Raw genomic sequence first — 57671 nt, forward strand, 5'->3', positions numbered from 1 at the left:
GACCCGAAGACCTCGAACACGTCGCCCAGGAACTCAACGCCCGCCCCCGCAAAACACTGGGCTGGAATACCCCAGCCGAACAACTACGTGATCTACTAAGAGCCAGCTAAACCCGGGTGTTGCAACAACCCCTAGAATTCAAGCAGATACCGGTTCTGCCCACCGGGCGGGGTGACTCAGTGAGCGGGACGGGTCAGCGAAACGGAGACCTGCCCGCCACTGACCTCCCACCGTGCGTCCAGCCGCACGTTTTCCAGCATCCGCCGGTCATGGGACACCAACAGGAGCGCACCGGCATAGCTGTCCAGTGCTTCCTCCAGCTGTTCAATGGCGGGCAGATCCAGGTGGTTCGTTGGCTCGTCCAGCACCAGCAGGTTCACCCCGCGTGCCTGCAGCAGGGCCAGCGCCGCCCGTGTGCGTTCCCCGGGCGACAAACTCCCGACCAGGCCGGCGGCCTGCACCGCCTTGAGCCCGAATTTCGCAAGCAGGGTCCGTGCCTCGGCGCCCGGCATCTCGGGAACGAGCGATTCGAAGGCGTTCGCCAGTTTTTCCGATTCGGCCAGCTGCCCGCGGACCTGGTCAATTTCGCCGATGGCCACGCTGGCACCCAAACTCGCGCTGCCGGCATCGGGCGCCAGATGGCCCAACAGCAACCGCAGCAGCGTGGATTTTCCTGCACCGTTGGGGCCGGTGATGCCAATCCGCTCCCCCGCGTTCAGCTGCAGGGACACCGGTCCCAAGGTGAAACTGCCGCGCCGGGCAACGGCATTGTTCAGCGTCGCGACCACCGAACTGGAGCGGCCCGCGGCACCGATGGTGAACTGCAGCTGCCATTCCTTGCGCGGTTCCTCCACCTCGTCCAGGCGGGCAATCCGGGACTCCATCTGGCGGACCTTCTGTCCCTGCTTTTCGGAGGACTCCATGCTTGCACGGCGGCGGATCTTGTCGTTGTCCGGCGACTTCCGCATCGCATTGCGGACCCCTTGGGAACTCCATTCGCGCTGGGTCCGGGCCCGGGACACGAGGTCCGCCTTCTTGTCCGCGAATTCTTCATAGGCCTCCTTGGCGTGCACCCGGGCCACCGCGCGTTCGGCAAGATAGGCGTCGTAGCCGCCGTCGTAAACGGCCACCTTGTCCTGGGCCAGGTCCAGTTCCACCACCCGCGTGACACACCGGGCCAGGAATTCGCGCAGTCGTGTGAAACCAGAATGGCGCCGCCGCGCAGACCCTGGACGAATGATTCCAACCGGGCCAAGCCGGCCAGATCCAGATCGTTGGTCGGCTCATCCAGCAGGACGATGTCGAAGCGGCTCAGCAGCAGGGCTGCCAAGGCCACCCGCGCGGCCTGGCCGCCCGAGAGGCCGGTCATTTCGTCTTCGGGATTGATGGACAAGCCCAGTTCGGCCAGCACCGCGGGAATGCGGTCCTGGAGATCGGCGGCGCCGCTGGCCAGCCAGCGGTCCAGAGCGACGGCGTAATCCTCCTGCGCACGCTTACTTTCGGAACCCAGGGCGACGGCGGCCGCCTCCATCGTGTGCGTCGCTTCGGTGGCGCCGGTGCGGCGGCCAAGATAAGCGGCTACGGATTCCCCCGGCAAGCGTTCGTGCTCCTGCGGGAGCCACCCGATGAAGGCATCCGCCGGGGCCAGAGTCACCGTTCCGGCCAGCGGCTCAGCGATCCGTGCGAGGATACGCAGCAACGTCGATTTGCCGGCTCCGTTCGCTCCAACGACGCCAAGCACGTCTCCCGGTGCCACCGTCAGATTCAGGCCTGTGAACAGGGTGCGGTGGCCGTGCCCGCCGGAGAGGTCCTTGGCCACCAGTGTTGCAGTCATTACTCCATCCTATTTCGCCTGCGGGGTCCAGATTCGCCCATGGCAAGCCAGCCGCTGCGGCATGCTTGATCAGCGCGCGAAGATGCTCCAGCCCGCGTGGTGCCTCGCCCCGGGCGCCAGCAGGACCAGGTCGGTACCGCTGTTGAAGGCATCCGGCGGGCAGGTCATTGGTTCCACCGCCAGGCCCAAGCGGCTCCGCTGCGGCGCCGGTTTGTCCGCGGTGTGCACCTGCAGCCACGGGCAGGAGGTATCCCAGCTCATGCCAACGCCTGTGCCCACCGGATCGTGCAGCAGCAGCTCGGCCCGGCCGGTGGGGGCGAAACGCAGGTCGGTGAAGGCGTGGTCGATTTCCACCGCTCCCAGCGCCCGTGGGGTGCGGAAGTCGAAGGGGTGCCCCTGCACCGGCACCCGAGCGACGGGCAGCAACCGATCGGGGGTCACTGCCAAAAAAGTTTCCGCCGCCAACTCCAGCACCCACTCATCCAGCGGCGAACTGCCGGCCACCAGGTACGGATGAGGGCAGACGCCGTAGGGCGCAGTCCGGCCGCCCGTATTGCCGGCCGTCACCTCGGTGTGCAGCCCGCCGTCGTCGAGCGAGTAGCGGACCTGCAGAGCAAGCGAGAAGGGATATCCGTGCGTTGGTTCCAGCTCGCAGCCCAAGGTGACCGCCGCGCCGTCGAACTCCTGAAACGTCCAGGTCCGGTCGAAGACCAGACCATGCAGCGCAGTATTGCGGGCGATTTCGTTGATGGGAAGGTGCAGCACTGTGCCGTCGGAACGATAGGACCCGTCGGCGATCCGGTTAGGCCAGGGCGCGGCGATGATTCCCCGGTAATCCGGGATGGGTCCGCCCGCCGCAAAGGGCACCACCAGGTCCCGGCCGCAGTGCTGCAGCCGCCGCAGAGCCGCTCCCTGCGCCGTGATGACTGCGGTGTAATTCCCGGCGGCCAGCGTGTGTTCGGCGACGGCTACAGCCCTCCGGCCAACTTGTAATACGCCTGGTTCCAGCGGATTTCCTTGCGGAACTGGCCCAGCGTGGTGTATTCGTCAATGAGCAGCAGCTCAGTCTGCGCCATTTCGGCAAAGTCTTCAAAAGCCTCCACGCCGCCGGCGGTGCTCAACACGGTGTGGTGCGCGGCGCCGGCGGTAAGCCAGGCCGCCGCGGAGGTGGCAAGATCCGGCTTGGGCTGCCACAATGCCCGGGCCACCGGAAGGTTGGGAAGCGGCTCATCCAGCGGCACCACCTGCACCGCGTTCGCGACCAGCCGGAACCTGTCCCGCATGTCCGAAAGTGCGACGACGACGCCGGCACCTGGATCGGTGTCAAAGACCAGCCGCACCGGATCTTCCCGGCCGCCGATGCCCAGCGGATGGATCTCGAGGGTCGGTTTTGACGTGGTCAGTGACGGGCAGACCTCCAGCATGTGCGCGCCCAGGATCTTCTCTTCGCCGGGCACCAGATGGTAAGTGTAGTCCTCCATCAGGGAGGCCCCGCCGGGAAGGCCGGATCCCATCACCTTCGCCGCGCGGACCAGGATCGACGTTTTCCAGTCGCCCTCGGCGCCGAAGCCGTAGCCATCGGCCATCAGCCGCTGCACGGCGAGACCGGGAAGTTGCCGCAGCGCGCCCAGGTCCTCAAAGGACGTAGTGAAGGCCGCGGAGCCGTTGGTCTCCAAAAAGGACCGCAGGCCAAGCTCAATCCGCGCCCCGTAGCGCAGGGATCCGTGCCGGTCAGCGCCCCGGCGCAGCTCGGGAGCCACGTCGTAGAGCTCCTCGTAGTCGGCCACCAGCGCATCCACATCGGTGTCCGCCGCCGCGTCCACCGCTTCCGCCAGTTCGTTCACCGACCAGGTGTTCACCGAAACACCCAGGCGCAGCTCGGCCTCGGTCTTATCCCCCTCGGTGACCGCAACGTTGCGCATGTTGTCCCCGAAGCGGGTCAGTTTCAGGCTCCGGACCGCCGCCCAGCCGGCGGCAGCCCGCTGCCAGATTCCCACCTTTCGTGCCACCTCCGGGTTGGAGACGTGGCCCACCACGGTCTTGCGCGGCACGCCAAGACGGGTCTGTATGTAGCCGAACTCGCGGTCACCGTGGGCGGCCTGGTTCAGGTTCATGAAATTAAAGTCGATCTCCTTCCACGGCAGCTCCACATTGGCCTGCGTGTGCAGGTGCAGCAGCGGCTTGCGGAGCGCATCGAGTCCCTGGATCCACATCTTGGCCGGCGAAAAAGTGTGCATCCAGGCTGTGACACCGATGACGTGATCCGCGGCGTTCACCTCCACTGCCAGCCTCCGGATGGCATCCGCGTCCGTCAGGACCGGCTTCCACACCAGCCGCACCGGCACGTCCCCTGAACCGCTCAGCGTCCGGACGATCTGCTGGGACTGCTCCGCCACCTGGTTCAGCACCTCCTCGCCGTAAAGGTGCTGGCTGCCGGTGAGGAACCACACCTCATACCCGTCCAGGGACGTTGAGGCTGCGTTGGCGGGCTGAAATCCGGTCATGATTCTCCTGGATTGCTGGGGCTGTGGAACGCTCTGGAGGGGCCGGGTGGCAGGTACCCCGGGTCTGCTATTGGCCGTACACGTTTTGGTAGCGGGCGAAGAGCGCGGCAGTTACCTCCGCGTCCAGGGGCAGCGGTTCCCCGAGCTGGCGCGAAATGTGCACCGTTCGGGCCACCTCTTCACACATCACCGCGGCCTTTACCGCTGCCCGGGCATCGCTGCCGATGGTAAATGGGCCGTGATTGCGCATGAGCACGGCCGGCGAGTTCGAATCCCGCAGCGTGGCGACGATGCCCTGGCCAATCGAGTCGTCGCCGATCAGGGCCAGCGGACCAACCGGGATGGGTCCGCCGAATTCGTCCGCCATCATGGTCAGTACGCACGGAATGGGCCCCCCCCGTGCGGCCCAGGCGGTGGCGTAGGTGGAGTGCGTATGCACCACGCCGCCCACATCGTCCATGCTGCGGTAGACGTAGCCGGCGGCGGCGGCGTCCGACGACGGCGACAGTCCGGGATTGCCCCAGTCTCCATCCGCGGGGGTACCGAAAAGGTCCGTCACCACCATCGACTCCGGGGTAAGCCGGTCATAGGCGACACCGGAGGGTTTAATCACCATCAGGTCAGCGCCCGGCACGCGTGCGGAGACGTTCCCCGCGGTCCAGACCACCAGCGAGCAGCGGGTCAGTTCGCCGTGCAGCGCACAAACCTCCGCGCGGGTTGCCGCAATGGCATCAAGCAGCGCGCTCATCGAGCGTCCCCGCTGACCGACAGGAAGGAGTCCGGCAGGGCAGAAGCCTCCGCGTCAGAACCTGCTGCCGTCCCTGCCGCGTCCCCCGCCACCTGGCTCTGCAGCGCCGCGCGCTGAATGGCCTTGAGCCGGTGCATCACATCGTTGCCGCCGCGGCCGAAATAATCGTGCAAAGCCGTATATTCGGCAAACAGCGCATCGTAGGCTTGCACGTTCTCCTGCACCGGCAGGTAGACATCGGCCGGTGCACTGCCCATCGCCTCCGACGCGGCCAGCACATCCGGATAAGCACCGGCGGCGACGGCCGCGTGGATGGCAGCACCGAGCGCAGGGCCCTGACTGGAGCCGAGCGTGCGAAGCGGCAAATTGATGACGTCGGCGTAAATCTGCATCAGCAGCCGGTTCCGTGGCAAGCCGCCGGCCACCACGAATTCGGTAACCGGAACACCCGAGGAGTTGAAGGCCTCGATGATGGTGCGGGTGCCGAAGGCGGTGGCCTCCAGCAAAGCTCGGTAGCTGTCCTCCGGCCTGGTCGCCAGCGTCTGGCCGAGGATAAGTCCGGAAAGCTCATGGTCGACCAGGACCGACCGGTTTCCGCTTTGCCAGTCCAGTGCCAGCAGGCCATGCTGACCGATCCGCTGACCGGCCGCCAGTTCGGTCAGATGCTCATGGATGCCCAAGCCGCGTTCCGCGGCGTCGTCGTAATAGCGCGCTGGAACGCCGGTCTTCACGAACCAACCGAAAATGTCCCCCACACCGCTTTGGCCCGCTTCATAACCCCACAGTCCGTCGAGGATGCCGCCGTCGACCACCCCGCACATCCCGGGAACCTCGCGGAGCTGGTTCCCATTCATGATATGGCAGGTCGAGGTGCCCATGATGGCCACCATCTGGCCTGGCGCCACGGCCTTCGCCGCCGGAGCGCTCACGTGCGCATCGACATTGCCCACCGCCACGGCGATGCCGGCCGGCAGCCCCGTCCAGGCCGCCGCCTCAGCACTCAGTGTGCCCGCTGCCTCACCCAGCCGCCCGATCCGGTGCTGCACCTTGGCGCTGACAAAATTACCGAACTCCGGGTTCAAAGCCGCCAGGAAATCCGCCGACGGGTAGCTGCCATCCTGGTAGATGCCCTTATAGCCGGCGGTGCAGGCATTGCGGACATAGACACCGGTCAACTGCCAGACAATCCAATCCGCCGCCTCCACCCAATGGTCCATCGCCTTGTAGACTTCCGGATCCTCTTCCAGCAGCTCCAGCCCCTTGGCGAACTCCCATTCGGAGGAGATCAGGCCGCCGTAGCGGGGCAGCCAGGACTCGCCGCGCTTGGCGGCGAGGGCATTAATCCGGTCGGCCTGGGGCTGGGCGGCATGATGACGCCACAGTTTGACGTAGGCATGCGGGCGGTCCTCGAATTGTTCCAGCTCATTAAGCGGGGTGCCGTTCGCACGCACGGGAACCATGGTGCAGGCCGTGAAATCGGTCCCGATTCCGATCACCTCGGCGGCGCTGACACCGGCTGCCCGGATCGCCTCCGGCACCGCCTGGCGCAGCACGTCCCGATAATCGTTGGGAACCTGAAGCGCCCAATCCGAGGGCAGTCGGCGTGCACTATCGGGAAGCGACTCGCTCAGTACGCCATGCGGATAATCAAATACCCCGCTGCCCAACTCGGCCCCATCGGATACCCGAACCACCACCGCCCGGCCGGACAACGTGCCGTAATCGACGCCGATGACATAGCGCTGCGGCCGAGCGCCTGGCTCATGCGGCGTGCCGGAACCTTGCGGTGAGCCCGAAGATGCGGCGGAATCTGGAGTGTTCATACGGTCCTCCTCCGGCACGCGGAGGCCGCACTGCCGGACACAATGAGTCGTGGAACTTCCCGCCGGTCCATTCAAGGGTGGGAAGCTGACTCAATTGTGAGCGCTAACATCTACCCTGCCAAGGACGATTCGGCGCGGCCGTCGTCGAACGAACCACTAAGCGCGGCCTGACCAGCGGATCCGACTCTGCGGACGTTTCCCGCAGGGCCCGGAGCAGAACGCGCATGCAGCTGCGGCCCAGCTCCTCGAAATCCTGGCTGACCGTAGTCAACGGTGGAAGGAAGTACGCGGCCTCGGGCTGATCGTCATAGCCCACGATGCTGATGTCCTCGGGCACGCGGACACCGGTTTCGGAGAACGCCCGCAGCATGCCCAAGGCCATCTGGTCATTCGCCACGAAAACCGCCGTCACGTCGCGGTTGGCGGCAATCCGCAGGCCGGCTCGGTAGCCGCAGCCGGCGCTCCAATCCCCTTCCAGCAGCACCGCTGCCTCCAGCCCGGCCGCCGCCAACGCTCCCCGCCAGCCAGCCACCCGGCCGGCCGCATCAATCCAGCCACTGGGCCCGGACAAGTGGGCGATCTGCCGGTGACCCAGGTCAATCAGGTGGTTTACCGCAAGTTCAGCGCCCAGCCGCTGATCCACACCAGCCCCGCTGATGCCCTCTCCCCCGCCGGAGCCGACCGCCACCAGGGGCACGTCCGGGCCGAGGCGATGCAGTACCTCGAACGTTCCCGGATGCGGCACGATAACGATGACGCCGTCCACCGCCTGGTCCAGGAAATATCCAACCGCATCCGTTATCGACTCGGCGCTGACATCACGCAGGCCCGCGATACTGACGAAATAGCCCTCGTCCCGGGCCGCCTGCTGCACTCCGAGCAAAGTGTTGGACGGCCCGTACTGGGACATCTCGCTGCCCAGCACCCCGATGGTCCGCGAACGGCGCGTCACCAGATTCCGCGCCGCAGTATTGCGGCGATACCCCAATTCGGCGATCGCGTGCTCCACCAGCTCACGCGCCTTGGAACTGACGTTGGGTTGGGCGTTGAGGACGCGCGAGACGGTCTGATGCGAGACGCCGGCGAGTCGAGCCACGTCCTTCATCACCGGCGGCCGATCCGGAGCCGATCGGTATCCCACCGTCCCCAATTCCCCGTCGGCCACCCCTGGCTCTCTACCGGCCATCCCAACTCCTTGCTTGCTGGCGCCAGATCGGTGCCGGTCATCCTCAGCCCCGCGGCTCTTAGCGCTCATCAGCTTAGGCCGTCCACCCCGAAGCCCGAAACCCCACCGAGGCCGCGAACCCCAGCAAGGTCACTGCGGCTTCGCGGGAGTGCTGGGGTTTCGGCAGCAGCCGGCGTAGGCTCGGTCCCGTGAAGCCCGGGAGCCGAATCAGACGGATTGTCCGGATCGCCGTGGACCGTGCGGGAGCTCGACGGGTCGGGGCCGGCTCAGTCGGGGGCCGGACTGGCTCGGTCGGGGTCCGAACCGGCTCGGTCCGGTTCCGGACTGGCTCGGTGCTGACCCGGACTGGCGCCGGGAGCGCCAGGACGATCCCGGCCTGGCTCGGATCACGCCGCACGGCACTCGTGTTTGTAGTCGGTTTGGCCCTGCTGCTGACCGGCTGTACGTCCCCACCGGCTCCCGCTGTGCCGGCGTCCGCCGGCCGACCGGCCTCGTTACCGGTCGGGACGCTCGTGCCGGACGGCGAGCCGACGGATGTGGCAACGAACCTGGCCGCTCCGTGGTCCATGGCCTTCCTGCCTGATGGGTCATTCCTGGTGAGCGAACGCGGTTCGGCGCTGATCAAGGAAATCACTGCGGGTGGCGCAACGCGCATCGTGGGAAAGGTCGATGGCGTCGTTCCCGGCGGCGAGGGTGGGCTGCTGGGTTTGGCTCCTTGGCAGGGTCCATGCGCGGATACTGCAAGCCAGCCACCGTGTCTGTTCCTCTTCGTCTACGTCACAGCGAAGGAGGACAACCGGGTGCTGCGTCTGGCTCTGGACGGCGCTGCGGGCTCCTACACCTTGGGCAGCGGTGTAACTACTGTGCTCACCGGCATCGCCAAGGCCTCCAATCACGACGGCGGCCGGATCGCCGTCGGCCCGGACGGACTGCTCTACATCACCACCGGGGATGCCGGCAACGGCCAGGCGGCCCAGGACCGCAACTCCTTGTCCGGGAAAATCCTCCGGCTCAAACCGGACGGCACGGTCCCGGCGGACAATCCTTTTCCAGGGAACCCCGTCTTTTCGCTCGGCCACCGGAACTCACAGGGGATCGCCTGGGACAGCCGCGGCAGGATGTGGGCGGCCGAATTCGGGCAGAACACCTGGGATGAGCTCAATCTGATCCTGCCCGGACACAATTACGGCTGGCCGATTGTGGAAGGTATCGATGCCCACCCGGACGCCCGCTTTACGAATCCGGTCCTGCAGTGGGCCACGTCGGAGGCCAGCCCGAGTGGAATGGCCATCCGCGGCACCACCATCTACCTGGCGGCGCTGAAAGGTGAACGGCTGTGGGTCATCCAACCGAGCGACGACGCTGCCACCGCCGCAGCCTCGGCGTACCTGAGCGGTCGGTTCGGCCGGCTCCGCGACGTCCGCGCCACGCCCGACGGCGGATTATGGGTCCTGACGAACAACACGGATGGACGTGGGACACCGCGGCCCGGCGATGACCGCATTCTCTCCGTGCACCTTGCTGCCTTGCCCTGAGACAGTTGGCCAGGATCATGCATGCCCCGAAATAGGCCGCGCGGCCGCAGTTGGGGGGGCCTCGCAGGGCTGGGCAGAGCCTGTACGCGGCGCGGTGGGCCCCGATAGCATCGAATTATGGACTTTAGATACTTAGGTAACAGCGGACTCAAAGTTTCGGAAATCACGTACGGCAACTGGCTTACGCATGGCTCGCAGGTGGAAAACGACGTCGCCACGCAATGTGTCCGGGCCGCCCTGGACGCCGGCATCAGTACCTTCGACACGGCGGATGTCTACGCGAACACCGCGGCGGAAACAGTGTTGGGCGAGGCTCTGAAGGGCGAGCGGCGCGAATCCGTCGAAATCTTCACCAAGGTCTTTGGACCCACCGGCCCCAAGGGGCACAACGATGTGGGGCTGTCCCGGAAGCACATTCTCGAATCCATCAACGGTTCCCTCAAACGGCTGCAAACGGACTACGTTGACCTCTACCAAGCGCACCGCTTTGACGTGGAGACACCGTTGGAGGAGACCATGCAGGCATTCGCGGACGTGGTGCGCTCCGGCAAGGCCCTTTACATCGGCGTCAGCGAATGGACTGAGGAACAGATCCGTGCCGGTGCTCAGCTTGCCAAGGAGTTGGGTGTTCAGCTGATCTCCAATCAGCCGCAATATTCCATGCTCTGGCGCGTTATTGAAGAAAAGGTGGTCCCGGTCTCGGAAGAACTGGGACTGTCACAGATCGTCTGGTCCCCGATCGCCCAGGGTGTTCTGAGCGGCAAATACCAGCCGGGTCAGCCTGCTCCTGAGGGCAGCCGCGCCACCGATGAAAAGGGAGGCGCCAACATGATCAAGCGTTGGATGTCCGACGACGTCCTCACCGGCGTGCAGAAGCTCCAGCCGATCGCCGAAGAAGCCGGACTGACGATGGCCCAACTGGCCATCGCCTGGGTGCTGCAGAACAAGAACGTCGCCTCGGCCATCATCGGGGCCTCCCGCCCCGAGCAGGTCCACTCCAATGTCAAGGCCGCCGGCGTCACTCTCGACTCGTCCGTGATGACCAAGATCGACGACGCGATTGGTTCCCTCGCCGAGCGCGATGCCGAAAAGACCAAGGACAGCTCACCCGCCACCCGCGAAGCGTAAGGAAATCACCATGAAGATAGCCCTCACCGGAGGAAGCGGAAAACTCGGCCGCAGCGTCCTCGCCCGGCTGCGCGGCGAAGGCCACGAGGTAATGAATCTGGACCGCACGGGAGCCCGGGAGCCCGGTTTTATCCAGATTGACCTGACCGATTACGGCCAGGTGGTGGACGCCTTCCTCGGGATTGATGACAGGCATACCGGATTCGACGCCGTCGTCCATTTAGGTGCCATTCCGGCACCCGGGATCCTGCCGGACACCGCGACCTTCCACAACAACATGCTCTCCACCTACAACGTCTTTCAGGGCGCCCGCCGGGCTGGTATCAAACGGATCGTCTACGCCTCCAGCGAGACCGTCCTGGGCTTGCCGTTCGACATCGACCCGCCTTACATCCCGGTGGACGAGGAGTACCCGGCCCGGCCGGAGAGCACCTATTCGCTGGTGAAACACCTCGAGGAGCAGATGGCGATCCAGCTCACGCGCTGGGATCCGGAACTGAGCATTAGCGCGTTCCGCTTCTCCAATGTGATGGACCCGGCTGACTACGCCGCCTTTCCAGCCTTCGACGCGGACGCCATGGCACGCAAGTGGAACCTTTGGGGCTACATTGACGGCCGCGACGGCGGTCAGGCGGTGCTGCGGGCACTGGAGAACGCGAAGCCGGGCTTCGAAGCCTTTATTATCGCTGCCGCGGATACCGTAATGAGCCGCTCCAGTGCGGACTTGGCCGCGGAGGTCTTCCCCGGGGTCAAGGTCACCAAGGAGGTGGGCGAGCATGAAACCCTGCTCTCCATCGACAAGGCGCGTCGGCTGCTCGGCTTCGAACCGGAGTACAGCTGGCGCGATTCCACTGGGGCGGGTGCATGAAATACCTGAAGTTGGGCAACACTGGAACCGATGTATCAGCCCTTGCGCTGGGCTGCATGAGCTATGGCGAACCCGGTCGCGGCAATCACGGCTGGACTCTGCCGGAGGAAGAATCGAGGCCATTCCTCCAGCGCGCCATCGAACTGGGTATTAACTTTTTCGACACGGCGAATGTCTACTCGGACGGCTCCAGCGAAGAAATCGTGGGCAGGGCGCTGGCTGAGTTCGGCCGGCGCGAGGAACTGGTCCTTGCCACCAAGGTGCACGGCCGGATGGCTCCTGGTCCCAACGGAGCGGGGTTGTCCCGTAAGCACATTCTGTGGCAGGTGGATGAGAGCCTGCGCCGGCTGGGCACGGACTACATCGATCTGTACCAGATCCACCGCTGGGATCCCCTGACGCCGCTGGAGGAGACACTCGAGGCGCTCGACGACGTCGTGCGGGCCGGCAAGGTGCGCTATCTGGGCGCATCGTCGATGTACGCGTGGCAGTTCGCCAAGACCCTGCACACGCAGCGGGCCAACGGCTGGGCACGATTCGTCACAATGCAGGACCACTACAACCTGATCAACCGCGAAGAGGAGCGGGAGATGTACCCGTTGTGCGCCGATGAGCAGATTGGCGTGCTGCCCTGGAGCCCGCTGGCCCGCGGTAAGCTGACCCGCGACTGGGACACCGAAACCAACCGGGCCGGCCTGGACGAGTTTGGCCAGACGCTGTACGGTCAGGCCGAAGCGGCGGACCGGAAGGTTTCCGAGGCCGTGGCTGCGGTGGCTGCTGGACGTGGTGTGCCGCGGGCGCAGGTGGCCCTGGCCTGGGTTTCCGCCAATCCCGTGGTGACGGCACCGATCGTCGGAGCCACCAAACTCAGCCATTTGGAGGACGCCGTCGCCTCGCTGGAAATCGAACTCAGTGCGGACGAGCTCTCGCAGCTGGATGCCGAGTACATTCCGCACCGGCTTGCAGGTTTTTAGGCTTCCGCATACCGGCACCGGTCCGGTACCGGCCCGGGACGTTACACGTCCAAGAGCCGATCCGTTTCCGGATCCGGGGAGCCGTCGAAATACCGCTCCAGTACGGCGCTGAACACGTCCGAGGGAACCGCGTCGCGATGTGGCGCGGTTCCCTCCACGGCGGCACGTTGGAACAGCGTCATGGATGAGCGCAGTTTCTGCGCATCGATTGAGCCGAAGATCTGCAGCGCCGTTCGTCCCCTGATGCCTGCCACCGTACCGGCGCAGGCCAGCACCCGAGGCCCGAGGACGGGGTGCTGCAGGTAATCCTGTGCCTCCTGCAGGCTGGTAATGGCATATATCCGGGCCGTTGGACTCCGACCAAGACCGGCGATCTGCGGAAAGATAAACCACATCCAATGGCTGGTTTTCTGACCGGCCCGCAGCTCCGCGAGCGCTCGGTCATACGTGCCACCGGCGTCCTGCGCGGCGACGAAACGCTCCAGTCTCTGGCCGTCCGCCATTGCTGTCTCCATCCCCTGTTGGTGCATGCAGCTTTATCAGATCACAGAACCTGGGTTGGAAAAACCATCCGCGGGCAACGTCCAACTCCGTGCGATGGGATCCTGGCCTTGTCAGTTGCGGCGGACCGAGGATAATGAATTCCACGGTTGAAACGAGCTCCCTCCCTGTCTGGCGACAGCGATCGTCGGCCGTTCACCGGTTCAGGCGCTGTTCAGGGAGTCACCATGCGGTGGTGGGCACGAGAAGGACACGGATCGTTGGCCGCGGCGGCCGCCGCGCTCCTTCTGCTCAGCGGGTGTGGCCCCTCGCCGCAGGGAACGCCTGCGCTGCCGTCCGCGTCCGCCCCGTCGACCTCCGCGTCCTCCGCGTCAGGCTCCTCGTCTGTGCCGTCGTCCTCCGCGTCAGGCTCCTCGCCCGTGCCGTCGTCCTCCGCATCCTCCGCGTCAGGCCAGTCGTCCTCCTCCTCCGGCCAGCACACCACTGAACCCACCGCCGGCCCGGCGCCGACGGCAGCAACAGCCAACCCGCCGGGCAACGCCGACGCCGGGCCGGTGGCCTGGGTGCCACCCGGTCCAGTGGACCCGGCCGATCCCCCGCAAAATCAGTGGTATGCGCTGTTCCAACGCATGGATTGTGATGGATTGGCGGCTGCGGTCGATGCCGGCAACGCCACCACTGCCGATGGAATTGTCCTCTGGAGTGCTGCCACCGCAATCTGCCGCGCCGTTTACCAGGGCCAGCCTTCCGGCTGGACTGCAGCCGCGGCTGCCCTGCCGGCCCTGGTCCAGCCGACGCCCGACCGTTGCCTTGACCGCGCGGCATATGACGTTGTTGCGGGACTGGTTGCCCTCCATCTGCAGAACCCCACGGCAACGCCGTCGCCCGTGCCGGGGAACGGGACGGCATGCCCGCTGAGCCTGACCGGGCTGGATGCGCTGGACGGCACGGGACCGACCGTATCGCCATCGAGCGGACTGGCCGGCGGCACATTCCAGCTCGTCGGACGGTTCCTCGACGTCGTCGCGGTGCTGGTGGACGGGCAGCACATTCTGCCCGCGGCGGACCCGAACCTGCCGGGACGCTGGAACGTCGTCCTTCCGCCGGCTCCAACGGCGGGCGCGGTCACGATCATGGTCGAGGGGAGCGGCGGGATGGTCCCGGGCGAGCTTACATTCACCTATGTCGACGACGGCGCGACCGAACCACCGGGCGCCAGCCCCTCCTCTTCCCCCACCGATACCGCCACCGATGCCACGACTGATGCCACGACGACAGGTGGGGGGTGATGGAGGCCCAAGGCAGCGAAGCCGATCCCGGGACTGAAGAAGCCGGACCGCTGGCCGACCACGGCGTTACGGCCAGCGAAGCCGCGGCCCGGAATACCGCCGAGCAGACCCCGTTCGCGAAAGTCCTGGCGGTCGTTTCTTCCATTGGGCCGCCGGTCACCGTGGCCACGGCCCTGTTGGTGTACTTCGGCTGGGCGAGATCTGATGCGCAGTCCAGGGCGATGGGCCTTGATGTCAGCCTGTTCGGCTACTCCGTCCAGGACTATGCGCTGCGCAGCATCAGGTCCTTGTTCTTTCCCTTGGTCTGCATCCTGATCGCGGGACTGTTGTGGCTTGCCGCCGACGACTGGCTGCGCAGTCAGCTCAGGCCGGGACATTGGCGCCTGCTGGTGGTCCGTCTCTCCATCGCCGCGATTATTGGCGGCGCGGTGCTGGCCGCAGGCTGTTGGCTAATCGCACTGGTTAGACCGCAGGGCTCATTCCTGGTGATTCCATTCCTGATGGCGGCCGGCGTCCTGCTGGCCCACTGGGGGCTTCGGCTGCGCCGCCTTGCGCTGAACCGCCCGGCCCGGGCAGTCGGGCGGACTGGGCTGCAGGGCCGGGCGCTGGAGGCGACGTTCGTCTTCACCCTCGTCACCATCCTGCTGTTCTGGGGCGCGTCCGACTTTGCCCAAGTGGTGGGACGCGGCCTGGCCGCGGACATCGAGGCACAGGTGACGTTGCTGCCCCGCGCGGACGTCTACAGCCATTCGGACTTGGCCATCGGGGCAGCGGGAGTGACGCGGACCTCGATGGGCGCGGCGGCCTCCCCCGTCTACAAATACACCGGCCTGCACCTGCTGGTGCTCAGCGGCGGCCGCTTCTTCCTGCTGCCCGAGGGCTGGACACTCGCCCGCGGCACCGTCGTCGTCCTGCCGGACAACGACGCCGTCCGCGTGGAATTCGGCAGACAAGAGACCGACGCCGGGCAGGGAAACCGTGCCGGCGGATTCGCCGCCCGTCCTGCCGGCTCTCCGGCTCAGCCGCGGGGACGCAATCGAACACTGGGCAGGACGGGGGCCGGCAACGGAGCCGGCTGACCGTCCGGATAGGGTCCAAACCGCGGGTAGGCTGCGCCGTCCGGGTACGCATCCCCGGCCGGCGCCGGAGTCGGTTCGACTCCAATTTCGGCTTGCCAAACCGCACGAAAGTCGGCCACTTCCTGATGAGTCCGTCCGACGAAGTTCCACCACATCACGATCTGCTCGCCGAGCGGTTCCCCACCCAGGATGAGCACCCGTGCCGGCGCCGTGCCCGCCTGAAGGACTACCGTTCCCCGACCCAAAGGCAGGTAGTGGAGGTGGTCAACTTTCATCGGGATGCCGTCCATAGCCAGATCGCCGGTGTCGAGCAGGATCCCGTGTTCGAATCCCGGGTCCAGTTCAAGGCGGAGCATGCCGCCGGGCCGCAGGGTGGCTTCGGCTGCGAGAAGCGGTGACGTGTAGGTATTCACGGGTGACGCCGACCCCGCCAGCGAACCGAGGAACACCCGCAGTTCGCTGCCGTCCCCGACCACCGGTTCCGGGGCGAAGTGTTCGAATGTTGGGGCCATGTGCCGGGTGGCCCCCGGCAGGGCGAACCACAACTGCGCTCCGTGCAGCACGGTGGTGTCGGGCGTTGAGAATTCCTGGTGCGAGATCCCCCGCCCGGCAATCATGAGGTTGACCTCTCCCGGGCGCACGATGGCCTCGAAGCCTGCCGAGTCGCGGTGGGCAACTTTGCCGGTGAAGAGCCAGCTCACCGTCGCCAAGCCGGTGTGGGGGTGGCGCGCGACGGTCATACCACCCGATTGGCTCACCGGATCTGGCCCATAGTGATCCAGGAAACACCAGGAGCCGATGAGACTGCGCCTCCTTTGGGGCAGGGTGCGCCGCACAGACATCGCCCGCACGCCGCCCAGCGGTACATCCCGTGGCGCCAGGATTTCGACGCCGGCCCCATTGTCCGTCCCAACGCAAAGGAGTTCGTCGGGCGCCGCCTCCAGGTTGCTCAAAGCGCCCCACCCGGCAGGGGCCACAGGCCGGGATGGCTGCGGACCTCAACCGGTCTGCAGGCATTCACGGCACGCGTGGCTTCGCTGACCATTACCGACTCCTCACTCCCGGGATCGGGAACCTGCCCGGACCCCGGGGTTGACCCCACCACCAGCTTAAAGCAAAAGACCCGAACCGGTGTTTCCACCGGTTCGGGTCTTTCTCATGGTTGCGGGGACAGGATTTGAACCTGTGACCTCTGGGTTATGAGCCCAGCGAGCTACCGAACTGCTCCACCCCGCGTCGCATTACTAACTCTACCTGCGCACCATCCTGACGCCAAATCGGCAGCCTGTGAGCTGCCTCCCACCGTCGGGATTTGATCACTGGACAGCCGGTTCTGGCGGGCCGGGGTGGCAAAACGGCCCGCCAGAACCTTGCCAGCTACTTGCTCGGGCTGGCCGAGGACGTTGCCGGGGGATTGTTGGTGGAAGTCTCGCTGGCACCGGCGGAGGGAACGGCGGACGGTGGAACGCCCGTTTTTGCCTCCGCAGCCATCGCCGCGGCGATTGCTGCGCTGAGCCGCTTCTGCGCCGCCCCGTAAGCGGCGAAGTCGCCCTTGCCAAGGGCGGCCTGTCCGTCCTTGATGGCCTGGTTTGCGTCGGACAGTGCCTTGGACAGCTTGGCCTGCTCCGTCGGGTTCGACGTAGTGCCGCCGGTCCCCGACGAGCCGGGAGACGTCGTCGTCGTACCGGGCTTCTGCGAATCCCCCGCCGTTGCACCGGAATTACCGCCAAAGAGCTGATCCAACGCCTCGTTCAGCGTCGCTGCGTAACCGATCTTGTCCCCGAAGGCCACCAGCACGCGCTGCAGCGTCGGGTAGGACGTCTCGCCATTGGACTTCACGTAGACCGGCTGGACATAGAGCAGTCCGCCGCCCACCGGAAGAGTCAGCAGGTTCCCGTTAATCACCGTGGACTGGCCCAGGCGAAGCACGTTGAGCTGCTGGGAAACGGAGGGATCGGAGGTAAAGGTGTTCTGCACCTGGCCCGGACCCGGGACCTGGGTATCCGCGGGCAACTCCAGCAGCCTGAGCTTGCCGTAGGCGGGGTCCTTGACGCCCTTTTTGTTCCCGGCATCCCCGTCGGCAGCCATGAAGCCGTACAGCACGTTCCGAGACTCGGTCCCCTGCACGGATTGCGGGATGAAGGACGTTGTCAGCGAGAAGGCCGGCTTGGACTGGCCCGGCATCTGTAACGAGAGGTAGTACGGCGGCTGTTTCACCGTCGCACTGACGGTGGGATCGTTCGGGACGCTCCAGGCCTGCGTATTTTTGTAAAATTCCGCCGGGTTGGTCACGTGGTAGCGGTCCAGCAGTTCGCGCTGAACCTTGAAGAGATCTTCCGGATAGCGCACGTGACTCATCAGGTCCCCTGACATTTCACTGTACGGTTTGATGGTGCTCGGGAAGACCTTCTGCCAGGCTTTCAAGATCGGATCCTGGTCATCCCAGGCGTACAGGTTTACTGAACCGTCGTAAGCGTCCACTGTGGCTTTAACCGAGTTGCGGATGTAGTTGATGGAATCGTTCGGCAGCGCCCCCGTCCCGTTTTTCTGGGTCAGCGAATCCGTGGTGGCTGCTTCGACCTGCTGCTGCTGGGAGTACGGGTACGCGGAGCTGGTGGTGTAACCGTCCACGATCCATTTGACCCGGCCATCGACGACGGCGGGATAGGGGTTGCCGTCGATGGTCAGGTAGGGTGCTACTTTCGCCACCCGTTCTTTGGGCGTGCGGTTGTAAAGGATCTGGGACTTGTCATTGACGCCGTTGGTCAGCAAAAGATCCGAGGATTGGAACTTAATCGCATACAGCAGCCGATTGAACCAGTTACCCACGCTCGGGCCCGCGCTGCCGGTGAAGGTGGTCTGCGAGTCGCTGCTGCTGCTGGTGCCTTGCGGGCGGTCCAGTTCCACCGGTGCGGTGCCGGTCGGTGCGCCCACAATGGAATAGTCAGGCGAGGACTGGCCGAAGTAGATCCGCGGCTGATAGCTGGTGTCGGTACCCAACTTGCCGGTGGAGGGCACTCCGGACTGAATGAAGACCGGCTTGCCATCCGCTGTGACTGTATTGCCATAGGCGGCCACCACACCATAACCGTGCGTATAGACCAGGTGCTTGTTGTACCAAGTCTGCTGGTCCGGGTTGATGCCGTCCGGGTTAAGCTCACGGACGGCAATGACCGTGTCCTGGACCTTGCCGTCAATGGTGTAACGGTCCACGTTCAGCGTGGACGGGAACTTGTAGTACGGGCGGTATTGCTGCAGCTGGGCGAAAGTGGAGGACACCAGATTCGGATCCAGCAGCCGGATATTGGCCGTCGTCGCGGCATCCTGACGCAGCGCACCTTGGGTGGCCTTCGTCGTCGCGTCATACGGCGTGACCTCCACCTTGTCCAGTCCGTACGCCCCGCGGGTCATATCGATATTGCGCTGGATGTACGGTGCCTCCAGCGTGGCCTCGGATGGGGTGACCTGGAACTGCTGCACCACCCATGGGTAGATTCCCCCGGCCAGAATCGAAGTAACGATCAGCATCGCGGTGCCGATGATGGCCAGGCGCCACCGACCGACCACAGCTGTAATGATGAACAGCACGGCGACTATCAGGGCCGCCACGGCGAGGATGGACTTCGTGGGAATCACCGCATTGACGTCCGTGTACAGCGCACCCGAGCGAAGACCGCTGTTGTCCTGCAGTGTCGAATACCGGTCCAACCAGGCATTGAGCCCGATCAACAGCAGGAAAACCGCGGCCAGTACGGCCACGTGGATTTGCGCCGCCCGGCTGGTGAACAGACCCCGTTCCTGCAGCCGGATGGCGCCATAGAGGTAGTGGGTCAGCAGACCGGCGATCGCCGCAACGACGACGACGCTGATCAAGAATCCCGAGACGAAGCCAAAGAACGGCAACGTGTTGGTGTAGAAGCTGATGTCCAGCCCAAATTGGGGGTCCTTTTGACCAAACGGGACCTGATAAATGAACAGCAGCACCTTCTGCCACTGACCGGCCACAGCGGTACCGGCAAAGAGCCCGAAGACAACGGGAACACCGATCATAACCAGCCGGCGTACCGGCTCAAGCTGGGCCTGATAGCGATTGAGGCTGTCCTGCAGTTCGCTGTCCGGGGCGTAGACCGGCCGGGCCCGGTAAGCCACCCGGATAGAGGCGTAGACGCCACCGGCCATGACCAGGAAGCCCACAAGGAAGATCACGGCTCTGGACGAATTCTCCCGCCAGAACATTTCCAGGAAGCCCAGCTGGTTGTACCAGAGCACCTCGGTGTAAAGGTTGGCGAACAGGACGAAGCCGATCACCAGCAGGGCCACGACGATGAGCGTGGGCAACAGCGGCCCCCGCCGCCGCCGCGTGCTGGTGGGTCGGGCGTTGGAACTGGGACGGGAAGTCACGCTTACCTCTATTTAACCTTGAAGGTGCAATCTGGTGTTGTCGCGCTGTTAGCGCCGATGCTGCTGGTAATGCTGGTGGTGCTGCTGGTGCTGGTAATGCTGGTGATGCTATTACCGCCTGTACCACCTGCGCTGCGACAGGTGATGCCGGTGATGCGGGACGTTCTGTTATGAGTGCCACGAACGGTGCCGTGGCGAAGTTCCTCTGATGCCATTGTGCCCCGATTCCGCGAAACCCCGGCACTCCCCCCAAAACCCTGCGGCTTTGCGGGGGTTTGGCGCGTTGGCTCGGGTTTCGGCATTGTCAGCCGGCCGTGCAGCTGGGCAGCGCGGAGGTGTCCTTGCCGGACGCAATCTGCCTGACGTCGTCGTAGGCCTGTTGCAGCGTGCTGACCTTGACCACCCGCAGGCCGTCGGGGACGTGGCCCACCACTTCATTGCAGTTCGATGCCGGCGCGAAGAACACTGTGGCGCCGCCGTGCTTGGCGCCGATCATCTTCTGGTCAATACCGCCAATCGGGCCCACATTGCCGCCCGCATCGATGGTCCCGGTGCCGGCGAAATGTTTGCCACCGGTCAAGTTCCCCGGCGTCAGCGTGTCGATGATGCCCAGCGCAAACATCATTCCAGCACTGGGGCCTCCGACGTTGCTCAGCGCAATCGACACGTCAAAGGGGAACGTGAACTTGCTCTGCAGTTGCACGCCCAACAGGAACTTTCCGGCGGCCCCCGGCTGCGGCGTAATGGTTGTCTCGCTCGTGCTCCCGCCGCGCCGAAAGCTGATGGTGACGGGTTTACCGGCGCCGGAGGCCAGCGCATCCTGGATCACTGTGATGTCGGTGATCGGGTGGGAATTGATCGTGAGCAGCACATCATCGGGCTTCAGTTTCCCTTTGGAAGCCGAAGTGTCGGGAAGGGCGAAGACCGCCAGCGAGGTCGTATAGGGGATTTTCAGTTGTGTCAGCGCCGCGGCGGTGGCGTCCTCCTGGGAGGTGCTCATCGCCACGGCATTCTGTGAACTCACCTGCTGCTGGCTGGTGCCCGGCGGGAACAGCAGTTCTTTGGGATAGACGGATTTGCTGCTGTCCAGCCAGGCCCGGTAGGCAGCGACGATGTTCAGGTTGTTTCCTGGGCCACCGTTGAGATAGACCGTCACCAAATCGAGGCTGCCGTCGGCTGGGTAGGTGGGATGCCCGCTGACCTGGATGACAGGCTTGCCGCTGTCCTTGCCCAAGGTATTGAATGTGGGCCCAGGAGACTCGACGACATAGGGCACCGGCAGCGTCAAGGCCAGCACGCAAAGCGCTGCGGCCAGCACTCCGGAGACCACCATGGCGGCGAAGCGTCCGTCGCGCGGGCGCTGCGGAGAGGCAAGCGCGGCTTGGCCGGTCCACGGCGTGGCCCGCTGCCCTGTATTCGGATCGCTCAAAACCTCTACCTCTCGCTGGCAGCTGCTGCCACGGTACCTGATGAGTTCAAATCCCTAGCCTACGTGGTCCGGCCGACGTTTCCCTGAACGCCGGCGGCGCAGCGGGAGTGCGGAGCGCACGGCGGGCAGGGCACAGCGGGAAGGCTTTGCCTTTAGCGAACGTCCCCGCCGTCGGGCAGACAAGCCAGGTGCCCGGCGGTAACGTGAGAAGAGTCAGCACGTCTCCCACAGATCGGCCGAAGATGAGCTCCAACCCAGCCAATAACGACGACGACACCCCCAAGGACCCGCTGTCCGAGATGCTGGCCAATCTGATGGGCGGCAAGGGGATGGAGGGCTTCGATCCGGCGGCTTTGGCCAAGGCGGCGGGCCTGCCGGACGATCCACAGGCACTTTCGCAGATTTTTGCGCAGGTGCAGGCGATGATGGGCCAGAGCGAGGGGCCTGTCAATTGGCAACTGGCGCACGACAATGCCCGGCAGGCCGCCGCCGGAGGTGATCCTTCGGTAACGCCCGCGCAGAGCCGTGAAATCGACGAAGCGCTCCGGCTGGCCGAGCTGTGGCTTGACCCCGTGACCGAACTGCCCAGCACTGGCTTGATAGGTCAGGCCTGGTCCCGGGCCGAATGGGTCGAGGAAACGCTGGGTACGTGGAAACGGCTGACCGAACCAGTGGCCAACAGCATCGCCTTCGCACTCTCGAGCACCCTGGCGGAACAGCTGCCCGAGGAAATGACCTCGATGATGGGCGGCGCCGCGTCCATGCTGCAGAATATGGGCGGGGCCCTCTTCGGCATGCAGCTGGGACAGGCCGTTGGCGCTTTGGCACGCGAGGTCGTCAGCTCCACCGACATCGGGGTGCCGCTGGCGGATCTCCAAATGGCACTGCTGCCGGCCAACGTCGCCGCCTTCGGCGCGGGCTTGGACGTGCCGGAACAGGATGTCCGGCTCTTCCTCGCGGTGCGCGAAGCGGCGCACGCCAGATTGTTCGTGCATGTCCCTTGGCTGCGCGGTCATCTCCTCGGTGCGATTGAGTCCTATGCACGCGGCATCCACATTGACATGTCCCGAATGGAGGAGCTGGCCAGGGACATGGACCCGAGCAATCCCGAGACCATCCAGGCGGCGCTGTCCGAGGGCGTCTTCATGCCGCAGCGGACTGCCGAGCAGGACGCCGCATTGGCAAAGTTGGAAACAGCCCTGGCCCTGGTTGAAGGTTGGGTCGACGAGCTTAGTTTCGAGGCCGCCCGGAATCTGCCCTCGGCCTCCGCACTGCGCGAAACGGTTCGACGGCGCCGCGCCACGGGCGGCCCGGCCGAGCATGCCTTCGGCGCCTTGGTCGGCCTGGAGCTGCGCCCGCGCCGGCTGCGTGAGGCCGCGGCATTATGGGCGGCGCTGAAGGAACAGCGCGGCATCAGCGGCCGGGACGCCATCTGGGAGCACCCGGATCTGCTGCCCACGGCGGAAGATCTGGACGATCCGGCTGGCTTCGGAGCCCGCAGACAACTGCTGGAAGCATCGGGTTCGGAAGTGGATGCGGCGCTGCAGAAACTGCTCGCCGGCGACTATGAGCCGAAGGATACCGGCACTGGCAGCGAGCCCAACGCGGACGGTTCGGACACATCCGGGCCCTCTTCCGGGCCTGCAAAGACCGACGACGGCACGTCCAGGAACGATGACGCTTCCGACGACGGCGGCTCACCGGGAGCTCCGGCCGGCTCATAACCACACCACCGTCGCCACTCCGCCGGAAACCGAGGGACACCTTCCGCAGGTGGAAGCCAGCCTCCGCGTGGTCAGTACCAGGCGCCGGTTAACCCCGGATCAGTCCAATTCCGGTCCGTTCGGGTCCATGCCGATGCGGTCCAGTCCCCTCGAGGTCGCGAAGGCAGCGCCTTCGAGGAAGGCCTTGGCGCGCTCCAGCTGGGGATATCCCTCCAGCAAAGCCCAGAAGGCGGGGCCGTGACCTGCCACAAGCAAATGGGCCAGTTCATGGAGCAGGACATAGTCCACGACCCAGCCCGGCATGCCCTGCAGGTGATGCGAGAGGCGGATGGTTCGCTCGGAGGGGGTCGCCGATCCCCACCTGGAGTTCTGGTTGCTGACCCAGCGGACCGTAACGGGCCTGCTCCGGCCCGCAAAATACTGCAGTGACAACTCCTGCGCCCGCGTCATCAACGCGTCGTCGGACCGACCGCGTCCGGTGGGCGAACCCTTCCCCGACCTGTCGCCCTTGGATTGAAGCCTCAGCAGCATTCTAGCGACCCACTCACGTTCCTGGGCGGCGCTGAAGTGCCCCGGGATCGCCACAACGGCTGTGCCGCCTTCCCAAAATGCCGCTACCGTTTGCCGTCGGCGACTGGAACGGCGCACAACCACCGGCGCATCCCGCTCAAGTTTGGCTGGAACGGAAGATTCCGGGACGGAAGATTCTGGGACGGAAGGCATGGGCGTGCCGGCCGATCGGGGGAAGAACATACCTCGACGTTACAGTTCGGGCCAGACAAATCCGAGCCACCGGTGTGTGGTGTGGATAACCTCCCGGTGCGCTCCCGGCCGTGCCAGTATTTCTGCTAAGCACACCGGCCGGCAACCCACCTTGAGGCGCCGGGGTGATGCGTCAGAAGCATAGCGCGGCAGGAGCGGCCATGATCATCAATCCTGGATTGCGGACGGTATTCCGCAATCCGCAGACCATTCAGATCGGTGTGGGTGGCGGCGGGGTCATCCTGGAGGGGCTTACGGCAGAAGACCGCACCTTCGTGAAGCTCCTGTGCACGGGCACCTCCGGTGCCTCCGTGGCTGCGGCTGCGGCCAACGCCAACGTTCCGCCAGATCGGGTCGAACAGATCCTTCAATCGCTGGCCACGGTGCTGGTGGACGATTCTTTTCCCCTCCGCCCGCCAGGATTCCGCGGCGACAGACTGGCCGGGGAGATCCGGCAACTGTTCGCGGTGTATGGCAGGCAATCCACGGAAATCCTCAGCCGGCGCGGAAGGGCTGCCGTCCGGATCATTGGTCTGGGCCGGACGGGGGCCGCCGTGGCTCAGGCCCTGCTTGGTGGCGGGGTCCGGACATTGCTCCTGCAGGACGAGCGGGCGGTAACGGCCTCGGATGTGGGACCGGGGGCTTTCCGGCTTGCGGATATCGGCATGAACAGAGCCGCGGCGCTGCGTCGTCATCTGCTGTCCGCGGATCCGGGATGCCAAGCGCATGTGATCCATCCGGTCAGCAGCGGCGGTCAGGTCTTTTCGTCCCTCGACCTTGCGGTGTACGTGGGCCAGGATGTGGCGGACCCGAACGTCCTGGCCGAACTGATGGGCCGCGACCAGCCGCATCTGGTGGTCCTGCTCCGCGAACAGGACGGCGCCGTTGGCCCCCTGGTTATTCCAGGACAAACCGCCTGTCAGGGGTGCATCGAGCGGCAACTGGCCGAAGTGGACCCCGACTGGCCACAGATCCGCCGCCAGCTGGAGGACCAGGCAGCGGCCGAAGAGGGTTCGATGGCTCTGGAATTGGCGGGCTCGGCTGCCTACCAGGCGCTGCTGTATCTGGACGGAACCAACCGGCCAGCCAGTTGGTCCGCCGTGCTCACGTTCCGCGGCGCCGACGGCGGATGGCGGCAGCACCGCTACACCCAGCATCCGGATTGCGGCTGCCAGCTGCAGCGCCAAGCCGCAGCTAACCTGCAATTATGGGACGGGTGAGGCCTCAGCTGTCGCTGTCCGGAGCCAGAATTTCAAGAACCGCGGGGCCATACCGTTCCAGCTTGGCCGGACCCACACCTGCCAGCTGGGATAACTCTGCCGGCGACTGGGGACGGGCCTCCGCAATCGCCACGAGCGTCGCGTCCGTGAAGACCACGAAAGCCGGCACATCCGCCTCCTTTGCCTGCCGGAGTCTCCACTGCCGCAGCGCATCAAAGGTGGCTTCCTCGTAGCTCGGGGGACAATTCTGACAGCGGCCCACTTTACGCTCCGCCCCGGAGGACAGCATGCTGCCGCAGACCCGGCAGGCGGCCAATTCCAGAGTCTTTCGCCCACGTTTCCCCCGCGCACTGGTGCCTGTGCCGGAGCCGGACGACCGGCCGGAGTGCTGCTGCGAATCCGGCCGCAGACCATCCAGGAAGCGCGAGGGCTTCCGGTTCGCCCGCCCGCCCGGGGTGCGGGCCGTGGACCAGGAAAGGTTCAGGAATTCCCTGGCCCGGGTTATTCCGACATACAACAGCCGCCGCTCTTCATCGACGGCCTGAGCCGAATCGGCAAAGGAGATCGGCATCAGGCCTTCGCTTAGTCCCACCAAAAAAACGGCGTCCCATTCCAGTCCCTTGGCGGAATGCAGGGATGCCAAGGTCACGCCCTGCACTGTGGGTGCGTGCTGAGCCACCGAACGCTCCTGAAGTTCCGCGACGAAGTCGGCCAGGCTGAAACCTGAGTCTGAGGCTCCGCGGGCGGCAACCAGATCATCGGCGAGGGCAACCAGTGCCGCGAGGGATTCCCAGCGTTCGCGAACCGCTCCGCCGGACTGAGGCGGCTCGGCGGTGTAGCCCAGCGTAGCCAGAATGTCCCGGACCAGTTGGCCCACCGGTTCATCGTCAACCGAACGCGAGGCCGCCCGCAGCTGCAGAATCGCATCCCGCACCTCCTTGCGCGCAAAGAACCGCTCGCCGCCGCGCAATTGGTAGCCGATACCTACCGATGCCAGCGCCTGCTCATACGCGGCAGATTGTCCATTCGTACGGAACAGCACGGCAATTTCGCTGGGCCGCGTGCCGGCTGCCACCAAGGCCTTGATCCGTGCAGCCACGGCCGCGGCCTCCGCCTCATCATCGGAGCATTCAACGAATGCCGGCACCGGACCGCCTGGGCGCTGAGCGATTAGTTCCAGCGGCGACGACCAGCCGGTATCCGCGGCCGGCCCACCGCTGCGCCGCGCTGCCAGCAGGGAATTCGCCAGCTGCACCACCTGCGGGGTGGATCGATAGTCCCGGACCAGCTTAACAACCTGAGCTGTTGGATAACGGCCCGGGAATTCCAGCAGGTGCCGGGAGGTGGCGCCAGTGAAAGAGTAGATCGTCTGGCTCGCATCACCAACAACGCACAACTCTTCCCTGCCCCCGAGCCAGAGGTCAAGCATGCGCTGCTGCAGCGGCGAAACGTCCTGGTATTCGTCCACCACAAAGTGCCTGTACTGCTCCCGCACTGTGGCCGCGACCCGGGGGTCTTCCTGCAGGATTCCAACCGTAATCAGCAGGACGTCTTCGAAATCGATGACATTGCGGTCCGTTTTGACGTCCTCGTACGCTTGGAACAGCCGGCCGATGGCTACCGGCTCCAATCCCCCCGGCTCACCGCGGCCCTGCGCGTGGGTTAGATAAGTCTCGGGCGTCAGCATGGACACCTTGGCCCACTCGATCTCCGCTGCCAGGTCGCGGATGGAGGCGCGATCGGTGCTGATTCGGAGCCGGCGGGCGGCCTCCGCAATCAGCTGGGCCTTGTGATCCAGGACTGCAGGCAGCGCTCCTCCGACGGCCTGCGGCCAGAAAAACTGCAGTTGGCGCAGGGCTGCGGCATGAAAGGTCCGGGCCTGGACCGACCCTGCCCCCAAGTCGCGGAGCCGGGTTCGCATTTCCGCCGCTGCGCGGGCTGTAAAGGTCACGGCCAGCAGCCGCTGAGGATTGTAGACCCCGCTGTGTACGCCGTAGGCAATCCGGTGGGTGATGGCCCGGGTTTTCCCGGTTCCGGCTCCGGCCAGCACGCACAGCGGGCCGGTCAGCGTCGTCGCCACGGTCCGCTGTTCGTCGTCGAGGCCGGCCAGAATACGCTCCTCCAGCGAACTCTCATCCATCGTGCTCATCGGTTCGGAGCTCAATTACGTTCCGCAATCCGGGTCGGGGCCGCGACCGGCTGAACCTGAAGGTCCTCAATCCGGCCCCCATACCAGTGTTCAATTAAGGCGCGCGCGATCGAGGTACGCGTGGAAATAACCACTTCACCACGGCTCACTGCATCCTGGATTTCCGAGCGGCTGAACCATCGCGCCCGGGTAACTTCAACGCCGTCGGGCGTTGCCACAGTGTCCTCCGTCCGGGCGATAAAACCCAGCATCAGCGAGGCGGGGAAAGGCCAGGCCTGCGAGCCAAGATAGCGTGGCGTGTGGACTTCCACGCCCACCTCCTCCGCAATTTCGCGGACCACGGCCTGCTCCAGCGATTCGCCTGGCTCAACGAACCCCGCCAAAGTTGAATACCGGTTCGCGTCCCAGTTGCTTCCGCCGCCCAACAGGATCCGGTCGTCCGGACCGACGACGGCGACGATGATGGCCGGGTCGGTGCGGGGAAAATGCTGCGAGTTATCCGCCGGGCACCGACGAACCCACCCCGCGGTTTCAATCTCGGTTCGGGTGCCGCAGCGCGGGCAATGCGTATGGCTCAGGTGCCAGTTAGCGATCGCGTTCGCTTCAATAAAGATGCCGGAATCCGCGGAATTCAGCTCCAACGCGGCCTCCCGAAACCCGGCCCACTGCGTGCCTGCCGGAGCCAAGGACAGCACGTGCGCCGCAGCCTCGTCGGAGAGCACCAACAGCACCACGTCCGATCCGGGGCGCAGCGTGCCGTCGTCGGTCGAGGTGTCAGCGATACCGGCCTGTGAACCGTCCGCGGGCGTGGAGCCGAGGAATACAGTCAAATTAGCTGCGGGCAAGCGGTCCGGATCCAAATAAACAATCCCGCCCGCGCGGATCAGCGTCCTGCCGCCGGCCAAAACCATGGCCCGCGCGCCGGACCCCGCCAGCAGGTGGTCCAGGAATCCTTCCTCCATCCGCCGTTCCGTGGCCCGGTCCAGAACGGCTTCAGACCACGGCAGCAGTTCTACTTGGCTCATGGTTCTACCGTACTAAGTTGGGCCGACATTTCACATTCCCCGCGCGTTTCCTCCCGACTCGCCGAGGCACTCCCGGCCGTTGGCGGTCGGCGGCCATACTGTAGAAAGGTGAGACGAATGACAGCCATCGAATTGGCGGCCGTGGCCAGCGCGGCCGTGCCCGGCCTAACCCCCACCGCCTGCGCCCCGGAGCCGGATGATGCGGCGGATTTTGATTCGGCCATGCTGCTGGACGCTGACCGCAAACGATGGAGGGTCCGTTCGCCAAAGCATTCCGAGGCCAGCACCCGGCTCGAAACGGAACTGCTGGTGCTGCGCGCATTTTCTCCCGCCATTCGGGCCGAACTGCCGTTCCTGTTGCCCACTGTGGCCGGTACTGTGCGGCAGGGCGACCTCACGACGTTCGTCTACTCGCATCTGGCAGGCCAGCCCGAGTCCGTCGAGGAACTCGCGGCCGGAGGTCAGGTTATGGCGCGCGAAGTGGGTGCCGCGATGGCGGCCATCCACGACCTGCCGCCGGAGCTGGTGAATAACGCGGACCTGCCCAGCTACACGGCCAATGAATTCCGCCAACGCAAACTCAACGAATTGGATCAGGCTGCCACCACGGGAAAGATTCCGGCATCCCTGCTGCGGCGCTGGGAGCACGCACTGGAAGATGTGGCACTGTGGCGTTTCCATCCCTGTGTGGTGCATGGAGACCTGCATGAGGACAATATTCTGGTGCAGGGCGGGCGCGTACTGGCTATTACGGGTTGGACCGACCTGCGGATCGGGGACCCCGCGGACGATTTCGCCTGGCTGGTCGCCGTTCAAAACCACCACTTCGTGGAGGCCGTGCAGGATGCGTACTCCGCCGGCCGGAAGGACTCCCCGGATCGGCATCTGCTGCGGCGCGCGGCCCTGTCCGCCGAATTCGCGCTGGCGCAGTGGCTGGTCAAGGGCGTCGGGTCGAACAATGCGCAGATGATTGCCGAAGCCGAAGACATGCTGCGGACCTTGGAGCGGGACATCCTCGCCTACGGCGGGCAGCCAATCAGCACAGAAACACCAGAAGTAGCACCGAGCGCTCCGACTGTGGCAGCGGCACACCAATCGCCGGCGGCCGGGTCGCCGGCGGCCGGGTTGAATCCTGCGGCGGCCGGACGCGGCGCGACCGCTGCTGTCACCGTCGAAGCGATTGCCGCCGACAAGCCCAGCGATGCACCGGCTCCGGAGGGCGGGACAAACATCGACTCCGAGCCGAAAACCAACGACTCTGCCGATGACGGCGCGACGGAGACGGGCTCGGGCGTTCAGGCTGTTCCGCTGGAGTCCTCCCGACCCGCAGAACCACCATCGGCATAGGCTCTGGCCACCATCCGTTCCAACTCGGCTTCGCCCGCAAGATCGTGCGGTCGGATCAGTTTGTCCTGGCCCACATAATAAAAGGCAGCTCGGACCGACTCGAGCTCAATGTCATGAAGCCGCGACCAGGCGAGCCGGTAAACGGCCAATTGTACGGATCGGATGCCCAGCTTGGCGGCTGTCGGGGCGGCTCCCGTCTTCCAGTCAATCAAGTCCCAGCCGCCGTCGTTGTCCCGAAAAACGGCGTCAATCCGGCCGCGTACGACAATGTCCCGGACCCGGGTCTCGATTGGCACTTCCATGTACGCTGGTGTCCGCTGTGCCCAGCTCGAGGCCTTGAAAACGTCCTGCAGAGAGTCGAGCCCATACGCCTCATCCACATAGCTGTCGGCGCCGGGACCCTCGTCCAGCTCCAATTGCCCGGCTTGGCCAAAGTACTCCTCCACCCACGCGTGGAACGCGGTTCCTTTGCGTGCCGCCATCCCGGGGCGGCGCGGAACCGGCCGGCGCAACTGTCGTGTCACCGCCTGCGGGTCGTCGCCCAGCTCCACCAGCAGGGATGCGGAGATGTGCCCCGGCAGCTCCACCTCGAGCGAATCGGCGGCGAGACGGCGCCGGGCCAGCAGCAGAGCTGCTTCGGTGCCCCACCGGGGATTACGGAGCCGCGGATCCGCACCGCGCAGCGTGGCGTCCGCCTGTAGAGCGGCCCGCTCTTGGAGGACCGCGGCGGCGGAGGCTTCCACGCCGACGCGGCGCCCGGAACCTCTGGGGGTTCCAGGCCGACCCCGGATGACTGGCCCCTCCAGCGGGTCATAAGGCCATGACGCCGTCTCCAGTCCGAGTGTCAACGGATTTTCATCCTGCAAATCCTCGTCCTCAATCCACTGGTCCACGCTCGGGTGGCCCGAGCCCGGTCCGGCCAGCGCCACCAGTTCGGTCAGGAAAAGCGACGGTCCGGCGGGTTTGGCCCGTCCCCGGCTCCACGCCGAGGACGTGCACATCAAATAGCTTTTTGCCCGGGTGAATGCCACATAGGCAAGGCGCCGCTCCTCTTCCTCACCGTGCGCCTTGACCGCCTCCGCATAGTCCTTTTCGCTGTCCAGCCAACCCTTCTGATCGGGCAGAGACAGATCCCACTGGGGCAGGTCGTTGCTGTCGCCGCGCAGTGGCCAGGGCAAGGATGCTGCTCCCTGGGACCAACGATCCGCCTTATCGCTCGGGAAAGCGCCCTCATTCAACCCCGGCACGTAGACCACATCCCATTCGAGGCCCTTCGAGGCATGGATCGTCAGGAGCTGCACGGCCTCCGGATTCACCTCCGGCTGGTCCATTTCCAGGCCTGCTTCCTCTGACTCGGCAGTCTCCAACCAGGACAGGAAGGCGAGCAGATCGACCCGTTCAGCCGCCTGCAGGAAAGAGGCAGCGGCATCGTGAAACGCATCCAGGTTGCCCCGAGCGGTGTGGATGCTGGCTCCTGGCTTCGCGGCAAGTTCAATATCGAGCAGCATGGTCCGCTCCACCTCACCCAGCAGTGTGGACAGATCGTCCCCGACGAAGCCCCGCAGGTAGCGCAGTTCATCGCGCAGGGCGAGAAGCCGGGTGAACGCAGCGGGGGACAGCGTCCGCACCAGCGACGAGGGCCAAAAGTCCGCACTCAGGCGATCGAGAGCCTCCACCAAACTGGAGCTGTCCACCAGATCATTTTCAACATCAGTGGTTGACGAACCGGTTTCAGTGGCCGCCGCGGCAAAATCGCGTCGGCGGGCCAGATAGCGGGACCAGTCGGCAAAGGCCATCAGGTCTGCCGGACCGAGCCGCCAGCGGGCGCCGGCGATCAAGCGCATCAGTGAATCCGAACGTGCCGGATCCGCGAGCACGCGCAAGGTTGCCACCAGATCGACAATTTCCGGTGTCCCAAGCAGGCCGCCCAATCCAACCACCTGGCAGGGAATACCCCGCGCCTCGAACACTTCCTGCAGCGGAGCGAACTGAGCCCGGCGGCGGCACAGGACGGCGACCGTCGTCAGTTCCTTGTCATCGCCCGAGGCTGGTCCCGAGGGGAGCTCGAAGCCCGGTTTTCGTTGCAGGATGCTCGCGGCGATGGCTTCCGCCTCGTCGTTGGCTGTGGCGTATCGGGCCAGCACCACGGTCCCTGCCTCGGCGTCCTGCTTTTGCCGCAGCGCGGACACGCGGATGTCCGTACCAGTGTGCCGTTCTCCCGCTGCGCGGCCCAGCCGGGTCTTGCGCTGCTGGAGGACGTTCAACTCGGCCGACATCGCATTGGCGACCGTGAGAACTCCGACGGAGTTCCGCCACGCCGTCGTAAGTTCCGCCGTCGCCGCGCAGCCACCGTCCGAGGTGCGGAAGATTTCCGGGAATCGGAACAGCTGCCCGGCCGAAGCCCCACGGAAACCGTAGATGGACTGGTGCGGGTCCCCCACCGCGGTTACCGGGTGTCCTGCTCCGTAGAGTTTGGAGAACAGCTGCAGCTGCGCATGTGAAGTGTCCTGAAATTCGTCCAGCAGGACCACTTTGAAGCGCTCCCGCTCCAGTTTGGGCGCCTGTGGAACCTCATCGGCGATTCGTGCAGCCAGCGCCACCAGGTCCCCATAGTCCAGCGCATTGCGGCTGCGTTTAGCCTGGGCATAACGGCTCACCATGGCCGCAACGCTGCCTCGTGTCCGCAACACGTTCACCAGCTTCATTGCGGCATCCGTGGAGGCCCTGGTTTTGCCGTCCAAATACGGCAGCGCGGCGAGTTGCTCCGCATGGTCCTCAACCACCAGACGGACGTACTCCGGGTTCTGCAAATGCTCGGCGCACTCACCCGCCAGCCCGATGACCGCCTTTACCAGGGTTGATTTTGCCGCCGTGAAATGCTCAAAGGTCCCGTCGTACGCTTCGACAACCAAGCTTGCCAGCTGCCACGCTTCGGCAGCGCCAAGTACCACCGCGTCGCGTTCAATGCCCAGCCGGAGTCCATAGTCGGTGACGATGCCGCCGGCGTAGGAATGGTAGGTGGAAACTCTGGGCTCCAGCGCATCCTCGGCCGCCGCAGCCGGTGCCAGTTCCACCTTGCCGCTGCGGGCAAGTACCGCCAGCTTCCTCAGCTGCCGGCGAATCCGTGCGGCCAGTTCACCGGCGGCTTTGCGCGTGAAGGTGACGCCGAGAATCTCTTCCGGAAGTACGTGACCGTTGGCGACCAGCCAGACTACCCGGTCCGCCATTGTTGTGGTTTTTCCCGAGCCTGCGCCGGCAATGACCAGCAGCGGTTCCAAGTCCGAAGCGATTATCGCCGCCTGTTCCTCGGTGGGTGGGGACTGTCCCAGAAGCCGGGCCACCTCGTACGGGGAGATGAGTTGATCGACGCTGCTTTCCGTCCTCATTCGGTCACCTGCTTTCCGGTAGCGCACAGTGGACAGACCTCGGGCACCGGGCAGGAGCCGGTAAAGCTGCCTTTTTTCGGGTCGTGGATAGCCTCAAAGCTGGCTCCTGCCATCAGCCCGGCGGCCTGAAGCACGAGCGGGGTTGCCCAATCATCGGCCGGCTCCAGGGCATCCTGGACCTGCACACTCATCGATTTGTTCTCGTCGCCGAGTTGGGCGAGCAACGCTCCACCCGCGCCTGCGGGGTCGGTGGAGCCGGTGACGCCGGCGAAAGCGCCGTGCAGGACCGCCGCCTGGTAGGCACCTAGTTGGGGCTGGGCCGGAAGCTCCCCGCGGCTTGGCTTATGCCGACCGGTTTTCAGGTCAACAATCACCAGGTTGCCGTCGGAATCGATCTCCAGCCTGTCCACCTGTCCGCGCAGCCTCGCCGTGTGCTGTCCCGAGCCGAAGGAGGCGGGAACATCAACGGTGAAATCCTGCTCCACCGCAAGCAGACTGCGGCCCGATGCCCGCATCTGGAGAACATAAAGCGCAAGTTTTCGCACCATGCGTTCGGCCCTGCCGAACTCCATCCGGCCCTCCCAGTTTTCCTTCATTCCCAAAGCCGGCCAGAGCCGCTGCAGTTCCTGGAGATACTCATGTCCGGGCGCATCGGGCAGGTCCTGGGCGATCGAATGCACAAGTGTCCCCAGACTGCGCGCGAAATCGTTCGCCGCCTCCCCTCCTGCCGCCGTCAGAAACCAGCTCAGCGGCGACTTCAGCACCGCCTCAACGCGGGACGGGGAAACCGTCACCGGCTCGTCGTCGGTGACGATCGCGCCGGTGGAACTGAGTGGCCCCAATCCCCACCACTGCTCCGGCCCTGCTCCCGCGACGCCAGCATCCGCGAGTACGGCCAGCACCCGCGCCGCTTCCGGGTCCGCGGCAGCCTCCGATTGCTGACGTAATTCGGCTACCAGTGAGCGCAGCGTCATGGGCCTTTTCACCGGCTCGACAGGGCGTGACTGCCCGCTGCTCCCGGCTGGTGGCTGCCAAGGGGAGACAAGGTCCAAAAACTGCGATGGCTGGAGGTCCTCCGAGGAGGCAGCCGTGCAGATCACCCGCTCGCTGGCCCGGGAAACCGCAAGTGAGAAGCTGCGCAGTTCGTCATAGCGGATTTCGCGCAACCGGGTGGCCGGTCCCATCTGCTGGGCGGCTGTCCGGCCTCGTTCCAACACGTCGACCAGCAGCGCACTGCCCAACAGCTCCCCCCGCAGCCGCGTGTTCGGCCAGACGCCTTCCTGCAGACCAGCCACAATGACCACCGGCCACTGCCGTCCGGCGGCACTGGCCGGGGTCAATATCTCCACCGCGTCGCTGCGTTGGGCCCGGGCGGCCAGCGTGTCCATCGGCAGTTCCTGGTCCAGCAGGTATTCAAGGAACTGCCGCGGATTTGAACCCGGTAACTGATCCACATAGCGCTCGGCGGTCTGGAACAAGGCCATGATGGCATCGAGATCCCGGTCCGCCCGGATGCCGGCCTGACCGCCAGCCAATGCCTGGGCGGCCCAGTAATCCGAGCAGCCGGACTCACGCCACAGGGCCCACAGGACGGATTCAGCATTTGCGCCTGACTCGCTGGCAGCATCCCGCCCGGCCATCAGCATCCGGGCCATGCGGACAGCGTTTTGTGCTTCCCATCCGAGCGGGAAGAGTTTCTCCGGATCCAGCAGGGCCTCCACAAGCAGAGCATCGCTGGCCCTGCCCCCTCCGTTAGCCAACTCTTCCTTGCGCAGCGCCTGCCGCAGCCGCCGCAGGTTGATGGCACTCCCTCGTCCAATCCGCGAGGTCAGCAGGGAAACCGCCATTTCGGCATCGAGAGCCCGGGGATCCAGCGCCACCTGGAAGGCATCCAGCAACGGCCGGACTGCTGCCTCATCCCGCACCGCATTTTCTGCGACCGGTACCTTGACAGCGATACCTTGGGAGCTGAGATAGTGCTGCAGCGCGGAGAGTTGAGAACCGGTGCGCACTATCACTGCGATGTCGGCCAGGTTCCGGTTTCCGGACAGCTGGAGCTCAAGAATCCGTTCGGTCACCAGACGCAGTTCATGCACCTCGGAGGCTACCAGGTGTACGGTCAGTGCCGGATTCCCGCCCGTCGGGGGATCTGCCAGAACTGGTTCCGACGTCCGGTCCAGCAGGACGTCCGGCAGTGGGTCCGGGACCTCGCCCGGGGCCGGTTCCCACGCCAGTACGCGTGCCTTGTGTCCACCGTGGCTTTGGGAGATCCGTTCCGCCACGGCACCCCAGCTGCGTGCCAGATCCGGAGTCAGCCGGTGCGAAGTGCTGAGCACCTTTTCAATGACCGGTCGGGACCCGGCCAACCGCTGCCGGACACCGCCGGCGAGATCCGGCCTGGCGCCGCGGAATCCTTGGGCCACCGTATCCGGGCAGGCCGTGACCAGCACATCCTTGTCCTGTCCGATCAGCTCCAGCAGCCGATGGACGGCCTGGTTTGCTTCCTGAATGTCGTCAACCAGGACCAGCCCAAGCCGGTTGCGCTCCTGAGCGAGATAATCCGGATCGGATTCAAAAAGTGCGATGACAGCGGTGAGAATCCCGGCAGGATCATAGGATCCTGACTTTCCCCAGTCAACGATGTCGCGGTACTCCGCGTACAGGCCGGATGCGGCGATCCAATCGGGACGCCCGTTCTCCGTCCCGAGCGCCGCCAGTTCCTCCGGTGCCAGCCCATATTCAATGACACGGTCGAAAAGCTGCCGGATTTCCTGCCGGAAACCTCGGGTCGTCAGCGCCTGGTCCAAGTCCTTCGGCCATGCAGGCGCCGTGCCCAGCCCCTGGCGGTGCCCAAGCAGGAGTTCCTTGATAATCAGGTCCTGTTCTGGACCGCTGAGCAGCTTCGGCGCACGTTCCAGGTGCGGAAGCCTGCCTTCGACCTTGGCGCGGCGCAGTACATCGAAAGCATAGGATGCCCAGGTCCGCGCCGGAGAAGTGCCCAGGCTGCGGTTGAGTCTTCCGCTGAACTGGTCTCTGAGCCTGGCCGCGGCCAGCCGAGAAGGTCCCAGCAGCAGCACCGTGGCCGGGTCCAGCCCGGTTCGCTGCACTCTGCCAACTGCAGCCTCTACCAGTACGGTGGATTTACCGGTTCCGGGTGCACCCCAGATCAGCACTGGCCCGCTGCCCGGGTTCAACTCCACAATGACGGCCTGGTCCATGCTCAAAACCGGTGCCTGCAGCGTGGAATTTCGTGGTGGAACCAACCGCAGACTGGGTAATTGCTTCATGAATCCACTTCATCATGGGGCGCTGACATTTCTGGAACCGCTCTTTCCGTGCCGAAGATACCGTGGAGGTCGGGCCTCGCCATACCGAGGATGAGCCGGTCCCGCACAATGTCAAGGACGTCAAGCTCGGACTCCGTAGGCTTCCACCGGGCACTGCTCATGTCCACGCGCCAATTCCGCTCTGCGCCGGTAGTCCGGTGGCCAGCCGAAATTTTCAGGGTCGTACGTTCCTCGCGGTAATGTTCCAGCGCCGTTTCGTCGTGGCATAAGGGTGGACTTCCATTCGCTCTTATCACCCGCCACCACGGCGCACCGTCGCCGTGACTGGAGAGCACGGAACCCACCTGCCGCGGTCCGCCGGTCTCGAGCAACACCGCGATGTCCCCATAGGACAAAACCGTCCCTACGGGAATCAGATTCGCCACTTCCAGTACCGCTTCAACATAGTCCTCCCGCACACTCTTCAGCCTAATGCTCCTCGCCACCACACAGCGGCAGGCCGGATCTGGGTCGACGCCCCACGCCCGGGAACGGCCGGTCCACAATCCTGTCGTACCTGCGACGTAACGTGTCATCATGAGCAGCTGGCACACACTTCCACGGGCAGCATTCGATGTAGAGACCACCGGGCGGGATCCCCGCCTGGCGAGACTGGTGACAGCTTCGGTGGTGGTGGTCGACGGCGATGGCTCGATCGTTGCCGAGCACCAGTGGCTTGCCGATCCGGGCATGGAGATCCCCGCTGACGTCACGCAGATCCACGGGATCAGCACGGCTCAGGCCCGCGAATTTGGCATTCCCGCGGCTCGGGTGACCGCAGAGGTTGCCGAGGTCCTCGGAGCGCTTTTTGCGGGCGGGGTGCCGGTGATCGCGTTCAATGCCTGTTATGACTTCACCGTGCTGGCGCGCGAATCCGTCCGGCACGGCGTGGCCGCGCTGGGCGCCAAACCAGTAATTGACCCCTACATCTGCAATAAGGAGGCCCATAAGTTCCGCCGGGGGCGGCGGACGTTGGGGGCATTGTGTGAGGAATATGGGGTCAGCCTGAAGGACGCCCACACATCGGCGGCGGATGCGGTCGCCACCATCCGCCTCGCGGAAGCACTGGCTATCCGCTTCCCGCAACTGCAAGGGGACTGCCATGGGCTGCATGAACGGCAGATTGGGTGGGCTGCGGCCCAAGCTGCAGACTTTCAAAGTTACCTTCGACGAACCAACCCGGCGGCCAGCGTGGAGGGCACCTGGCCGGTGTTGGGCTAAGCGGGGGACTTTGCTGGACATGCAATGGCGGCGCAGGAGGATCGAAGCGGTATAAGTCGGCTGGTGCAGGTGCGATCAATATCACAACGCCCGCTCGGAGCTGGAAGTCGGATTCTGCCACGTCTAAGATTCCAACAGCTTCGCCGCGACTGTCACGAGTAGTCAACACCCATCCCCATCGGACAAATTATCTTCGATGAAACCCACTAAATGAAGTTTTTTCTTCGACGATGCACCGTTTGGGTCCGGTGTGGCAGAATGAAATTCGCCCCGCTCCAGCTGTGAGCAGGTGCGCCCCTCATCGATGTGCGGTCCCCGCGAGGTGCCCCGCTGCATGCTCTGCGCCGCACCATGATGATCCCGAGAACCTGACGAAAGCGATTGCCGGATGAAATTCAAAGCCCTTAAGTGGTTGACTGCTGCTCCCGTGGCCGTGGCCCTGGTGATTTCGCTGGGCGCCTGCTCCGGCTCAGCACAAAGCAGTTCATCGCCCACCAACGCCCTGGCTGGGAGCGATCAGACTTCACTGGACAAATACACCACCAAGACCGTTCCAGTACTTGACAAGGTCGACAAATCAAAGCTGGGCCTGATCACCGACGGCACCCTGCACGTCGGAACGCTCTCGGACGCGCCGCCGAACATCTTTTTGGACAAGTCCGGCAAGTTCACCGGTTTTGACAACGAGTTGCTGCGCGCCATCGGCGACAAGCTCGGGCTGAAGGTGGAATTCGCTTCCACCGACTTCTCGGCGCTGCTGGCCCAGGTGCAGAATAAGCAGTTCGACGTCGGATCCTCCTCGATCTCCACCACGGATAAGCGCCGCCAGAACGTCGGCTTCACCAACGGCTACGACTTCGGCTACATGGCAGTCGTCGCCAAGAAAGACTCAAACGTCAAGGGGTTCAAGGACCTTAACAGCGGCGTGCGCATCGGCGTCGTCCAGGGCAGTGTCCAGGACGACTACGTGACAAATACCCTGAAGATCGATCCCGTCCGCTTCAGCGATTACAACAGCCTGTATGCCAACCTGAAGACCGGCCAGATCGATGCCTGGGTGGCCCCCTCGCAGCAGGCCAGCGGCCAGGTCAAGGACGGCGACAACACCGCCATCGTCGAAAAAACGATCAATACGCTGAACTTTGTGGCCTACGCCGTGAATTCCAAGAACCAGCCGCTGATCGACGCCCTGAACTCGGGTCTGGACGCCGTCGTGGCGGACGGAACCTGGTCCAAGTTGGTCAAGCAGTGGTACCCGGACCGGGAAACTCCGAAGACCTGGAAGCCGGGCAGCAAGGCATCAACCCTGAAGTAGGGAACAATAATGGACGCATTCCAGCAGCTTCTTCGGACGTTCTTCGATTGGAAGGCGATGGGCGCAATCGTGCCCAACCTTCTGACCGTCGGCCTGCCCAACACCCTGATCTTGGCCGTATCCTCGGGCATCCTCGGAACCGTTCTCGGCCTGGCTCTGGCCATGATGGGCATCTCCCGCCATCCCGTACCGCGTTGGATCTCCAGGGTTTACACTGACGTTTTCCGGGGCCTGCCGGCGATCCTGACCATCCTGCTGATTGGGATCGGCTTTGGTCCGGTCGTGCGGCAACTGACCGGCAGCACCAACCCGTATCCGCTGGGCATCGCTGCCTTGACCCTGATGGCAGCGGCTTACATTGGCGAGATCTTCAGGTCCGGAATTCAAAGTGTGGACAAGGGACAGCTGGAAGCGTCCCGGGCCCTGGGTTTCGGCTACGGCGCGTCCATGCAGCTGGTGGTGGTGCCGCAGGGCATCCGCCGCGTCCTGCCGGCGCTGGTGAACCAGTTTATTGCGCTGATCAAGGACTCTTCACTGGTGTATCTGCTGGGCTTGCTGTCCAGCCAGCGGGAGATCTTCCGCATCGGCAACGATGCGGCGTCGAACTCCGGGAACCTTTCCCCGCTGGTGGCTGCGGGCCTGCTGTATCTGGTCTTGACCGTACCGCTGACCCACTTTGTGAATTTCATTGACCATCGGCTGCGCACCGGGCGGCAGGAGAAGAAACAGCCCGACGACGCCGCAGCCACCATCGGAACGGAGCACCTGCTGTGAGTGAATTTTCCTCCGGGTCCCTGACCGGCAAAAACCTGCACTTGTCCTTCGGATCCAACCACGTGCTGCGGGGCATTGATCTGCACGTGGAAAAGGGCACAACGGCCTCCGTCATTGGGCCCTCCGGTTCGGGCAAGTCAACGCTGCTGCGGGTAATGAACCGCCTGATCGAGCCGGACCAGGGCGACATCCTGCTGGATGGCAAGTCCGTGCTCAAGGACAATCCTGACCAACTGCGGCAGCGGATCGGCATGGTGTTCCAGCAGTTCAACCTGTTCCCGCACAAGACTGTCGTCGAAAACGTCGCTCTGGCGCTGCGGAAGCTGCGCAAGCTGCCCAAGGACCAGGCGCGCGCCCAGGCACTGGAGCAGCTGGACCTTGTGGGGCTGCGGCACAAGGCGGACGCCCGGCCGGCCAACCTCTCCGGCGGCCAGCAGCAGCGCGTGGCGATCGCACGGGCCCTCGCGATGCAACCGGAGGTGATGTTTTTTGACGAGGCCACCTCAGCGTTGGATCCCGAGCTGGTCAAGGGCGTGCTGTCCCTGATGGCAGATCTGGCGAAAGCTGGAATGACGATGGTCGTGGTCACCCATGAAATGAACTTCTGCCGCAACGTTTCCGACACCGTCACCTTTATGGATGTCGGCCGCGTGGTCGAAACCGGATCGCCGGAGAAGCTCTTCAGCGACCCCGGAACCGACCGGCTCAGGAGCTTTCTCTCCGACGTGCTTTGAGCTGACCCAACCTTGACCTTCGCCCAACTGGGTGGCAGGTAATGCACTCAAAAAGGCTAATGAGTGCATCATCTGCGACTCAGTTTGGAGGCGGCGACTCAGTCGGAGGCGGCGGCTTAGGCGGGACCCTCTGCGGCGGCGGCGGCCCTGGCGGCTGCGGGCAGCGCGTCGAAGATCCGGTTCATCGCTGTGTCGTCATGTGCTGCGGAGAGGAACCACGCCTCAAAGACGCTCGGCGGAAGGTAGACCCCTGAGTCCAGCATGGAATGGAAGAACGGCCCGTAGCGGAATGATTCCTGACCTTGGGCGTCGTCATAGTTGTGCACGCCGCGGGCCGATGTTCCGAAGGCCACCGAAAACAGGTTCCCGGCGCGCTGGATGGAATGGTCAACGCCCGCCTGTTCCATGGCGGCGGACAGCGCGGCGGAGAGCTCCAGCGCGCGCGCATCCACTGTGGCATAGACCTCGGCGGGGGCGGCGGTCAGCGTGGCCACGCCGGCGGCCATCGCCACCGGATTTCCGGACAGCGTGCCGGCCTGATAGACCGGGCCTAACGGCGCCAGACGATCCATCACCTCTGCCCGCCCGCCCAGCGCAGCCACCGGCAGGCCTCCACCTATCACCTTGCCGAAGGTGAACAGGTCCGGCGTCCAGCCCTGCGCTGGATCCACCGCGCCGGTCAGACCCCAGTAGCCCGCTGGACCGGTGCGGAATCCGGTGAGCACCTCATCCAGGATCAGGAGGGCGCCATTGCTGGCCGTAATACGGGACAGGAAGGCATTGAACCCCTCCGCCGGCGTCACCACGCCCATGTTGGCCGGCGCCGCCTCGGTGATCACCGCGGCGATGCGCTGGCCATGTTCGGCGAACGCGGATTCGACGGCGGCCGGATCGTTGTAGGGCAAAACCAGCGTCTGTGCCGCGGTTGCCGCCGTCACGCCAGCCGATCCGGGCAGGGCCAAAGTGGCCAAACCTGATCCCGCGGCGGCGAGCAACCCGTCCAGGTGACCGTGATAGCAGCCGGCGAATTTGATGATCAGATCCCGACCCGTGAAGCCGCGGGCCAGCCGGACGGCCGTCATCGTGGCCTCCGTGCCGGTGGAAACCATGCGCAGCCGCTCCACGGCTGGCACCCGTTCCTGGACCAGTGCGGCCAACTCCGCTTCGGCTGGCGTCGACGCACCAAAGCTCAGGCCCCGGTCGACGGCGGCATGGACCGCGGCGAGCACCTCAGGATGGGCATGCCCCAGCAAGGCCGGGCCCCAAGAACAGACCAGATCCACGTATTCCCGACCGTCGGCATCGGTGAGATAAGGACCCTTCGCGTTCACGATGAACCGCGGAGTGCCACCCACGGAGCCGAAGGCACGCACGGGCGAGTTCACTCCGCCGGGCATCAGGGTGCGGGCGCGGGCAAACAGTTCTTTGGAGCTGGCCATGGTTCTTTCCATTCTGCAATTGGTGGTTCTGGCGCCGGTCGATGCTGGTGCTGCCGCCGGTTACGGGTTCTGGCGCCGGTTATGGGTTCTGCAGCCAGCCGGCGAGTTCGGGGGCCCAGTAGGTCAGCACCAGATTGGCACCGGCACGTTTGATGCTCAACACAGATTCTTCGATGGCACGCCGCCTGTCGATCCAGCCATTGGCGGCCGCCGCCTCGATCATCGCGTACTCCCCGGAAATCTGGTAGGCCGCCACCGGTACGGGCGACATGGCGGCGACGTCCGCCAGGATGTCCAAATAGCTCATGGCCGGCTTGACCATCACCATGTCGGCGCCTTCTTCCAGGTCCAGCTCCACTTCCAGCAAGGCCTCACGCCGGTTAGCCGGATCCATCTGGTAGGTGCGCCTGTCCCCGACCAGCTGCGAATCCACCGCCTCCCGGAACGGACCGTAAAATGCCGAAGCATATTTGGCGGCGTAGGCCAGGACGGTGGCGTTGTGGAATCCGGAGTCATCCAAAGCCTTCCGGATCACGCCGATCTGGCCATCCATCATGCCCGAGGGGGCCAGCACGTGCGCCCCCGCTTCGGCCTGCGCCACGGCCATCTGTGCGTAGATCTGCACCGTGGCGTCGTTGTCCACCCCGCCGTTGGCATCCAGGACGCCACAGTGGCCGTGGTCGGTGAACTCGTCCAGACAGACATCGCCCATGATGACCAGCTCATCCCCCACCTCCGAGCGGACGTCCCGGATGGCCTTATTCAGCACGCCGTCGGGATCCAGCGCGCCCGAACCCACGGCGTCCCGGACAGCGGGGACACCAAAGAGCATGATGCCGCCCAGGCCCAGCTCCACCGCCTCGGCAGCGGCCCGTTTCAGCGAATCGGTGCTGTGCTGCACCACGCCGGGCATGGAGGAGATCGGGGCGGGTCCGGAGAGTCCTTCACGGATGAATGCCGGCAGGATCAATTCCGCCGGGGAAAGCCGGAATTCGGCGGTCAGCCGGCGCAGCGCCGGTGTCGCACGCAGCCGGCGCGGACGGGAATGCGGAAAACTCACTGCTGCTCCTTCTCAAGGGACGATTCATTGCCCGTCCCGGGCACTGTTTCGGGGATCTCATAAGGTATGGATTCAGGGACCGTTTCCGCGCTGTTGGCCTGGTGATCGAGGGCAAGGACGGCCCGGGTCAAGGCTTCCACAATCCCGGCCGGCGTTGGTTCATCGGCGGTGCCGGCGACCAGAAGCCCCACGTTCTCGGACTCGGTCCGGGTCGGCACGCCGATGGCAATCAGCAGGCACGACGGCGGCAGCGGACCCAGCAGCCGGGCGATGCTTCGCGCTGCGCTTCCGGACGCGGCGACGACGGCGTCAATCCGGCCGACCGCGAGCATCGTCTTCGCCGCGCCCGGGGTCAGCAGTTCCGGGCTGGGCGTGGATCCGCCCGGCGATGGGGAGGATTGCGCCGCGTCGTGCGGGGTGCCTGCGAATTGTAAGGAGTGCGCCGTTTCCGGTGCGGGAGGGAATTCCATCGACTGTGCATGCGGACGCCAGGAGGTGCCCGGCTTCAGTGCAGTGGTCAGGCGTGCTGCAGGCCGCGCCGGATAATCCACCGTCCGGTACGCCGGAAGGGAATCCACCTGGGCGCCCTTGGCCGCAATGCCCCGGGCCAGGGTGGGTTCGGCAATGTCCGATTGCGGCAGCAGCACCCGGCTCCGTCCGTCGGGCCAGAGTTCCACCAGGCCGGCCGCGGATTGCACATCCCGGGGCGCCAGGTCCACGCGCACTCCCTCCGCCTCCAGTATCTTCCGCGACGATGGGCCGATGGTGGCCACTCGGGTCTGCGCCGGAAGAAGGTCCGCCAACGAGGTATCGTGCGCGGCAGCCCATTGCTTGAGGGCGCGAACGGTGGTGATGCTGCTGACCACCAGCCAATCGAATTTGCCCGCCCTCAGCCGTTCCAGCGCAGCACCCAAGCCATCCTGATCGGCCGCAATCTCAAAGTCCAGCAGGGGCACCAAAACCGGAACGGCGCCGGCCGCGGAGAGTGCCGTGGCCAGCGCAGCCGAGCGGTCCGGACTGCGGGTCACGGCAACGGTAAGACCCTGAAGCGGCAGGCTCACGATCCGGTGCCGGCCAGATCCGCCAGATCGGCCGCGCCGCGCGCCAGCAACTCTTCGGCCACGTCAATTCCCAGCAGGGTTGCTCCCACTTCGGTCAGGGCGTCCGTTGCCTTCTTCAGGCGCACTGAATCCGTGCCGTCCACCGCACAAACCACGGCTTCCAGCTGCAGGGTGCTGCCCTTCCGGTAGGCCAACGCACCGACCGGAGCGCTGCAGCCCGCCTCCAGCCGGGCCAGCAGGGCCCGTTCAGCCGTCACGGAAAGCCGGGTGTCGGCGTCGTCGAGCGCGGCAAGAGCCTGGCCCAAAACGCCCGCGGCCGGCGTGTCCTGACTGCGGCATTCCACCGCGAGCGCGCCCTGGCCCGGCGCGGGCAACATGAAGGAGGGAGCAAAGAATTCGCTCACCACATCCAGCCGCCCCAGTCGGGCCAACCCGGCGGCAGCCAGCACCACAGCATCCAAATCACCGGACTTGCCTTCCACTGAACCGTTACCGTCCTCCGGCGGGTTACCCGCAAGCCCCGGAACCCGGGCAAGGCGGGTACCCACGTTACCCCGGATATCCACCACCACCAGGTCAGGGCGGGCAGCACGGAGCTGGGCCGCCCGCCGCGGTGATCCGGTGCCAATCCTGGCACCGGCGGGCAGGTCCGCGAATTTCAGCGAGTTCCTGGCACAGAGCGCATCGCGGACGTCCGCGCGGACCGGGACCGCGGCCATGGCAAGGCCGGAAGCCGCACCGGTGGGCAGGTCCTTGAGCGAATGGACCGCCACATCGCAGTGTCCCTTCAGCAGCGCGTCCCGCAGCGCTGTGACGAACACGCCGGTTCCGCCCATCTGGGACAGCGATCCGGTCAGCACGTCACCCTCGGTCTTCACGTGCACCAGCTCAACCTCGAAGCCGCCGACGGCGGCCAGCTTGTCCGCGGTCTGCTGTGTCTGGGTCAGCGCCAGCTTGCTGGCCCGGGTCCCCACCCGCACCGTCGCCGCACTCACTGAACTTCCTTGGGCGCCGATGCGGGGCGGAGGTCGTGCCCGGTCCCAACGGTGCTGTCCGCGCCCGCGATGGCCGGCTTCGCGCCACGGAAATTGGCGCAGCAGCCGGGCCTGCAGACGTCGTACCAGGGGCCGAGCTTGGTCATCGCGGGACGGTCGGCAATGTAGTTGGCGGTGGTCCGCTCGCTGATCAGGTCAACCAGACCTGACACGAAGGCCGAATGCGTACCGGGTGTGGGCGCGCGGTGAAAAACCAGACCCAGCCTGTCGCAGGTCTCCTTTGCCTCGGTGTCCAGATCCCAGACCACTTCCATGTGATCGCTGACAAAGCCCAGCGGCACGATGACCACGCCCTTGACTCCCTGACCAGCCAGCTCTTCCAGGGCATCGTTGATGTCCGGTTCCAACCACGGAACATGCGGCGCCCCGGAGCGCGACTGATAAACCAGCGACCACGGCGTTTCGGCGCCGGAAACCGCACCTCCTGCGGCCGCATCGGCGGCAGCTCCCGCGGCCGCGTCAACGCGCCGGATCACCTCGGCACCATTGGCCAGGTGCTGGGCCACGTACGCGGAGTCCTCGTCGAAGGAGCGCGGCTCCCCCTCGGAGCTGCCGGCGGCATGCGCATCGCGCAGAGGTATCGAGTGCGTGGCGAACAGTACGTGCACCGGCTCATCCGGGGTTCCGGCGGCGGCCAGGCTGGCGCGAACGGTCGCCAGGCCCTTCGCGGTGCCTTCGATAAAGGGTTCAACAAAACCGGGATGGTCGAAATACTGCCGGACCTTGTCCACTTCGAGCCTCCAGTCCAGCCCGGTTTCAGTCAGCGCCATGCCGATGTCCTCGCGGTACTGGCGGCAGCTGGAGTAGCAGGAGTAGGCGCTGGTGGTAAGCATCAGCAGGCGGCGGTGTCCGTCGTCGTACGCCTGCTTCAGCGTGGCGGGAAGGTAGGGATCCCAATTCCGGTTCCCCCACAGCACCGGCAGGTCGATGCCGCGTCCGGACAGTTCGGCCTCCAGGGCCGACTTCAGCTCCCGGTTCTGCGCATTAATCGGAGAGATGCCACCGAACGCGCGGTAGTGGTGGCTGACCTCTTCGAGCCGCTCGTCCGGGATGCCGCGCCCTCGGGTGACGTTGCGCAGGAACGGCAACACGTCGTCCTGGCCCTCGGGGCCACCGAAGGAGGCGAGCAGGACGCCGTCATACTCCTTGGGCGCCATTCGGCCGGACTCCGTCACGGGGTTGGTCACCGTTTCAGGGGTGAACGCATCCCGCACGGTCATCGCAGCACCTCCGCAACACCGGACGCGCTGATCCGGCGTCCGGTGTAGAAGGGGATTTCTTCGCGCACGTGCAGCCGGGCGTCCGTGCCGCGCAGATGCCGCATCAAATCCACCAGGTCGAGCACGTCGTCGGCCTCCAAGCCCAAAATCCATTCCCAGTCGCCCAGCGCAAAGGCAGACACGGTGTTGGAGAGGACGTTGGGGAACTCGCGGCCCAGCATTCCATGGTGTCGAAGCATGCGTCCGCGCTCCTCCGGCGGCAGGATGTACCACTCATAGGAACGCACAAACGGAGAGACGCAGACCCAGCCTTTGGGCTCGGTGTTGGCCATGTAGGACGGAGCGTGGTTCTTGGCGAACTCGGCTTCCCGATGCACGCCCATGGCCGACCAGGCTATCTCCGTGCTGGCAAAAAGGTCGCTGCGGCGGATCTCACGGACCGCGCGCTGCAGCCCCTCGGCATCGGGGCCAACAAGCCAGACCATCACGTCGGCGTCGTTGCGCATCGCGGAAACGTCGTAGGCGCCGCGCAGCGTGATCCGCCGCTCCGCCAGCTCCTCCACCAACTCCTCGAAGGCTGCCGCCTGCTGTTCTCCGCCGGCAGCCGGAAGGCCGGCCCGTTTGAAAACGGTCCACAGCGTGAATGCGGACACTGCGGGCGTATCCTGCCCAATGTCCGGCGCGATCTGCGGCGCTGTTTCGAGAGTGTCGGCGGGAGTTTTAGTGACAGATTCCGCAAAAGTGTGGCTCATGGGTACAAGTCTGCCCCTTACCCCTGCCAAACTCGAAACTGGGCGGCTCTACAAACTGTAGAAGTTGTAGAAATCACAATTCCGCTCCCGCATTGTCCTGCTGGCGGAAGCAAAAACAGCCTGCAATCCCGCGTGTGTCAGCCGTCTGCGGAGGCTGCGCGGCACCCTTCCTGTAGCCGCCTCACCTCGGCGCGGGCATCGGCGACGACGGCGGCCAGTCCGTTCCCGGCAAGCCAGCCGCCGGTCAGCAGCAGCGACGGTTCTTTCCGAAGCCGCTCCCGCAGCTGCGCCACGCGCCGTCGGTGCCCAACCGCAGCAAACGGCAGCGAACCGCTCCAGCGGACCACGTCCCAGCCGAGCAAATCCTCGCGGACGAGAGGCTGACCCAACAGCGCGGAAGCGTCGGCGAGCGCCATGTCCAGCAACGCATCGTCGCCAAGCAAAACATGTTCTGCCCCAGATGCCGCAACGACCGCCCCGGGTCGCGGCTCCGGCGACTCGGGCGGAGCGCCGCCGTCCGCAGCCCGCCCGTCGACGGCCTGCTCCGTTCTTCCGGCCGTAACCCGTCCGCCGCGCGTCTCCCCGGCCACTGCCCCCGCCCGCCCGTATGAAAGGCGCAGGACATGGGTGCCGGGCCCTGCCTCGGCCGCCAGCCAGGGCCATTTCGCCGTTGCATGGGTGAGCGCTTTTGCACCAATGCCTGCGGTCTGCGGCGCCACCAGAATGCCGGTGCCACGTGGCTGGACGTCCAGCTCCGGACGGTCCAGCACCAGGGTCACCAGCCGAACGTCCGGTCCAGGTTTCGGGGCGAAGGCTGTGAGGAACGGGAGCGCAGGGGCCAGCAGGGCGACGGCGGTGGGGCCGTCCGTGGCCATCACCAGCAGCTCCGCGGTGCCGGTCCAGCGGCCGGCCGTCACCCTCCAGCCGCCGGCTTTGGGTGCCGACCCGGAGTCGGTCTTGGTTGTGTCTTTGGCAGCGTCTCCCACGGTATCTTTAGCTGTGTCTCCCGCGGTGTGCTTGGCCGCGTTCCCCGCAGCGGCCTTGGCTGTGTCTCCGGTTGTGACTTTGGCTGTGTCTCCCGGAGCAGCTGTCCGCGAAATCTCCGTGACCGGATGTTCAGCATGCAGCGCCACGCCGGATTTCAGCAGTGCTGCGGTCAGGGCATCCACCAGAGTGTGCATTCCGCCCACCAGGCCACCGACAGCGGCGCCGGCCTTGCCGGCCGTCCGCTGGGCGGCAACGGCAGCCGCCAGCGAACCGTGCTCGACGATGCCACGGCGCAGCCCGGGAGCCACCATGTCCACGTCCAGGACGGCTGGATCCGCCGAGTGCACCCCGCCGACCACAGGCGCCACCAGCCGCTCCAGCACACGGCGCCCCATCCGAGCCAGCACCAGGTCCGCCACACTGATGACCTCGGCCGTGGTGCCGACCGAGGTGGGCAGGCGGGCATCGGCACTGGCGCGCAGGGCGCCCGCAAGCCCCAATGCGCTGCGGACTTCCGGCGCCCAGGGATCGGCGGGAATGCCAAGCACACCTGTCTTGGGCAGCGGCACTGGTCCATCCGGCAGTTGGACCCATGCTCCAGCCCGATCCGGCGCGGTGATCTGCTCACCCAACCCCAGCTCGGCCGCCAGGTCCGACACCGCCGTCGACCGGGTGGCAAAAGACTCCGCTCCACTGTCCAGCAGCAATCCGGCCACCTCGTGCCGACCGACGCAGCCACCAAAGGACGCAGCCGCTTCTAGAACCGTGACCCGGTAGCCCGCGGCCGCCAGATCCCGGGCCGCAACGAGGCCGGCAATACCGCCGCCGACCACTATCGCCCGCAGCGGCTGCGGCTGCGGAGGCAGAGGTTTACGCAGTTGGGGCAGATGGACATGCGGCAGGTGCAGCTGACCGAGGCGGCCGCCCGCCACCGCCCCGGATACCGGGTCGGCACCGGTTCCCCCGCCGTTCCCCGGTGTTGTACTTCCCGTCATCATGGTTCAATCGAGTGGATCAGCTCCACCACCCGGGTCAATACCGCCGGATCCGTCTCCGGAGGCACACCGTGACCGAGATTAAGCACGTGTCCGGGAGCCTCGGCGCCGGCGGCAATCACCGCCAGGACATGGGCCTCAAGCACCTCCCAGGGAGCGGACAGCAGCGCCGGGTCAATATTTCCCTGCAGCGGCACTGATCCCCCCAGCCGCCGGTTCGCTTCGTCCAACGGAAGCCGATAATCCACCCCCACCACGTCCACGCCCACATCGCGCATGGCAACCAGCAACTCGGAAGTACCGGTGCCAAAATGGATCAGTGGCGCGCCGAGCGGGCGCACGTGCTCCAGGGCCCGGGCGGAGGCGGGGGCAACATAGCGGCTGTAATCGGCCAGTCCCAATGATCCGGCCCAGGAGTCGAAAAGCTGGCCGGCGCTGGCGCCCGCCTCCAGTTGGGCGCGCAGGAACATCCCGGAGGCATCGGCGGCCCAGTTTGCCAGCGCCTGCCAGGCCTGCGGATCTGCATGCATCATGGTCCGCGGACCCAGGTGGTCCCGGGAGGGCTTACCCTCCACCATGTAGGCGGCGAGGGTAAATGGTGCGCCGGCGAAGCCCACCAGCGGTGTGGAGCCAAGCTCGGCAACGACCAGCCGGACTGCCTCCCGGATCGGCTCCAGTGCCTCTTCAGTCAGGACGGGCAGCGCGGCAACATCGGCGGCCGTGCGGATCGGGTGCTCCAGCACCGGTCCCACGCCGGGGACGATGTCAACGCCGACCCCGGCCAGCTTGAGGGGAATCACAATGTCGGAAAAGAAAATTCCAGCGTCCACGTCGTGCCGGCGTACCGGCTGCAGCGTGATCTCCGCGGCCATCTCGGGTTTCAGGCAGGATTCGAGCATGCCAGTGCCCTGCCGGAGCCTGCGGTATTCGGGCAGCGAACGGCCGGCCTGGCGCATAAACCACACGGGGCGCCGGGACGGCTTGCCGCCGCGGTAGGCGGTGATGAGCGGTGAATCTGCGGTGCGGCCGTCCATCAGGGGGTGCCCGGGGCTAAGAGTCATACCTTGATTCTGCCGAAGTTCGCCTCTAATGGATAACCGCCGTCCGCCGCAGACCAGCACGAGGACGACCGTTTGCGCCGCGGGTACACAGCACGACGACGACCATTGGCGCCGCGGGTAAGCAGAATCACGCCCGCAAAAACGGGTTTGGCCACCCTTGCTTGTTCTACCGCGCTGCGAAGTCGGTACTATGGAAGAGCTGTGGTCCTATTTTCCCTTGTTGCTTCGCACGCCGATATAGACCTCGAGACAGTCGCCCGCCTCAGTGCCGGCGCCTCGAAGGTCGCCTCGACTATGCTCGCTGACAATCCGGAAATTCTTGGTGCCGTGGCCGTGGCCACCTGCAACCGCTACGAGATCTACGCCGAAGCCCGCAGCGCGGATGAGGTCGAAGCAGCCAGGGCCGCCGTCGTCGCCCGGATCAGCAACCTCAGCGGGCTGACCGAATCCACTGTCTCCCGTGCCTTCGACACCCGCCGCGGCGAGGCCGTAAGTGCCCACCTCTTTGCCGTCAGCGCCGGACTGGATTCCGCCGTCGTAGGCGAGCGGGAGATTGCCGGACAGGTGCGCAGGGCGCTCATCGGAGCCCAGCAGGACGGCACCGCAAGCCCGGCCTTGATCAGGCTGTTCCAAGCTGCGTCCAAAACGGCCAAGGATGTGGGCGCACAAACCGCCTTGGGAAGCCGCGGCCTTTCCATCGTCTCTGTGGCGCTGGATCTTGCGGCCGAAATCGACGACTCCGCTTCCGCCGGAGACTTTGGCGGCAAGAAGGCAGTCATTTTTGGCACTGGGGCCTACGCCGGCGCCACCATGGCCAAACTGGCCGAGCGCGGCTGCACCGACATCGCCGTGTTCTCCTCCTCGGGCCGGGCCGAGGCCTTCGTCGCCAGCCGCGGCGGTACAGCGCTGACCAGCGCAACGCTGCCCGACGCCGTGGCCGACGCCGATCTGATGATCGGCTGCAGCGGTTCTGACCACCGCGTCGAAGCGGGCGACATTGACCGCGTTCGGCGTACTTCCCGTAAGCCGCTGATCATCATTGACCTGGCGCTGACCCGTGATTTTGACCCTGCCGTCAATGAACTGCCGGACGTTGAGCTGCTCACGCTGGAATCAGTCCGAATGGCCGCACCGCAGGAACAAGCCCAGTCGCTGTCCCAGGCCAGCAGCATCGTCTCCGAGGCCGCCCGCAGCTTCGAGGCCCGGCAGAACGAGCGTTCCGTTGACGGCGCCATCGTGGCCCTGCGCCGGCACACGCTCTCGGTCCTGGATACCGAAATCGAACGCGTCCGCGCCCAGCATGGCTGCACCGCAGCGGCTGAAGAAGTGGAATTTGCCATGCGGCGGATGGTCAAATCGCTGCTGCATATTCCCACCGTCCGTGCCCGTGAACTGGCTGCCACCGGCGAGCAAGAATCTTACTTTGCCGGTCTTGAGGCGCTTTACGGCATCACCGTGGAACAGCCAATGTCCGCCGGAGCCGCACCCGCAGGCTCTGCGGACTTGGCGGCCCGGGATTGCCCCGTCCTGCCGGCTGAGGAAGCACCCCCGGCAGCTGCGATCGGAACTGCCTGATCCCTGCGCCATCCTGAAGCACGCTGGCCGGCCCCCGGTTCAGGGCGGCGAGCCGGTCTCCGGTGCAGAGCGGCTTAGCCGGACGCCGCAGCCAGGGCGGCGCCGCCCGCACCCCAGACGCAGGCTCCAATCACCGCCCCCATCAGCAGCAGCCACAGGCCAGCGGGAATCCGGGTCCGCTGCTGGAGGATGAAAGCATCCGAGCTGGACAGTTGGCGCCCTCGGCGCAGGTGGACACTGACAAGGTTCAGCCACGCCCGTACGGCACCCACTTCCAGGGTGGCCCCGAGCACCAGCAGGACGTAGCCCTGGACGATATCCGTGGCGAAGTAGAAAAGTCCGGCCGCCACGCTGGCGCAGACCAGCACAGCCAGGGCGCCAAAAATATTGCGGACGAAGATTATCGACAGCAGCACGACGACGGCGCCCACGAGCAACGTGGCCCGCTGCCAGCCAGCGGTGGCGGCGGCCACCAGAGCCGCTCCGAGCACGGCGGGGGCCGGGTAACCCCAGAAGCCGGACCAGACGGCGGGCAACCGCCCGCGGGCCAGTGTGTGAGTGCTGCCGGACTGGTCGCGCTGGATCCGGATGCCGCGCAGCCGCTGCCCCGTCATCAGGGCCGCGAATGCGTGTCCCAGTTCATGCACCACCGTGATGTAAACGCCGAAGTACCGCCAGAGTACCGCGGGTCCGGCCAGCAAAAGGGCGGCCGCAGCGACCAGGGCGAGCACCGGGGCAGCAGGAGTCACGGGTGTACCCCGAATCAGGGCGTCGGTGATAGCTGCCAGCCAGGGCTGGTCGGGAGGCTGCATGCGCTCTGGTCAGCCGAAGGCGTTCACGGCGGTGAGGTCCGCCGAGGGTGCCCACCGCCCGGCCGCAACCTCCGGGTCCACGGCGCGCGGGTCTACTCCGGCCGTCAGGGCGGTTGCCGCGCCGGGGATCGTCAGCTCGGCGATGTCACGAAAGGACCGCACGCCGGCGGTCCTACCCCGGCGGTCCAGTTCGACGGCGAACAGGGAGCTGGCGGTTTTCGCCTGACCGTGAGCTCCAAAACCTGAACCGATCCTGTGTTGCGGTGTTGACCCTGCTCCTGAAGACCGGTCCATGGCTGACTCTTTTCTGTCGAAGGAACAGTGGCTCCGGAGAGATTCCGCGGGAAACCCCGCCGCCGTTGCCGGCGATCAGTACACCGGTTTCTCCGGCTCCACCTCGTTCACCCAGGCCAGGATTCCGCCTTCCAGATGGACGACGTCGTCGTATCCGGCGGCCTTCAGGCTGGCCAGCGCCTGCGCCGACCTGCCGCCAACCTTACAGTGCAGCACCAGCGGAACGCCGTGGTCAATACCGGCGAAAGCGTTCCCGGACTGGATGCCGGAGAGCGGAATAAGCCTCGATCCCGGAATCCGGACGATGTCGAATTCGCCCTGCTCGCGCACATCAATGAGCTCGAAACGGTCATCGCCCCGGTCCCGGGCCACCAGCCGATCGGCCAGCTCGCGAGCCGTGATGACATCCGCGGCCCGGTGGCCGGCACCCCCGGCGCCGCCCGCGGCATTGCCCGGCATCCCCTCTGCATCACCCGACACGGCGGGGGTGGCCGGCAGTCCGCAGAACGCCTCATAGTCCATCAACCCCGTCACGGCCTGCGCCTCGGGGTCTTTCGAAATCCGGATTTCCCGCCAACTGGAGGCCAACGCATCAAAAATCATCAGCCGGCCCAGCAGCGTCCTGCCCACACCCGTGATCAGCTTGACCGCCTCTATCACCATTAGCGACCCCACCGCCGCGCAGAGCATGCCAAAGACGCCGCCCTCGCCGCAGGATGGTACCGTCCCGGCGGCCGGCGGTTCCGGATACAGATCCCGATAGGTGGGCCCGTGCTGCTCCCAGAAAACACTCACCTGCCCGTCGAAGCGCAGGATGGACCCCCAGACATACGGTTTACCCTGCAGAGCAACCGCATCGTTGACCAGGTAACGGGTGGCGAAGTTGTCCGCGCCGTCCAGGACAAGGTCATACCCGGCGAAAACCTCCAGCGCATTGGCGGCATCAAGGCGCAGCGGATGCAGCACCACATTAACCAGCGGGTTCAGTGCCAGGATGGATTCCCTGGCCGATTCGAGCTTAGGCCGGCCCACGTCCGCCACCGCGTGAATCACCTGCCGCTGCAGGTTGCTCAAGTCCACCACGTCGTCGTCGACTATGCCGATAGTGCCCACCCCGGCCGCAGCCAGGTACAGCAGCGCCGGCGAACCCAGGCCGCCCGCCCCGATCACCAGTACCCGCGCATTCTTCAGCCGCCGCTGCCCCTGCATACCGATCTCGGGAATGATCAGGTGCCGGGAATAACGTTCCACTTCTTCCCGGCTCAATTCCGGGCCGGGTTCCACCAGCGCCGGCAAAGTTTCCGGCGGCTTGTCGGTGCTGATCCGTAAAGTTGGGGCCATAGAAATAAATGTAAGCCCGCGCGGGCGGCGTCGTCATATTACCGACCGGTAGAATGCGTAGGAGTGCACGCCGCCCCTGAGCGTGGGCAGGAAGGGCGTTCAGCGCATGAACGAAAACAAAGACGCTAAAGACAATGCCGGCCTGCCGCGCAGCCGTCCCCGGCCCGCGCGGCTTCCCCGCGACGAACGACGCATCCAGCTGCTGGCCGCGGCACAGGAAGTTTTCGTGGCCAACGGCTTCCATGGTGCGGCGATGGATGAAATTGCGGAAACTGCGCGGGTCAGCAAACCGGTGCTGTACCAACATTTTCCCAGCAAGCGCGAGTTGTATCTGGCACTTTTGGACAATCACCTGGCCGACCTTACCGACCAGCTGCTGACGGCGCTGAGTTCGACGACGGATAATAAGCTTCGAGTCCGGGCCACCATGAAGGCGTATTTCGAATTTATTGCCCAGGACAGCCGGGCGCATCGGCTTGTCTTCGAATCCGATCTGGTCAATGACCCGGACGTGGCTGCCCGGCTGGAAAAGTTCAATGCCGCCTATGCCGATGCCATTGCCTCGGTCATTGCCGGGGACACCAAACTTCCGCACGTGGAAGCGATGCTGCTGGGCCGTGCGCTGGCGGGCATGGCCCAGGTCAGCGCGCGCTACTGGCTCGAAACCGACGGCAACCTCGACCTCGAGGTGGCGAGCGAACTGATTTACCGTTTAGCTTGGCGCGGAATCAGCCGATTCCCCAAGGAGTCGTAGAGTAAACATAGGTAGGCGGGTCGAAGCGCGGCCCGACAGTCCGGCAGAAACCAGCTCTAAGACAATCCAGCAGTATGAAGGAGACCCGCGGTGGAAGTTAAAATCGGCATTCAGAATGTGAACCGCGAGATTGTGCTCGATTCGGCGCAGACAGCCGAGGAAGTGACAAAGCTTGTCGCCGATGCCGTGTCCAACAAGACCGAGCTGCGCCTCACCGACGAAAAGGGCCGAGTCATCATCGTGCCCGGAACCGTGCTTGGGTACGTTGAGGTCGGCGCTGAGGAATCGCGCCGCGTGGGCTTCGGCGCACTCTAGGCCCAGCCATGGTGGACCTGGTGGTTATCGCGTTGTTGGCCCTCCTGATCGGGGCCATCGTCTGGGGTATGGACAAGAAGCACGGTGAGTATGGAATCCTGGTTCCGGCCGCAGTCGCCGTGGTGACCGCCATGCTGATCTGGATCATCACCGTTGCGGCCGGTTTGGGCTATCAGCCGGGCCTGACCTGGATCCCGTGGATTGTTTCCTTGGCGGGCGCTGCCGCGGTGTCCGTCCTGGCCTCGCTGGCGCTCAGCTCCAGCCGTGCGGCCCGCGACACCACCCGCAGGACGGCGATCCTGCGCAGTTGAGTGCGGCGGAGCGCTGGGTCGTCATTCCGGGATGTGGTCCGGCTCCGCCGTCGCTCCCGCATTGCGCCCGGCCGCCGAGATCTGTCTGGCCAGCTCCATGTCCCGACTGGTGATCGCATCGCCGGCATCATGGGAAATCAGCGTTACCAGGAGCCGGTTGTAGCGCCAGTCCACGTCGGGATGATGGTTGGCATGTTCGGCCAGGTCGCCGATCCGGGCCAGCAGGTCCAGGGCAGCCCGCGCGGTCGGCAGCTTGAACACCGCGGCCAGCCCGGTTGGCCGGTAACGCCAATACGGCAGCGCCGCCAGCTGGTCCTCAATCTGGGTTTGGGTCAAAACATCCGCTGCACTCATCGTGGCTCCTGAGAACATGACACACCTCTACAGATCCGGTCGCCCGGCCATCGCCGAGGACGCCTGCGCATGGTGGCGTCGGGGAATCCGGCCTGCCCGTGCGGCCAGCCTACCGCCGATCACCGCGTGTTTGAAGGCCGCTGCCATCCGCACCGGATCCTGCGCGCGGGTGACGGCGCTGGCCAGCAGCACGGCGTCACATCCCAGTTCCATGGCCAGAGCGGCGTCCGACGGTGTGCCGATTCCGGCGTCAAGCACCACGGGCACCGAGGCACGGGAGACAATCAGCTCAATGTTGTGCGGGTTCAGGATGCCCAGTCCGGTGCCGATCGGGGATCCCAGCGGCATCACCGCCACCGCGCCCAGCAGTTCCAGCCGCAAGGCGAGCACTGGATCATCATTGGTGTAGGCAAAGACCTTGAATCCGCGCTGCACCAACTGCTCGGTCGCCTCTACCAGTTCGACGGCGTCGGGCAACAGGGTGTGTTCGTCCGCAATGACTTCCAGCTTCACCCAGTCCGTTTCGAGCGCCTCGCGCGCCAGTTCCGCAGTCATCACAGCCTCCCGGGCGGTGAAGCAGCCGGCGGTGTTGGGCAGCACACGGATCCGCTGCGCTTCCAGCAGCCCAAACAAGGATTGATGCCCGGCAGCCAAACCGGCCGAGGAAGCCGAATACCGGCGCATCGCCACCGTGGTCAGCTCGGTCCCGGAGGCCGCGAGCGCGGCCGCCAGGCCGTCGAGGCTCGGTGCGCCCCCCGTTCCCATGATCAGCCGTGAACCCAGCGGCACGCCGTCCACCATGAGCGTGTCGGCCGGCTCGGTGGCCTCGTTGGCCCCGCGTTGCGCCGAACCCCCACTGTCCACTTGGCTCACTGTCCCGTCTTCCATGTCATCCTCCCTGGACCGCTGTCACTATCTCAATCTCATCGCCGGCCTGCAATACGGTGCCGGCCCACTGACTGCGCGGCACAATACCGGCGTTCAGGGCCACCGCCACGCCCAGCCGCCGCCCATCGATGGCACGGCCGTCCGGGCCAACAGCCCGACCCGTGACCGTGGTGACAACGGAGCCGACGGTCTCCCCTGCTTCGAGCTCCCGCTGCGTCCCGTTGAGCCGGATGGCGATCATGGCGTCACCCCGCCGCGGCACAGGTGGCGCCCACCGACTGCCGTCGGACCTGCCGCGCGCAGCCGCTGCGGACCACCGGTCCCCTGCGGGTCGTCCCGGAACCGGTCCGGGGCGAAGTGCGTCCACGCCAGATCGACTATGCCGTTCATCAACTGGCGGCAGATCTGTGCCGCCATGGGTGCCAGCAGCACGCCATGCCGGTAAAAGCCTGTGGCGATAATCAGGCCCTGAACATTTCCGGCGCCGCCGGCGCGGACCCGACCCAGCAGGGGCGCGTTGTCCGGCGTCCCCGGCCGGGCCCGCGCCGTCGCCTCCAGCAGTTCCAACTCCGCCACCGCGGGAACCAGCACCGCCGCGTCGCGCAGCAGCTGATACACCCCGCCCGCGCAGGGGCCCGAAGGACCGTTCTCGCGCATAGTGGCACCGATTACCACCGTGCCGTCGTTGCGCGGCACCAAATAGATCGGCACACCGCGAACTAAACCGCGCACCGTGGCGGTGAGCAGCGGCTGCAGGTGCTGCGGCACCCGGAGCCGGAGGATGTCGCCGTAAACCGGCCGCAGTGGCAGCCTCAATTCCGATGGCAGGCCACGCAGTCCGGTGGCTCCCAGACCATTGGCGACGACGACTTCGGTGGCCCGGATGCTGCGGCCATCCTCAAGCAGCACGCCTGTAACAGCGGAATCCGCATCCGTCGGGTCGCGATGCAGCAGCGCGGCAGCGCTGCACCGGATCAACGTTTGTTCGTCCCGCGGCCGTCCGCCGGCCGCGGCCACCACCTGGAGTTGGACGAGCAGGGCCGCTGCCAAACCGCGCGGATCCACCTGATGGTCCTGCGCCACCCGGCAGGCACAAGAGAGCTGCGGAGCCAGCA

At 65.5% G+C, this 57671-nt stretch carries 48 protein-coding genes, 1 tRNA gene and 1 pseudogene (1 of these 50 running past the window's edge); 18 read left to right on the forward strand and 32 right to left on the reverse strand.

Annotated features, from left to right (window positions below):
* Window positions 1-176: 176 nt before the first annotated feature.
* From IV498_RS08400 to IV498_RS08425, 6 genes and pseudogenes are all read right to left on the reverse strand, one after another.
* Window positions 177-1834, reverse strand: a pseudogene (locus IV498_RS08400) (ABC-F family ATP-binding cassette domain-containing protein).
* 69 nt (window positions 1835-1903) lie between these two features.
* Entirely contained in the window at window positions 1904-2842 is a 939-nt protein-coding gene (locus IV498_RS08405) for an aldose 1-epimerase family protein (protein WP_442951325.1), read from the reverse strand.
* A complete protein-coding gene (araA, locus tag IV498_RS08410) occupies window positions 2803-4338 on the reverse strand; it encodes an L-arabinose isomerase (protein ID WP_269046115.1) in 1536 nt (511 codons plus the stop codon). The genes IV498_RS08405 and araA overlap by 40 nt, the downstream gene beginning before the upstream one ends.
* 67 nt (window positions 4339-4405) lie before the next feature.
* Window positions 4406-5086, reverse strand: a complete 681-nt coding sequence (locus IV498_RS08415) for an L-ribulose-5-phosphate 4-epimerase (protein WP_269046116.1) — start codon at window positions 5084-5086, stop codon at window positions 4406-4408.
* Window positions 5083-6909, reverse strand: a complete 1827-nt coding sequence (gene araB / locus IV498_RS08420; protein ID WP_269046117.1) for a ribulokinase — start codon at window positions 6907-6909, stop codon at window positions 5083-5085. The genes IV498_RS08415 and araB overlap by 4 nt, the downstream gene beginning before the upstream one ends.
* A 103-nt stretch (window positions 6910-7012) precedes the next feature.
* Complete coding sequence (locus IV498_RS08425) at window positions 7013-8014, reverse strand: LacI family DNA-binding transcriptional regulator (protein WP_269046160.1); 1002 nt, start codon at window positions 8012-8014, stop codon at window positions 7013-7015.
* Window positions 8015-8427: 413 nt separating this feature from the next.
* Between IV498_RS08425 and IV498_RS08430 the strand changes: the two genes are divergently transcribed.
* The 4 genes from IV498_RS08430 to IV498_RS08445 all read left to right on the forward strand — a co-directional run bounded on the left by IV498_RS08430 (window position 8428) and on the right by IV498_RS08445 (window position 12600).
* Window positions 8428-9630, forward strand: a complete 1203-nt coding sequence (locus IV498_RS08430) for a PQQ-dependent sugar dehydrogenase (RefSeq protein ID WP_269046118.1) — start codon at window positions 8428-8430, stop codon at window positions 9628-9630.
* A 117-nt stretch (window positions 9631-9747) separates the two neighbouring features.
* Window positions 9748-10758, forward strand: coding sequence for an aldo/keto reductase family protein (locus tag IV498_RS08435; RefSeq protein ID WP_269046119.1), 1011 nt, complete (start codon window positions 9748-9750; stop codon window positions 10756-10758).
* A 10-nt stretch (window positions 10759-10768) separates the two neighbouring features.
* Window positions 10769-11626, forward strand: coding sequence for an NAD-dependent epimerase/dehydratase family protein (locus IV498_RS08440; protein WP_269046120.1), 858 nt, complete (start codon window positions 10769-10771; stop codon window positions 11624-11626).
* Window positions 11623-12600 carry an aldo/keto reductase gene (locus IV498_RS08445; RefSeq protein WP_269046121.1) on the forward strand — a complete coding sequence of 326 codons (978 nt, stop codon included), beginning with the start codon at window positions 11623-11625 and terminating at the stop codon, window positions 12598-12600. Before IV498_RS08440 ends, IV498_RS08445 begins: the two co-directional genes overlap by 4 nt.
* Before the next feature lie 41 nt (window positions 12601-12641).
* Here IV498_RS08445 and IV498_RS08450 read toward each other — a convergent pair whose 3' ends face one another.
* A complete protein-coding gene (locus IV498_RS08450; RefSeq protein WP_269046122.1) occupies window positions 12642-13103 on the reverse strand; it encodes a DUF1810 domain-containing protein in 462 nt (153 codons plus the stop codon).
* Between the two features lie 225 nt (window positions 13104-13328).
* Between IV498_RS08450 and IV498_RS08455 the strand changes: the two genes are divergently transcribed.
* Both IV498_RS08455 and IV498_RS08460 read left to right on the forward strand, forming a co-directional pair.
* On the forward strand, window positions 13329-14390 hold the full coding sequence (locus IV498_RS08455; RefSeq protein WP_269046123.1) for a hypothetical protein: 1062 nt from the start codon (window positions 13329-13331) through the stop codon (window positions 14388-14390).
* Window positions 14390-15469 carry a hypothetical protein gene (locus IV498_RS08460; protein ID WP_269046161.1) on the forward strand — a complete coding sequence of 360 codons (1080 nt, stop codon included), beginning with the start codon at window positions 14390-14392 and terminating at the stop codon, window positions 15467-15469. Before IV498_RS08455 ends, IV498_RS08460 begins: the two co-directional genes overlap by 1 nt.
* Here the strand turns inward: IV498_RS08460 and IV498_RS08465 are convergent.
* The 3 genes from IV498_RS08465 to IV498_RS08475 all read right to left on the reverse strand — a co-directional run bounded on the left by IV498_RS08465 (window position 15409) and on the right by IV498_RS08475 (window position 19870).
* Window positions 15409-16422 (reverse strand): pirin family protein, encoded by a 1014-nt coding sequence (locus IV498_RS08465; RefSeq protein ID WP_269046124.1) that lies wholly within the window; start codon window positions 16420-16422, stop codon window positions 15409-15411. The two genes, IV498_RS08460 and IV498_RS08465, sit on opposite strands and share 61 nt — an antisense overlap.
* A gap of 206 nt (window positions 16423-16628) precedes the next feature.
* A tRNA-Met gene (locus IV498_RS08470) sits at window positions 16629-16705 on the reverse strand.
* A 141-nt stretch (window positions 16706-16846) separates the two neighbouring features.
* A complete protein-coding gene (locus tag IV498_RS08475) occupies window positions 16847-19870 on the reverse strand; it encodes a UPF0182 family membrane protein (protein ID WP_269046125.1) in 3024 nt (1007 codons plus the stop codon).
* 18 nt (window positions 19871-19888) lie between these two features.
* Between IV498_RS08475 and IV498_RS08480 the strand changes: the two genes are divergently transcribed.
* A complete protein-coding gene (locus tag IV498_RS08480; RefSeq protein ID WP_269046126.1) occupies window positions 19889-20044 on the forward strand; it encodes a hypothetical protein in 156 nt (51 codons plus the stop codon).
* Window positions 20045-20174: 130 nt separating this feature from the next.
* On the opposite strand, the gene IV498_RS08485 is transcribed toward IV498_RS08480, so the two are convergent.
* Window positions 20175-21299: a YlbL family protein gene (locus IV498_RS08485; RefSeq protein ID WP_269046127.1), complete on the reverse strand. Its 1125-nt coding sequence runs from the start codon at window positions 21297-21299 to the stop codon at window positions 20175-20177.
* Between the two features lie 242 nt (window positions 21300-21541).
* On the opposite strand from IV498_RS08485, the gene IV498_RS08490 reads away from it, so the two are divergent.
* Window positions 21542-23023, forward strand: coding sequence for a zinc-dependent metalloprotease (locus IV498_RS08490; RefSeq protein ID WP_269046128.1), 1482 nt, complete (start codon window positions 21542-21544; stop codon window positions 23021-23023).
* 99 nt (window positions 23024-23122) lie between these two features.
* Here IV498_RS08490 and IV498_RS08495 read toward each other — a convergent pair whose 3' ends face one another.
* Complete coding sequence (locus IV498_RS08495; RefSeq protein ID WP_442951323.1) at window positions 23123-23746, reverse strand: M48 metallopeptidase family protein; 624 nt, start codon at window positions 23744-23746, stop codon at window positions 23123-23125.
* 200 nt (window positions 23747-23946) lie between these two features.
* Here IV498_RS08495 and IV498_RS08500 point away from each other — a divergent pair, with 200 nt between their 5' ends.
* Window positions 23947-25005 carry a TOMM precursor leader peptide-binding protein gene (locus IV498_RS08500; RefSeq protein ID WP_269046129.1) on the forward strand — a complete coding sequence of 353 codons (1059 nt, stop codon included), beginning with the start codon at window positions 23947-23949 and terminating at the stop codon, window positions 25003-25005.
* A 4-nt stretch (window positions 25006-25009) separates the two neighbouring features.
* Here the strand turns inward: IV498_RS08500 and IV498_RS08505 are convergent, their stop codons facing one another.
* Together IV498_RS08505 and nudC are read right to left on the reverse strand one after the other, a co-directional pair.
* Window positions 25010-27154, reverse strand: a complete 2145-nt coding sequence (locus tag IV498_RS08505; protein WP_269046130.1) for an ATP-dependent DNA helicase UvrD2 — start codon at window positions 27152-27154, stop codon at window positions 25010-25012.
* Between the two features lie 11 nt (window positions 27155-27165).
* Complete coding sequence (nudC, locus tag IV498_RS08510) at window positions 27166-28179, reverse strand: NAD(+) diphosphatase (protein WP_269046131.1); 1014 nt, start codon at window positions 28177-28179, stop codon at window positions 27166-27168.
* A 117-nt stretch (window positions 28180-28296) separates the two neighbouring features.
* On the opposite strand from nudC, the gene IV498_RS08515 reads away from it, so the two are divergent.
* On the forward strand, window positions 28297-29526 hold the full coding sequence (locus tag IV498_RS08515) for a macrolide 2'-phosphotransferase (protein WP_269046132.1): 1230 nt from the start codon (window positions 28297-28299) through the stop codon (window positions 29524-29526).
* On the opposite strand, the gene IV498_RS08520 is transcribed toward IV498_RS08515, so the two are convergent.
* Genes IV498_RS08520 through IV498_RS08530 form a run of 3 tightly spaced genes read right to left on the reverse strand, consistent with a single transcriptional unit; the run spans window position 29475 to window position 36657 of the window.
* A complete protein-coding gene (locus IV498_RS08520) occupies window positions 29475-32912 on the reverse strand; it encodes an ATP-dependent helicase (protein WP_269046133.1) in 3438 nt (1145 codons plus the stop codon). The genes IV498_RS08515 and IV498_RS08520 overlap by 52 nt on opposite strands.
* Window positions 32909-36199 carry an ATP-dependent helicase gene (locus IV498_RS08525; protein WP_269046134.1) on the reverse strand — a complete coding sequence of 1097 codons (3291 nt, stop codon included), beginning with the start codon at window positions 36197-36199 and terminating at the stop codon, window positions 32909-32911. The genes IV498_RS08520 and IV498_RS08525 overlap by 4 nt, the downstream gene beginning before the upstream one ends.
* On the reverse strand, window positions 36196-36657 hold the full coding sequence (locus IV498_RS08530; protein WP_269046135.1) for an MGMT family protein: 462 nt from the start codon (window positions 36655-36657) through the stop codon (window positions 36196-36198). The genes IV498_RS08525 and IV498_RS08530 overlap by 4 nt, the downstream gene beginning before the upstream one ends.
* 118 nt (window positions 36658-36775) lie before the next feature.
* On the opposite strand from IV498_RS08530, the gene IV498_RS08535 reads away from it, so the two are divergent.
* From IV498_RS08535 to IV498_RS08550, 4 genes are all read left to right on the forward strand, one after another.
* Window positions 36776-37459, forward strand: a complete 684-nt coding sequence (locus tag IV498_RS08535; RefSeq protein ID WP_269046136.1) for a 3'-5' exonuclease — start codon at window positions 36776-36778, stop codon at window positions 37457-37459.
* A gap of 388 nt (window positions 37460-37847) precedes the next feature.
* A complete protein-coding gene (locus IV498_RS08540; RefSeq protein WP_269046137.1) occupies window positions 37848-38774 on the forward strand; it encodes an ABC transporter substrate-binding protein in 927 nt (308 codons plus the stop codon).
* Window positions 38775-38783: 9 nt separating this feature from the next.
* Window positions 38784-39548, forward strand: a complete 765-nt coding sequence (locus tag IV498_RS08545) for an amino acid ABC transporter permease (protein WP_269046138.1) — start codon at window positions 38784-38786, stop codon at window positions 39546-39548.
* Window positions 39545-40282, forward strand: a complete 738-nt coding sequence (locus IV498_RS08550; RefSeq protein ID WP_269046139.1) for an amino acid ABC transporter ATP-binding protein — start codon at window positions 39545-39547, stop codon at window positions 40280-40282. Before IV498_RS08545 ends, IV498_RS08550 begins: the two co-directional genes overlap by 4 nt.
* A 116-nt stretch (window positions 40283-40398) precedes the next feature.
* Here the strand turns inward: IV498_RS08550 and hemL are convergent, their stop codons facing one another.
* The 8 genes from hemL to hemE form a co-directional block, all read right to left on the reverse strand.
* Window positions 40399-41721 (reverse strand): glutamate-1-semialdehyde 2,1-aminomutase, encoded by a 1323-nt coding sequence (gene hemL, locus IV498_RS08555; protein WP_269046140.1) that lies wholly within the window; start codon window positions 41719-41721, stop codon window positions 40399-40401.
* A gap of 79 nt (window positions 41722-41800) precedes the next feature.
* Window positions 41801-42781 carry a porphobilinogen synthase gene (hemB, locus tag IV498_RS08560; protein WP_269046141.1) on the reverse strand — a complete coding sequence of 327 codons (981 nt, stop codon included), beginning with the start codon at window positions 42779-42781 and terminating at the stop codon, window positions 41801-41803.
* Window positions 42778-43842: a uroporphyrinogen-III synthase gene (locus IV498_RS08565; RefSeq protein ID WP_269046142.1), complete on the reverse strand. Its 1065-nt coding sequence runs from the start codon at window positions 43840-43842 to the stop codon at window positions 42778-42780. The genes hemB and IV498_RS08565 overlap by 4 nt, the downstream gene beginning before the upstream one ends.
* Window positions 43839-44837: a hydroxymethylbilane synthase gene (gene hemC, locus IV498_RS08570; protein ID WP_269046143.1), complete on the reverse strand. Its 999-nt coding sequence runs from the start codon at window positions 44835-44837 to the stop codon at window positions 43839-43841. Before hemC ends, IV498_RS08565 begins: the two co-directional genes overlap by 4 nt.
* The gene (locus IV498_RS08575) at window positions 44834-46117 is read right to left on the reverse strand and encodes a ferrochelatase (protein WP_269046144.1); all 1284 of its coding nucleotides are present in this window, start codon (window positions 46115-46117) and stop codon (window positions 44834-44836) included. Before IV498_RS08575 ends, hemC begins: the two co-directional genes overlap by 4 nt.
* Window positions 46114-46869 carry a hydrogen peroxide-dependent heme synthase gene (gene hemQ / locus IV498_RS08580; protein WP_269046145.1) on the reverse strand — a complete coding sequence of 252 codons (756 nt, stop codon included), beginning with the start codon at window positions 46867-46869 and terminating at the stop codon, window positions 46114-46116. The genes IV498_RS08575 and hemQ overlap by 4 nt, the downstream gene beginning before the upstream one ends.
* Before the next feature lie 137 nt (window positions 46870-47006).
* Window positions 47007-48854 (reverse strand): protoporphyrinogen/coproporphyrinogen oxidase, encoded by a 1848-nt coding sequence (locus tag IV498_RS08585; RefSeq protein ID WP_269046146.1) that lies wholly within the window; start codon window positions 48852-48854, stop codon window positions 47007-47009.
* Window positions 48851-49912, reverse strand: a complete 1062-nt coding sequence (hemE, locus tag IV498_RS08590; RefSeq protein ID WP_269046147.1) for a uroporphyrinogen decarboxylase — start codon at window positions 49910-49912, stop codon at window positions 48851-48853. Before hemE ends, IV498_RS08585 begins: the two co-directional genes overlap by 4 nt.
* 201 nt (window positions 49913-50113) lie before the next feature.
* Here hemE and IV498_RS08595 point away from each other — a divergent pair, with 201 nt between their 5' ends.
* On the forward strand, window positions 50114-51487 hold the full coding sequence (locus IV498_RS08595; protein WP_269046148.1) for a glutamyl-tRNA reductase: 1374 nt from the start codon (window positions 50114-50116) through the stop codon (window positions 51485-51487).
* Window positions 51488-51561: 74 nt separating this feature from the next.
* On the opposite strand, the gene IV498_RS08600 is transcribed toward IV498_RS08595, so the two are convergent.
* The 3 genes from IV498_RS08600 to moeB all read right to left on the reverse strand — a co-directional run bounded on the left by IV498_RS08600 (window position 51562) and on the right by moeB (window position 53934).
* A complete protein-coding gene (locus tag IV498_RS08600) occupies window positions 51562-52299 on the reverse strand; it encodes a M50 family metallopeptidase (RefSeq protein ID WP_269046149.1) in 738 nt (245 codons plus the stop codon).
* 9 nt (window positions 52300-52308) lie between these two features.
* Entirely contained in the window at window positions 52309-52593 is a 285-nt protein-coding gene (locus tag IV498_RS08605; protein WP_269046150.1) for a hypothetical protein, read from the reverse strand.
* A gap of 75 nt (window positions 52594-52668) precedes the next feature.
* Window positions 52669-53934: a molybdopterin-synthase adenylyltransferase MoeB gene (gene moeB, locus IV498_RS08610; RefSeq protein ID WP_269046151.1), complete on the reverse strand. Its 1266-nt coding sequence runs from the start codon at window positions 53932-53934 to the stop codon at window positions 52669-52671.
* Window positions 53935-54040: 106 nt separating this feature from the next.
* Here moeB and IV498_RS08615 point away from each other — a divergent pair, with 106 nt between their 5' ends.
* The 3 genes from IV498_RS08615 (at window position 54041) to IV498_RS08625 (ending at window position 55314) form a co-directional block, all read left to right on the forward strand.
* Window positions 54041-54688, forward strand: a complete 648-nt coding sequence (locus IV498_RS08615; RefSeq protein WP_269046152.1) for a TetR/AcrR family transcriptional regulator — start codon at window positions 54041-54043, stop codon at window positions 54686-54688.
* Between the two features lie 90 nt (window positions 54689-54778).
* Entirely contained in the window at window positions 54779-55003 is a 225-nt protein-coding gene (locus tag IV498_RS08620) for a DUF3107 domain-containing protein (protein WP_269046153.1), read from the forward strand.
* Window positions 55004-55011: 8 nt separating this feature from the next.
* Window positions 55012-55314 carry a hypothetical protein gene (locus tag IV498_RS08625; protein WP_269046154.1) on the forward strand — a complete coding sequence of 101 codons (303 nt, stop codon included), beginning with the start codon at window positions 55012-55014 and terminating at the stop codon, window positions 55312-55314.
* Between the two features lie 21 nt (window positions 55315-55335).
* Here IV498_RS08625 and IV498_RS08630 read toward each other — a convergent pair whose 3' ends face one another.
* From IV498_RS08630 to thiO, 4 genes are all read right to left on the reverse strand, one after another.
* The gene (locus IV498_RS08630; protein WP_269046155.1) at window positions 55336-55668 is read right to left on the reverse strand and encodes a 4a-hydroxytetrahydrobiopterin dehydratase; all 333 of its coding nucleotides are present in this window, start codon (window positions 55666-55668) and stop codon (window positions 55336-55338) included.
* A gap of 27 nt (window positions 55669-55695) precedes the next feature.
* Window positions 55696-56469, reverse strand: coding sequence for a thiazole synthase (locus IV498_RS08635; protein ID WP_269046163.1), 774 nt, complete (start codon window positions 56467-56469; stop codon window positions 55696-55698).
* Between the two features lie 88 nt (window positions 56470-56557).
* Complete coding sequence (gene thiS / locus IV498_RS08640) at window positions 56558-56797, reverse strand: sulfur carrier protein ThiS (protein ID WP_442951324.1); 240 nt, start codon at window positions 56795-56797, stop codon at window positions 56558-56560.
* Window positions 56794-57671 carry the 3' portion of a glycine oxidase ThiO gene (gene thiO / locus IV498_RS08645; RefSeq protein WP_269046156.1) on the reverse strand. The gene runs 412 nt beyond the window's last position, so only the last 878 of its 1290 coding nucleotides appear in the window; its start codon lies beyond the right edge, outside the window; it ends in the stop codon at window positions 56794-56796. The genes thiS and thiO overlap by 4 nt, the downstream gene beginning before the upstream one ends.

The sequence above is a fragment of the Paenarthrobacter sp. Z7-10 genome (genome assembly GCF_026932795.1).
In the GTDB taxonomy this organism is placed as follows: Bacteria; Actinomycetota; Actinomycetes; order Actinomycetales; family Micrococcaceae; genus Arthrobacter_M.

Bases quoted from the DNA above. Each gene is read 5' to 3' on its own strand.
- IV498_RS08515 (WP_269046132.1), top strand. From the start codon at position 28,297: ATGACAGCCATCGAATTGGCGGCCGTGGCCAGCGCGGCCGTGCCCGGC.
- IV498_RS08440 (WP_269046120.1), top strand. From the start codon at position 10,769: ATGAAGATAGCCCTCACCGGAGGAAGCGGAAAACTCGGCCGCAGCGTC.
- hemQ (WP_269046145.1), bottom strand. From the start codon at position 46,869: ATGAGCCACACTTTTGCGGAATCTGTCACTAAAACTCCCGCCGACACT.
- IV498_RS08490 (WP_269046128.1), top strand. From the start codon at position 21,542: ATGAGCTCCAACCCAGCCAATAACGACGACGACACCCCCAAGGACCCG.
- IV498_RS08630 (WP_269046155.1), bottom strand. From the start codon at position 55,668: ATGAGTGCAGCGGATGTTTTGACCCAAACCCAGATTGAGGACCAGCTG.
- IV498_RS08615 (WP_269046152.1), top strand. From the start codon at position 54,041: ATGAACGAAAACAAAGACGCTAAAGACAATGCCGGCCTGCCGCGCAGC.
- hemL (WP_269046140.1), bottom strand. From the start codon at position 41,721: ATGGCCAGCTCCAAAGAACTGTTTGCCCGCGCCCGCACCCTGATGCCC.
- moeB (WP_269046151.1), bottom strand. From the start codon at position 53,934: ATGGCCCCAACTTTACGGATCAGCACCGACAAGCCGCCGGAAACTTTG.
- IV498_RS08505 (WP_269046130.1), bottom strand. From the start codon at position 27,154: ATGAGCACGATGGATGAGAGTTCGCTGGAGGAGCGTATTCTGGCCGGC.
- hemE (WP_269046147.1), bottom strand. From the start codon at position 49,912: ATGACTCTTAGCCCCGGGCACCCCCTGATGGACGGCCGCACCGCAGAT.
- IV498_RS08600 (WP_269046149.1), bottom strand. From the start codon at position 52,299: ATGCAGCCTCCCGACCAGCCCTGGCTGGCAGCTATCACCGACGCCCTG.
- IV498_RS08495 (WP_442951323.1), bottom strand. From the start codon at position 23,746: ATGCCTTCCGTCCCAGAATCTTCCGTCCCGGAATCTTCCGTTCCAGCC.
- IV498_RS08585 (WP_269046146.1), bottom strand. From the start codon at position 48,854: ATGATGACGGGAAGTACAACACCGGGGAACGGCGGGGGAACCGGTGCC.
- IV498_RS08575 (WP_269046144.1), bottom strand. From the start codon at position 46,117: ATGACCGTGCGGGATGCGTTCACCCCTGAAACGGTGACCAACCCCGTG.
- IV498_RS08545 (WP_269046138.1), top strand. From the start codon at position 38,784: ATGGACGCATTCCAGCAGCTTCTTCGGACGTTCTTCGATTGGAAGGCG.
- IV498_RS08525 (WP_269046134.1), bottom strand. From the start codon at position 36,199: ATGAAGCAATTACCCAGTCTGCGGTTGGTTCCACCACGAAATTCCACG.
- IV498_RS08520 (WP_269046133.1), bottom strand. From the start codon at position 32,912: ATGAGGACGGAAAGCAGCGTCGATCAACTCATCTCCCCGTACGAGGTG.
- nudC (WP_269046131.1), bottom strand. From the start codon at position 28,179: ATGAGCCAAGTAGAACTGCTGCCGTGGTCTGAAGCCGTTCTGGACCGG.
- araB (WP_269046117.1), bottom strand. From the start codon at position 6,909: ATGAACACTCCAGATTCCGCCGCATCTTCGGGCTCACCGCAAGGTTCC.
- IV498_RS08540 (WP_269046137.1), top strand. From the start codon at position 37,848: ATGAAATTCAAAGCCCTTAAGTGGTTGACTGCTGCTCCCGTGGCCGTG.
- IV498_RS08605 (WP_269046150.1), bottom strand. From the start codon at position 52,593: ATGGACCGGTCTTCAGGAGCAGGGTCAACACCGCAACACAGGATCGGT.
- thiS (WP_442951324.1), bottom strand. From the start codon at position 56,797: ATGATCGCCATCCGGCTCAACGGGACGCAGCGGGAGCTCGAAGCAGGG.
- IV498_RS08435 (WP_269046119.1), top strand. From the start codon at position 9,748: ATGGACTTTAGATACTTAGGTAACAGCGGACTCAAAGTTTCGGAAATC.
- IV498_RS08455 (WP_269046123.1), top strand. From the start codon at position 13,329: ATGCGGTGGTGGGCACGAGAAGGACACGGATCGTTGGCCGCGGCGGCC.
- IV498_RS08500 (WP_269046129.1), top strand. From the start codon at position 23,947: ATGATCATCAATCCTGGATTGCGGACGGTATTCCGCAATCCGCAGACC.
- IV498_RS08535 (WP_269046136.1), top strand. From the start codon at position 36,776: ATGAGCAGCTGGCACACACTTCCACGGGCAGCATTCGATGTAGAGACC.
- IV498_RS08625 (WP_269046154.1), top strand. From the start codon at position 55,012: ATGGTGGACCTGGTGGTTATCGCGTTGTTGGCCCTCCTGATCGGGGCC.
- IV498_RS08450 (WP_269046122.1), bottom strand. From the start codon at position 13,103: ATGGCGGACGGCCAGAGACTGGAGCGTTTCGTCGCCGCGCAGGACGCC.
- IV498_RS08425 (WP_269046160.1), bottom strand. From the start codon at position 8,014: ATGAAGGACGTGGCTCGACTCGCCGGCGTCTCGCATCAGACCGTCTCG.
- araA (WP_269046115.1), bottom strand. From the start codon at position 4,338: ATGACCGGATTTCAGCCCGCCAACGCAGCCTCAACGTCCCTGGACGGG.
- IV498_RS08445 (WP_269046121.1), top strand. From the start codon at position 11,623: ATGAAATACCTGAAGTTGGGCAACACTGGAACCGATGTATCAGCCCTT.
- IV498_RS08415 (WP_269046116.1), bottom strand. From the start codon at position 5,086: ATGAGCGCGCTGCTTGATGCCATTGCGGCAACCCGCGCGGAGGTTTGT.
- IV498_RS08635 (WP_269046163.1), bottom strand. From the start codon at position 56,469: ATGGTGGACGGCGTGCCGCTGGGTTCACGGCTGATCATGGGAACGGGG.
- IV498_RS08460 (WP_269046161.1), top strand. From the start codon at position 14,390: ATGGAGGCCCAAGGCAGCGAAGCCGATCCCGGGACTGAAGAAGCCGGA.